Here is a 57,174-nt window from a genome sequence, read left to right as displayed (position 1 = left end):
GATTACCATCCTGCCTATCATGCCTTGATGCGCCGGTCGGTGTCGCAGGGCCTGCATTCCTCGATATGGGAAGACGGAAAGACGGAATCAGGCGTACGCCATCAAGCGCGCGCCTCGCGCTTCTACCTTACGGCCCAACTCGAGTGTGGCCATCTATGTCCGCTGACAATGACGAGCGCTTCGCTCGCGGCCCTGATGGCATCGCCAACGCTCTATCGCGAGTGGTCGCCGCTGATCCTGCCTCGCAAATATGATTCCAGCAACAAATCGCCGGCAAAGAAGGCGGGTCTCACGCTCGGTATGGGGATGACCGAGAAGCAGGGCGGCACCGACGTTCAGGCCAACACAACGCGCGCCGAGCCGGACGGAAGCGGCTTTTATCGGATCACTGGCCATAAATGGTTCATGTCGGCGCCGATGTCCGATGCCTTCCTCGTCCTCGCACAGGTCCGCGAAGGACTTTCATGCTTTCTCGTGCCGCGCATCCTTCCGGACGGAAGTTCGAACGGGTTCCGCTTTCAACGGCTGAAAGACAAGCTCGGCAATCGCTCGAATGCCTCGTCGGAAGTCGAATTCGAAAGTGCCCTTGGGCAGATGATCGGCAATCCGGGAGAGGGGGTCAAAACGATCATCGACATGGTGACGCTGACGCGGCTTGATTGCGCCGTCGCTTCGGCAGGACTGATGCGTGCCGGACTTGCGGAAGCGGTGCACCATGCGCGCCACCGCGTTGCGTTCGAGACGACGCTCATCGAGAAACCGCTCATGCTGCGCGTACTCGCCGATATGGCTCTCGATGTCGCGGCTGCCACGGCGCTTGCAATGCGCCTGGCGCGGGCATTCGATAATGCTGCCAAGGATCGCAGCGAAGCCGCCTTTGCCCGCGTCATGACCCCTGTGGTCAAATACTGGGTGGCAAAGATTGCCCCCGCGATGCTCTATGAGACGATGGAGTGCCTCGGCGGCAATGGTTACATCGAGGAAGGCAATCTCGCACGCTACTATCGCGAGGCCCCGGTCAATGCGATCTGGGAGGGCTCGGGCAATGTCATGGCACTCGATGTTGTTCGCGTTCTTAAGCGGGGTCCGCAGCTTTTCGATGAAGTGCTGAACTGGATCGGGGCTCAACTCGGACGGGGCGGGCAGGGCACGGTCGAAGTGCTGCGCGCAGCCATGCGCGTCACCGAGAACGATGAAGGTGCGGCCCGTATTCTGACCGAGCAGCTTGCACTGGCGGCGGCCGGTGCGGAACTGCGCTATCTCCATTCAGAAGATATAGCTGACGCCTTTATCGAAACACGGCTCGGCGGCCAGTGGCGCACGACCTACGGCATGCTCGACGCGCGCCACAACGCCAAGAACATCGTGAATTCACTTTATCCGGGCGCGGCCTGATTCTCAGGGCGCCGCCGCAGAACCTTTGACCGCGCAGTGCACGCACCGCGTGCAGCATCTTCATTGTCAAAAAATCGGATTGCCCGCACAAAAGTGCATCGGGAGCGCGCACGGGGGCTCGCTAATAGCTTCAATTTGAATTAAATTTTTGTAAATTAACCTTAACAAACAGTTTACATTGCGGTTCACTTCTTAAACGATAACACTGTCGTTCGAAATTGCACTGCAAATTCGTAGGGTTAAGATAAAGTGATTATGAGCTTCCCTTGGAGGAGTTACTGAATGCGCAGCTTCCTGATTTTCTGGGCGGGACCGCTGAGTTTCCTTTGGGGATGGTATTTCCTGTCGTATTACAATCTCAGTATGGGCATGTATTTTTTCAGCCGTGAGATGCATGACCTGGTGTTTCAGATTTACGGGGAGGCGCTTGGCATAGCGCCGGAAAGCATTCCACCCCTGGTTGCGCGTGCTTGTATTATCGATACCGGTCTGGTCCTTGGCCTCATCGCCTTCCGCCGTCGCCGCAAGATCATTGCCTGGGTAAAGGAATGGCGCGCAGCGCGGGCTGGCTACGGGAAGGAACTTCCGTCAATATCGGTTTCCTGACGCAGCGCTCGCAGGCGGTCCAAAGCGCCTTGCAAGATAAAGGATGCAGCGGCTGAATCGATGCGGTCGGCCCGCTTCTGGCGCGATACATCCATTCCGATCAGAACGCGCTCGGCCGCAACCGTCGACAGACGCTCGTCCCAATAGACAAATGGAAGTTCCGTCAGCTTCTCCATATTGCGAACGAAGGCGCGGGTCGCCTGCGCCCGCGGTCCTTCGCTGCCGTCCATGTTTACCGGCAGCCCGATGATAATGGCGCCGACATTGTCGGCATTGAGCGCTTTCAACAAATCCTGAGCGTCGTGTGTGAACTTGCTGCGTTTCAATACAGGACGTGGGTTGGCAAACGAGAAACCGCGATCTGAAATCGCGATTCCGATCGTCTTGGTCCCAAGGTCAAGACCGGCAAGCGTCTTGCCCTCCGCCACGCGCGTCTCAAGTTCTTCAATTGCCAATACCGTCAATTTGATTGCTTCCTGCACTTGCAATGCGGATCGATCGACCGCTTTAATCCGGCACACCTGACACATACCGCTTCTACAGCAGCGTGGCGAGCATCCAATGAATGAAGGGATAAAGACATGAAAATTACCTGGCTTGGCCATTCGGCTTTCCGGCTCGAAACCACAAAGAACACGATTCTGATCGATCCGTTCCTGAACGGGAACCCCGGCGCCAAGGGCGTGGACATCAAGGAAGCAACCAGGGGCGTCGACCACATTATCCTGACGCACGGCCATGGCGATCACGTGGGCGACACGATCGCGCTGGCCAAGGAAACCGGTGCGCTCGTCACTGGCAACGCCGACCTTGTGTCGTGGCTCGCTTCAAAGGGCGTCGCCCGCGTCGATCCCACCAATACGGGCGGTACGGTTTCCTATGACGGCTTTACCGTCACATATGTCAACGCACTGCATTCGTCGGCGCAGTTGACCGAAGACGGCGTGTCGCACTCGCTCGGCAGCGCGAACGGCGTGGTGCTGCATTTCGATGCCGACCCGACGCTTTATCACATGGGCGATACCGATATCTTCTCGGACATGGCGCTGATCAACGAACTGCACAATCCGCAGATCGGCATTTTGCCGGTTGGCGACCGTTTCACCATGGGTGGTGCGGTGGCGGCCCTTGCAGCGCGGCGCTATTTCAAGTTCGAACAGGCTATTCCCTGTCATTACGGCTCATTTCCTATAATCGACCAGACCCCGGAGAATTTCGTGGCCGGAATGGAAGGTGCAGAAACCAATGTCGTTGTTCCGACAACAAATCAGCAATTTACCATTTGAATTGAAGTTGCTAGATCAACGCTGGCTCGTATCGAGGCCTGGAGAAAAGACGTGCGCAGACTGCTTCTTGCTTCCCTCTTGATGACATCGGCATGGCCGGCATTCGCTCAAACCGTCGATGCGGATGGCGCAAAGGCACTCGCCGATACCCTGGCGAAATATTTCGGCCGGACCGCGATCGAGGGCAAGATCGTGAACGTTGCGCCCGAGGGGGATAGCTACCGTGTCACCTTGAGCACGGCAGAGCTTCTCAAGGCAATTCCCGGTGGCGGCGGCTATATGGAGGGTGATTTCGGCAACTATGCTCTGCTCGCCCGACCGCTGGCCGATGGCACATGGAACATGTCTGCTGCAACCCTTCCTGCCGGTTCGATCAAGATGACAACGCCCACTGGACCGGAGGCGCTGCAATGGTCGTTCGAGAATGCTGCATTGAGCGGTGTTTTTGATCCGAAACTCGGCACGTTCAGCAAGTCCGATTTCTCCTACGACTCGTTCAAGATGACATCGACCAGTGCGGTCCAGGACATAGAAGCAAGTGCAGGTCCCGCGAAAGGCCATACGACCGGGATGGCAAATCCTGCCGGTGGTGTCGATGTCAGCAATACTCAGACGGCGAGCAACTTCGTCGAATCGATCTTGATGAAATCTCCGCCTGCGCCAGCATCAGATGATGGCGCTGCTGCAACGGCGCCGGAGCCGGCCGCTCCCGAACAGCCGTTGAAGGCGGTTGTGAGGAGCGGGGATGTGTCGTTCTCGGCGGATGCCAAGGGCGCGCGCAATCTCGAAATTCTGGACCTATGGGCATTCTTCGTGGCCCATTCCGACGTGAAGACGCTGACCGACCCGCAGCAGGCGGAACTCAAGGGCAAGCTCCTTGCAGCACTACCGCTCTGGGAGAAGTTGGCCGGTTCATATCGGTTCGGTGGGCTCGATATCGATACGCCGCTCGGCAAGTTCACAGCGAAGACTATCGCTCAGGAGATGGATTTCGACGGTATCAGCAAGGACGGTGGCTATCACTTTGCACTTCGAACCAACGGCCTCACCTATCCGGCCTTGCCTATACCGGATTGGGGCCTGCCGTTCCTGCCAACCGATGTCGAACTCGCCTTTGGTGCGGAAAGCATTGATCTGGACACGCTGGTAAAGGCCGCCGTGGCGGATATGGATCTGCGCCGTGACGAGCCGTTTTCGGATGCATTTCAATCAAATGCCGCTGCGGCCTTTGTGACCAATCCGCCCAAGGTGGTTATCGACAAGAGCACGGTTCGGACGGCCGAAAGTGAAATCACCGTTGAGGGGGAAGTGTCCTTTGCCGGCATGAAGCCGACAAGCCGCACCACCTGGGAAATGGCCGGATTCGATGCCGCGCTCGATCGGCTGAATAAGGCGGCCGAGCATGAGCCAGAGGTCAAGAATTACGTCGTCTTTGCCAAGCTTGCGAAGGATTTCGGCACGCAACTGCCGAACGGGCATATCCAGTGGATCGTCGATCAACAGGCGGATGGGTCGGTCAGCGTCAACGGCAATGCGGTCAAGGGACCCGATCCGGTCGCAACACCCGACGATGATGACGCGCTCGATGGAACGATGCTCGATGACAATATCATCGATCCGGATGCCGGGAGCGATAGCGATAACGCGGATGCTCCGAAGCAATAGGCCCGTTTCACTGCGTCTTGTCCGTTGCGCTCGGGCGCGACGGACACTATAGCTCTGGAAGAAAAACCCGAACTTTAGGAAGTCCCATGTCTGTCGACGTATCCACCGTCAAGCGCGTCGCGCATCTCGCCCGGATTGCCGTGAGCGAAGCCGATGTCGAGCGCATGACCGGCCAGCTGAACGCCATTCTCGGCTTCGTGGAACAACTTGATGAGGTTAACGTCGACGGCGTCGAGCCGATGACGTCGGTAACGCCCATCGCGATGAAGAAGCGTCGCGACGAGGTCGATGATGGTGGCAAGGCTGCCGATATCGTCGCCAACGCGCCGATCCACGAGGAAAATTTCTTCGTCGTTCCGAAGGTCGTGGAGTAAGACCAATGGCCATCTCCATAGCCATCGAAACTCCATTGCAGGATGATGTAAGGTCGCTTGTTGCCGATCTTAATGCGCATCTGTTGCCACTTTCTCCGGTCGAGTTTCAGTTCAAGATGACCGTCGAGGAAATGGCGGGCGCCGATACGACCGTTTTCGTCGCGCGCGATGAATCGGGCTTTGCCATCGGGTGCGGCGCGCTTAAAGAGCATGCAGACGGGCTTGGTGAGATCAAGCGCATGTTTACCCACCCGACCGTTCGCGGCCAGCGCGTGGGATCGGCTTTGCTCGAGGCGATTACGGCCGTTGCGGTGGAAAGGGGCGTCACGCACCTCGTGCTTGAGACTGGCGTCGGGCCGGGCTTCGACGCGGCGTGGCGGCTCTACCAGCGCGCGGGGTTCACCCGTTGCGGCGTCGTGCTCGACTATCCGGATTCCGAACACAGTGCATTTTACGAGAAGCGGCTGGCGCTGACGCCGGCCCAATAGACAGGACCAGTCTCTGATATGACCGATTTGACCGCTCTCACCATTGCCGAGGCGCGCGACCAGTTGAAGGCGAAGGCGATCACCGCCACGGAACTCACTGGCGCCTATATTCAGGCGATCGAGAACGCGAACGATGCCCTGAACATCTATGTCGCTCAGACGCCGGAAAAGGCGCTGGAAATGGCCAAGGCATCGGACGCGCGGCTCGCGGCCGGGCAGGCTGGGGCGCTTGAAGGCATTCCGCTCGGCATCAAGGACCTGTTCGGCACGGAAGGCGTGCACACCCAGGCAGGCTCGCACATTCTCGACGGCTTCAAGCCGCACTATGAATCGACGGTCACGGCGAATCTCTGGGCTGACGGCGCCGTCATGCTCGGCAAGCTTAACATGGACGAGTTCGCCATGGGCTCGTCGAACGAGACCTCCTATTACGGCCCCGTGAAGAACCCGTGGCGCGCCAGTGGCTCGAATCTGGACCTCGTACCCGGTGGATCGTCCGGCGGTTCGGCTGCAGCCGTTGCGGCCCACCTCTGCGCCGGCGCGACGGCGACCGACACTGGCGGTTCCATCCGCCAGCCCGCGGCCTTTACCGGCACCGTCGGCATCAAGCCGACCTATGGCCGCTGCTCGCGCTGGGGCATCGTTGCCTTCGCCTCCTCGCTGGACCAGGCCGGGCCGATCGCACGGGACGTGCGCGATGCTGCGATTCTGCTGAAGTCCATGGCTTCGGTCGATCCGAAGGACACGACTTCGGTCGATATCGCGGTTCCGGATTACGAAGCCGCCATCGGCAAGCCGCTCGCCGGCATCAAGATCGGCATTCCGAAGGAATACCGCGTCGATGGCATGCCGGAGGAGATCGAAAAGCTCTGGCAGCAGGGCATTGCCTGGCTGAAGGATGCGGGCGCTTCGATCGTCGACATATCCTTGCCGCACACGAAATATGCGCTCCCGGCCTACTACATCGTTGCGCCGGCGGAGGCTTCGTCGAACCTCGCCCGTTATGACGGCGTACGCTACGGCCTGCGGGTGCCGGGCAAGGACATCGTCGATATGTATGAGAAGACGCGCGCCACCGGCTTTGGTGAAGAGGTGAAGCGCCGCGTGATGATTGGCACCTACGTGCTGTCGGCCGGCTATTACGACGCCTACTACCTGAAGGCGCAAAAGGTGCGGACGCTGATCAAGAAGGATTTCGAGGACGCCTTCCATGCGGGCGTCCATGCGATCCTGACGCCGGCAACGCCATCGGCGGCATTTGGCATCGCCGATCAGGATATGGCGGCCGATCCGGTGAAAATGTACCTCAACGACATCTTCACCGTCACGGTGAACATGGCCGGCCTGCCGGGCATCGCCATACCCGCGGGTCTCGACGCCAAGGGTCTACCGCTTGGATTGCAGCTCATTGGGCGGCCGTTCGATGAGGAAACGCTGTTTCAGGCGGGCTACGTCATCGAGCAGGCAGCCGGAAAATTCACCGCTCCGAAATGGTGGTAATCAGGCGCGCAACAGAAGCCGACATCGCGGCAATTGCCGCAGTCGGCTCCCGCGCCTGGGCATCCAACATATTCTCGTTCGAGCCTGAATTGCCGGGCATGCGTTCGCATGTCGAACGGGCGTTTCAGTCCTTTGCCGAAAATTCGTATCAGCACGTGACGGTTGCCGAAGTCGATGCAACCATCGTCGGATGGGGTGCTCGCGAAAAGGATAATGACTATATTTCCGACCTTTGGGTCGAACCCGCAGTTCAGGGGCAGGGCATTGGCTCGCAACTCTTGCGGGTTCTCAAGATGGCGATAGCAGATGCTGGATATACGAAAGCCCGCATCAGCACGCATGCCCGCAATTCCGGCGCCATTCGGCTTTACCGGCGCGAAGGTTTCGCGATCATCGAACGGGGCCTTGAATGGTCGACCAGCCTTGAGCGCGAAATCGAGAAGGTGCACATGCTGGCGGAGCTCGGCTGATGTTCTTCGCTGCCTCGAAAATCTTCTGGTTCTTTGCGCAGCCGCTCAACTTCTCGATCCTGCTGGCGGGACTGGCGTTCCTGGCAATTCTCCTGTCTCGCAGGCGCCTTGCACTGGCAGCGGCTGGCCTGTCGTTTCTTATTCTCGGTATCGGCGCCTGGACATCGGTCGGCGCACTGATGATGCATCCGCTTGAAGATCGCTTCCAGCGGCCTGTGACCATGCCGGACAAGATCGACGGCATTATCGTCCTCGGCGGTGGCTTCGAGGCCGGAATTAATCTCGTCCGTGGCGGCTATGAGCTCAATGGCAGCGGCGATCGCTTCGTCGAGGCGGCCATTCTCGCGCGGCGTTTTCCAGAGGCGAAGGTGGTCGTCACCGGTGGTGCGGGCGACCTGATCCTCGACGGGGAAGCGGACGGCGTGACGGCGCCGCGCCTGCTGACTGCTCTTGGGGTCGCGCCGGAGCGCCTTCTGCTCGAATCCAAGTCGCGCAACACCTACGAGAATGCGGTGTTCACCAAAGCCATGGTTGACGCGAAGCCCGGCCAAACCTGGCTGCTGGTTACATCGGCGTTCCATATGCCCCGTTCGATGGGCCTCTTTCGCAAAGCTGGCTTCAATGTCCTGCCGTGGCCGTCCGATTACCGAACTTCGGGCACGGAGCACCTTGGCATCGCACAGGACAATGCCCAGGATTCTCTGCAGAATCTCTCTATGGCGCTGCGGGAATGGATTGGTCTCGCTGTCTATCGGCTGACCGGACGTATCGACCAACTGGTACCTTCGCCATGAAGGTGGATGTCCTTGTCATCGGCGCCGGGGCTGCGGGCATGATGTGCGCCATCGAAGCGGGAAAACGCGGACGTTCGGTGCTGATCGTCGATCACGCTCCCGCGCCCGGCGAAAAAATCCGGATATCGGGGGGCGGGCGCTGCAACTTCACCAATCTCAATGCCGCGCCGCAGAATTACATCAGCAAGAACCCCCACTTCTGCATATCGGCCCTGCGCCGGTACACGCAGCGGGATTTTATAGCCCTCGTCGATCGTTACGCCATTGCCTGGCATGAAAAGACGCTGGGGCAGCTGTTTTGTGATGGCTCGTCCAGGCAGATCATCGACTTGCTCGTCACGGAAATGAAGCGTGCGGGCGTGGAAATGCGTTTACGCACAACGGCAAGTTCAATCGAACCGATCTCCGACGGCTACAGCATCGACCTCGATGGGCAGAAGGTCAGGTGTGCATCGCTTGTTGTCGCTTGCGGTGGAAAATCCATTCCGAAAATGGGTGCGACTGGATTTGGCTACGATATCGCCCGCCAGTTCGGTATCTCTGTCACGGAGACCCGGCCGGCGCTGGTCCCGCTGACCTTCGACGAGAGGACGCTTGCACCGATCAAGCCCCTCTCTGGCGTTTCGGTCGATGCGGTGGTTACGCATGGACGCACCAGTTTTGCCGAGGCGATGCTCTTTACGCATCGCGGCCTCAGCGGTCCGGCGATCCTGCAGATTTCGTCCTTTTGGCGGGAAGGCGATACGATCTCCGTGGCGATGCTGCCTGGCACCAAGGTCTTCGAGGCCTTGCGCGGCGCGCGCTCGCGCAATGGCAAACAAGCCCTGCAGACTGCGCTGGCGGAGCTTCTGCCGAAGCGACTTGCGCAGCTGATTGCGGAAAACAGCAAGATCGATACGCACCTTGCCGACCTTTCGGACAAGCAACTCCTGGCCGTCGAAAAGGCCGTCAACGATTGGCAGGTCAAGCCGGCCGGTTCGGAAGGCTATCGCACGGCGGAGGTCACGCTCGGGGGTGTCGATACGGACTATCTCGACCAGAAAACGATGGAGGCAAAGTCCCATCGGGGACTTTATTTCATCGGTGAGGTTGTCGATGTAACCGGTTGGCTCGGCGGCTATAATTTCCAATGGGCCTGGTCGTCAGGCCGGGCGGCGGGTCAGGTTGCATAAACCTGTATAAGCTGAAATTCTGATGATGACTATTTCGCCTGAGGGAGGCAATCATGACCATTCATGCAAGCTGCCATTGCGGCGCCATCAAATTCGAGGTCAGTGAAGTGCCGGCCTCCGTAACCGCCTGCACGTGTACCTTCTGTACCAAGCGCGGGGCGCTGTGGGCCTATTACACGCCGGATCAGGTCAAGCTCTCGGTGACGCCCGAAGCGGATGCCGTCTACTCGCGCAGAGGCTTCAGCAAACACCATCATTGCCTCGTATGCGGTTGCGGCACGTTCTCGGTACTGCCGACCTGGGTCGACTTCAAGCCGGATTTCGAACATCCGCGCACCAGCGTCAATGTTCGGCTGTTCGACGATTTCGATATCACCTCACTGCCGGTCAAAACCGTTGACGGGAGAAATCTCTGGTAAGTCGTTGCCTCCGGTCGAGAATCCTGCTTCCCTGACCCGGGGCGATGTTTTAGTCGAACAGGGAGGTAGGCCATGTGGATCAATCTGACCGACGTTAATGGCGACCACGTTACCGTCAATTTCAATCACGTTGTTTCATTCAATCCCTATGGTACCGGAACGCATATTGTAACGATCACGGCCGGGCTAACCTTCTTCGTCAAGGAAACTACTGACGAGATTCAGAAGAAGGTTGGAATTACCGCAAGCTGAACGGTTCCTGAACGACTTCTTCTGTGACAGACAGCATCTTATTCTGATCGCCTAATTTCCACGCCGCCCCGACCCCGTTGGCGCAATTTTATTACGTACGCGGCCATTTTTGCGCAATGAAAAGGATGCTTATTCATCGGCGGGGAAACTATTCGCAATCTACTGGTTTTATTCAAATATAGGTCAAAATTCGATACAAAGAGTGATTTGTTAAATCGGTTTAGATCCCCTATTTATGTAGCATGCAGCGGACAAATGCGTCTGCTGAGGGAAGAGTACTCTGTTTGACGGGGTAGTTCGAAGTGGAGATGTTGCGGAATGATAACAATAACTAAAGACACATCATCATTGCCAGATACAAATGTACTGAAGATTGCAAACATTGCAAAAGCCAAGCCGACCCTGATCAAGGCGACCAAGAAATTGAGCCAGCCTGGCGAAAGCCGGACGATTTCGCAGATATTGCGCGAGTCCAGCGGCGGTTTTAGCTTCCGCCGTTAAGTTTCCTGCGCTTGCATATTTGGAAGAAGCACGATTACAGCGGAATATTATCGTGCTTCTTCCATGGATTTTCCAAATTCTTGTTGCGCAGCATGCGCAGCGCCCTTGCGACCCGCTTTCGCGTGGAATGGGGCATGATCACTTCATCGACATAACCGCGTTCCGCGGCAACGAATGGTGACAGGAACCTGTCTTCATAACGCTTCGTATGTGCGGCGATCTTCTCGGCGTCGCCGATATCCTTGCGATAGATGATCTCGACCGCGCCCTTGGCACCCATTACGGCGATCTGGGCTGAGGGCCAGGCGTAGTTGATGTCGCCGCGCAGGTGCTTCGACGCCATCACGTCATAGGCGCCGCCATAGGCCTTACGCGTAATGATGGTGATCTTCGGGACGGTCGCCTCGGCATAGGCGAAGAGCAGCTTCGCCCCGTGCTTGATCAACCCGCCATATTCCTGCGCGGTGCCGGGCAGGAACCCCGGCACATCGACGAATGTGACGATCGGGATATTGAAGCAGTCGCAAAAGCGCACGAACCGCGCTGCCTTACGCGAGGCATCGCTGTCGAGGACGCCAGCAAGCACCATTGGCTGGTTGCCGACAATTCCCACAGTCCGGCCTTCGACGCGGCCAAAGCCGACGACGATATTCTTGGCGAAGCTTTCCTGGATCTCGAAGAAATCGGCTTCGTCGACGGTCTTTCGGATCAGCTCCTTGATGTCATAGGGCTTGTTGGCATTGTCCGGGACCAGCCGGTCGAGCGAGTGGTCCGGCTCGTCGGTTGACTGGAAACATTCGATCTCGGGAAGCGTGGCCGTGTTCGAGGCAGGCAGGAAATCGATCAGCCGGCGCATTTGCAACAGCGCTACCACATCGTTGTCGTATGCGCCGTCGGCGATCGAGGATTTCGTCGTATGGATCGAGGCGCCGCCGAGCTGTTCTGCGGTAACGGTCTCGTTGGTAACGGTCTTCACCACATCAGGCCCGGTCACGAACATGTAAGAAGTATCGCGCACCATGAAGATGAAATCGGTCATCGCCGGCGAATAGACATCGCCGCCCGCGCAGGGGCCCATGATCACCGAGATCTGGGGAATGACGCCGGATGCGAGCACATTGCGCTGAAAAATCTCGGCATAGCCGCCGAGCGCCGCGACGCCCTCCTGAATACGCGCGCCGCCCGCATCGTAAAGGCCGACCACAGGGGCGCGGGTGCGCAGCGCCATATCCTGGATTTTCTGGACCTTCTCCGCGTGAGCCTCGGAAAGCGAACCGCCGAAAACAGTGAAGTCCTTGGCAAAGACGAAGACCGTCCGGCCGTTGATGGTTCCCCAGCCGGTGACGACGCCATCACCCGCAAATTTGGTTTCTTCCATGCCGAAATCCGTCGAGCGATGCTCGACGAACATGTCGAATTCTTCGAATGACCCTTCGTCGAGAAAGATGTCGATGCGCTCGCGCGCCGTCAACTTGCCACGTTTGTGCTGCGCTTCGATCCGTGCCGCACCGCCACCCTCCCGGGCAATTTTCCTGCGGCGTTCAAGCTCGATCAGCACGTCCTTCATGGCATCCTCCTCACTTTCTTCGATCTGATATCAGGTGAGGAGGGCGCTTGGAAGCTGTTTGTATTTGCGGCACTATCGAGCCGCGGAACGCCCGGAACATCGTGCGCTCCATTGGCCTGACGCATTGACTGCTCAGGACTTTGAAAGTCCCGGCTTACCAGACGCCGGTATTCGGCATAGAGGCCCAGGGCTCCTGCTTGGGAAGGTCGGGGCCCTTCTGAATGATTTCGATCGAGATGCCGTCGGGCGAGCGCACGAATGCCATATGCCCGTCGCGCGGCGGCCGGTTGATCACGACACCTTTGTCGGCGAGCTTCTGGCAGGTCTCGTAGATATTGTCGACGACGTAGGCAAGGTGGCCGAAATTGCGCCCGCCGGCGTATTCCTCAGGGTCCCAATTATAGGTGAGTTCGAGTTCAGGCGCGCGTTCGGCGGCCGATCGTCCCTTGTCTTCCGGTGCGGCGAGAAAGATCAAGGTATAGCGTCCCTTCTCGTTTTCCATGCGGCGAACTTCCTCAAGTCCGAACTTGTTGCAGTAGAAATCCAGCGATTCATCGATATCGCGGACACGGACCATGGTGTGAAGATAACGCATCTTTAGCCTCGGACTTTCTTTCAGGTGGATCGGATAGGCGCTGCAACCATACTCGTAACTTTGGTTGAGGGCCGGGGATGTTTCGTAACACTTACTATTTAGCTCGACAAATTTGTGGCGGTTCGAGCAAGGGTTGTAGATAATGCTCAACAGTTTTGCCTGTGGTTTTCAGTAAAAACAGGCAGATCATACTTGCTCTCTGGCCGCGGTCAGGTGCTATTCTTGAAGAAGAGAATCAGTGGTTTCTTGCAGGAGAGGAGGGGCTCGCTTCATGTCTGACAGACCAGTATCAGCCCGGCAATCCCAAGATAGTGAAAGTTTGAGTGACGGATTGGACCTTGTCGAGGTTTCGGGCGCGATAAAGTGGTTTGATGTTGCCAAGGGCTACGGCTTCATTGTTCCCGATAATAGCGAGCTTCCAGACATACTCCTCCATGTGACCTGCCTGCGTCGCGACGGTTTCCAGACCGCGCTCGAGGGCGCCCGCGTCGTTTGCGAAGTCAAGCAGGGCGAGCGCGGCATGCAGTGCTTTCACGTCAAATCCATGGATAACTCAACCGCGGTCCACCCGACGGAACTGCCGCCAGTCCGCACGCATGTGACGGTGACGCCATCGAGCGGGCTCGAGCGCGTTCTCGTCAAGTGGTTCAACCGCACCAAGGGCTTCGGATTCCTGACCCGCGGCGAAGGAACCGAAGACATCTTCATTCACATGGAAACGCTGCGCCACTTTGGCCTGACCGAACTGCGGCCGGGGCAGGTGGTTCTGATCCGCTTCGGCCATGGCGAGAAGGGCCTGATGGCTTCCGAGATTCACCCGGATATTGGCACGCAGTTGCCTGCTTCCCACTGACGCCAGCCATGTCGCGCCCGGCATCGTTTCTCGTCAGCCTGCTCTTTCTCGTATTTGCAGTCTTTCCGGCCCTGGCCCTCGATCAGGGGCCAATGCATCTTCCAATCGACGCCAAGCCGCTGACGATCAACACGGCGCGCGGTGACGTGCCGTTTCGCGTCGAAGTCGCCGATACGGACGAGGAGCGCGAGCGCGGCCTGATGTTCCGAACGGATCTTAAGGACGACAGCGCCATGCTCTTCGTCTTCGACGAATCCCAGCTCGTTACAATGTGGATGGAAAACACGCCGTCTGCGCTCGACATGCTGTTTCTCGACGACAATGGTCGCATCTCGGCGATCCGCGAACATGCGGTGCCTTTTTCGCGTGACATCATATCTTCGGGCGGCCCGGTTCGCTTCGTCGTCGAGGTGAAGGCTGGCACCGTAAAGCGACTTGGCTTGACAATTGGGGACAAGGTGCGGCATCCCGCTATAAAAGCCATAGGTCACTGACGGACCCAGCCAATGCAATTCTTCGAAAATGACGGACTGAAGCTCGCCTTTGTGGACGAGGGCGAGGGCGAACCGATCCTGCTGATTCACGGCTTCGCTTCATCCTCGTTCTACAATTGGGTGCAGCCCGGCTGGATCCAGACCCTCACTGCAGCGGGCTACCGGGCGATTGCCATCGACAATCGCGGCCACGGCAATTCCGACAAGCCGCACGACCGGTCGCTCTATACGCCCACCTTGATGGCAGGCGACGCCGCAGCGCTGCTCGACCATCTCGATATTCCGCAAGCCCATGTCATGGGCTATTCGATGGGTGCGCGCATCAGCGCCTTTCTGGCGCTCAATCACCCGGAACGCGTCCATGACCTGATTTTCGGGGGACTTGGCATCGGCATGGTCGAGGGTGCGGGTGACTGGTCGCCCATTGCGGAAGCACTGCTGGCCGACGATCCAGATTCCGTCAGCCATCCGCGCGGCAAAATGTTCCGCATGTTCGCCGACAAGACCCAGAGCGACAAGGTCGCGCTGGCTGCCTGCGTGATCACCTCCAAGGAAGAGATCAGCGAAGCGAACATGGCGCGGATAACGCAGCCGACACTCGTGGCTGTCGGGACCAAGGATGATATCGGCGGAGACCCGCATCGCCTCGCGGCGCTCATGCCCCGGGGCGAAGCCATCGATATACCGAACCGCGACCATATGCTCGCTGTTGGCGACAAGGTCTTCAAGCAGGCGGCCATCGAATTTCTCAAACGGAATCCGCTGTAATCTCCAGGCTTGCAACCCGGAACCCTCAGGATCACTGATCGATTCTTGCGAGAGCGCCCCGTATGGAGTATGGGAACGCTATCATTTTGAGGATTGTCGGTTCAGTCAAATCGATCAAGGCTTCAATTTTTCTTGGCCGCCGGGTCTGGAAATTGGCGTGTCAAGGAAACACTTTTGCCTTATGCTTCACCAACGAGCATAAAAATTGTCCGAATGCTGGAGTTAGGAAATGCCATCAAGCAGTCCGATAAAGATGACCGGTTCAGTACAGCAGATGGACCCGATCTGGCATGCAATCCGGGCGGAAGCGGAAGAGACCGTCCGTAACGAGCCGCTGCTTTCCACGTTCCTCTATTCGACGATCTTGAATCACCAGTCGCTCGAAGAAGCGGTTATCCACCGTATATCGCAGCGTCTCGACCATCCCGATATGGAATCGGAGCTGCTGCGCCAGACCTTTACCGCCATGTTCGAGGCCAATCCGGCGTGGTCGCAGGTGCTGCGCGTCGATATCCAGGCCGTCTATGACCGTGACCCTGCTTGCACGCGCTTTATCGAGCCTGTGCTCTATTTCAAGGGCTTCCAGGCCATCCAGACGCATCGCCTCGCCCATTGGCTGTGGAAGCAAGGGCGCATCGATTTTGCCCTTTATCTGCAAAGCCGCTCGTCGTCGGTGTTTCAGACCGATATTCATCCGATGGTGCCGATGGGCCAGGGCGTGTTCTTCGATCATGCAACCGGCATTGTCGTCGGCATGACGGCCGTGATCGAGGATAATGTCTCCATCCTGCAAAACGTGACGCTAGGCGGTACGGGCAAGGAGTCGGGCGACCGCCATCCGAAGATTCGCAACGGCGTGCTGATCGGCGCCGGCGCCAAGATTCTCGGCAATATCGAGATTGGTCATTGCTCAAAGGTTGCCGCGGGTTCAGTGGTCCTGAAGCCGGTTCCGCATAATGTCACCGTCGCAGGCGTGCCCGCACGCGTTGTCGGCGAGACCGGTTGCGCCGAGCCTTCGCGCGCCATGGACCAGCTCATTACCAACTTCGACTAGGCGGAAACACAGGTCTCCACGCGGCACGTGGCAGCAATCAGCCCTTTACACGGCTGACTTCTGCGTGCCAAAAGCGCTCAAGCAAATACGACAGGAGACCCCAGTGAAACCCGACGAACTGAAAAAACTCGACAGCTATTTCAAGCGGACGTTCCGGAACATGGACCTCACTGTCAAGGCACGCCCGCGCAAGGACGATTCCGCCGAGCTCTACATCGGCGAAGAATTTCTCGGCCTCATTTACAAGGATGAGGACGAAGGCGAGCTCTCCTACAATTTTTCCATGGCAATTCTGGAGATGGATCTCTGATCCATCCAACGTTCGGTGAGGAGCATCCATGCCGATATTCAACCTGGATGGACACGAACCTCAGTTCGAGCGCCGCAGTTCCAACTGGATCGCGCCGGACGCCACGATCATCGGCAAGGTGTTTCTCGGCGAGGACGCTAGCATCTGGTTCGGCGTGGTTTTGCGCGGCGACAACGAACTCATCCACGTCGGGCGCCGTTCCAATGTTCAGGAACACGTCGTCATGCACACCGACATGGGCTTTCCGCTGACAATCGGCGAGGGTTGTACGATCGGGCATCGCGCCATGCTCCATGGCTGCACCATTGGCGACAATTCGCTGATAGGCATCGGAGCAATCGTCCTGAATGGCGCGAAGATTGGCAAGAATTCACTCGTCGGCGCTGGCGCGCTTGTCACCGAACGCAAGGAATTTCCCGATAACTCGCTGATTGTTGGTTCGCCCGCCAAAGTGATCCGCACTCTGGACGATGCCGCGATAGAAGGTTTGAGGCTGTCGGCCCTTCACTATGTGGAAAACGGCAAGCGGTTCATGCGCGGCATGGAGATCGCCTGACACAAGAAAACCGGCTCCGCTGAAGGAGCCGGTTTTCTGCGTCCAGGTGTTGGTTATTGCTCGATGCTGCCGACCAGTACCTGGCGGTCGTCGTTGATCGAAACCCATGCGCCTGTATTGTTCGTGGCCTGGCGCTTCAGGTAGTCATAGCTCGTTTCACTCCAGGCCTTGATGCGCGGCTCCAAATTGTCAAGTACATAGTCGCCGCGATCGGTTCGGACCGTCAGCACCGCATGGCCTTCGCCGTTCATCTGCCGCACGACGGTGATGAGGAGATCGCTCAGCGGGACGCCAGCTTCATTGATGAGCTTGCGCTTCAAAAGAACGTAATCCTCGCAATCGCCCTTGGTTGTCGGGTAGGACCAGACCTCGGCCTTTCCCCACATATCCATGTCCGTCGCAGGTTCGATCTTGGCGTTGACGCTGCTGTTGACCTGCACGAGCAGGGTCCATGTCTTCGACGTCAGCGCAACGGGTTGCTGATTGCTGCTCTTGATGTTGCACTCATTCTTATAGGTCTGGCAAAATTCGTAATGCCCGATCGGCTGCGATGTGCGTGAGCCGGTCTTCATGAACGGCGCATTGGAACTGACTGGATCTGCGCTAGCTGCCAGGCAGGAAGCCAACAGCGCTACTCCAACCAAGATTGTCTTTTTTATCATACCGTCGTCTCCCCGGTTGAGACGACAATGACAGAGAGAGTTTGATCGACCGGAAATGCATGTGAGTAAATATGAATCAAATCGGTAGCAAAAAATAAACGAATTTGACTATAACCATGTATTAAGTTTTATTATTGTTTTATTTAAAGTAGATTATAAATGAAATTTCGAAAGTATAATAAAATTAAACATCGGTTACTGTGAGAAGAGCGTGATTGAAAATCGATTAATATGTTCGGGAAGGGGCTTTGGCCGGCGTCGTGAACAGGCCGCAATCTCGCCAATCATGTTCACCGATGATGAACCATATCGATAGAATTGTTTGCAGGGCAGGTCGAAATGACCGTTGTGCACACGCGAGAATGCACATCCCTATTAGCCGTCAGATTGAGGAAATGAATTCAGTGCTCGAGCGCCAAGCCAATCGTATCACGGCTCTGCACCGTGGCAAATTCGATGGCGATGCCTTCTTCGAAATGCCGGACCACCCGGCCACGCATCGTCCCGAGCACGACCTCGCTGTTGAGGGCAGGGCGTATGCGAATTTCCACGGCAGCGCCGGAGATCGAGAGGTCGATGATGCGGCAGGGGTACTGGCGCCCGTCGGCCATGGAAAGCGTGCTGATTGGATTGCGGGGCGCAACACGCTGATGGCGGCGGTCTTCCGGCATGTCGAGTTCATGCTTGTTGGTAAGCCAGGTCAACTGCGCCGCGATTTTGTTCTTCTTGCGGTCGGACGCCACAAGGGAAATCAGAAAGCCGCCACGCACCGCGCGCTCGACCGTACCTTCAATCCGGCCGATGTGATCGATGTAGGCGATGACGCGCTCGCCATTATGCGCCATGACATCCGTGGTGAGGATGGCATTGCCGGGTGACATTTCCTCGATCTGGCAGGCGTGCTCGGTCCGGTCTTCGAGCATGAAGCGGCCATAAAGCTGCACCTTCACACTGAAGAATTTGCCCGTGGCGGCAGGGCTATGGCTCGGAACGTCACGGTGAAGTTGCATAAAGGTGTCCAGATGGCGGAATCTAGGAGGCGGGTGGTGCTCATAGACTAGGACACAAGTCTTAATGCCAAGGTAACAACAACTGGTGGTTGCTCATAAATTGCTAACCTCGCCCATTAACGGAGCGAACCGCGAAAGTAGAAATTGCTACGACTTGATCCTGCCGCCTTCGATGACGCGTAGATGCCCGACCTTTCGACTAACCAACGCGCGCGAGGCGGAAGGCGGGACAGCTGCCTCCGGCGCTATGCCCAAATCAGTCTCGAGCCGGGTTTGGCGCGGGTCCACAAGGGAGACCGTTTGGATGTGATTTTCAACTATTGCATCGGATTCAAGCCAGAATGGCCGGCCGACGATTGTGATTATTCCCATCAGATGACGTTCGTTTGCCTCGCTGGCGAGCGGCAGAAGGACGAACTTGAACAAGGTCTTGCGGCCACGTGCGCTGCGGCCCTCGCAGTCGATCTGAACTGCCGTCTTGCTGGTCATGCAATTCTTGACGAGGCGCAGGATGCTGTTTCTATCTTTGGGCTGCCATAGTGACGCGAAGGGCTGGCGGCCGAGTTCCTTGCCGTAAATTGCACAAATGCGGGTGCCAGCCAGCCGAAAACGGGGTTCGCCCGAATCACTCGACTGCAGGATGAACGTGTCTGGAAGCCGCGCGCCGAGGGCAGCCGGGACAATTTCCCGTCGCTCAGGAGCCGCGCGCGGTCCGCGCAGCCTGTCCCAATAGGCGAAAAGCCTGCCAATATCGTCGTGCCGCATGAGATCAATTTTCCGGACGCCGAAGCGATTCTGCTTCTGTCCGCCCGACTCTGACAGGCGCCTTTCAAAGGTGCTACCTGGGAAGTGGCAAGGTCCACTGCGGCTGGCAATTAACGTTAACAATTGGTTTCGATTGAGCGCTGGCTCCGTCTGTGAGACAAAGACCCCATTGGAGATTGCAGATACGAATGCTCATGAAACTTACGGCCGCTCGCTTCCAGCTGAGCGGCCCTTTCTTTTGGTGCTTGCCTTGGCGATGCGCTGGGAACCGGATAGCTTGCCCCGGCAACAATAACGAGGCGGTGCATGAGCGAGCGAGGGTACATCCGAAAAAACACCAGCGGCCGCGAGCCCGTTTTCAATATTCCTGGCATCATTCTCGCTATCATGGGCTTGTGCGCGCTCGTCTATATCGCCGAGGCATATGTCCTTGATGAGCAGCAGGCCGACACTCTCCTGTTGAATTTTGCGTTCATCCCCGCACGCTTCTCGCAATATGGCGGGTTCTATTCTCCCTCGGCCTGGCTGACGATGGTCACCTATTCATTCATGCATGGCAGCTTCGCCCATATTGCGCTCAACATGATCTGGCTTGCCGCATTCGGCTCGCCGTTGGCGGCCCGCATAGGGCCCTTGCGCACGACATTGTTCTGGATTGCCACGGCCGTTGCGGCCGTCCTGACCCATTTTGCCGTCTATCCCGCCAGCATGACGCCGCTCGTCGGTGCTTCAGGTGCGGTTTCGGGAATGATGGGCGCGGCGGCCCGCTTCGGTTTTCGCCGGTCGGGCTCACGCAATTCCGCGGCATTCGTCGGCGATATCCTGCCCATCAGCGTCGCCCTGCGCATGCGCTCGGTCATTGTGTTCCTGGGCGTCTGGTTCGTTACGAACATAGTCACGGGCCTGCTTTCCGTTGGGGTGGACAATTCTGCGACAATCGCATGGGAAGCGCATATTGGCGGCTTTGTGGTGGGTTTTTTCGGCATATCCCTGTTTGACAGGCCTGATCGTGGTCGTACGGACGTAGATCTGTTGGTATAATTGCTCAGTAGTTGCAATAAGCGCGACTTACGCGCACGATGAACCTAGACCATCGGATGTAATTGGGGGATTTTCGGCGGTCGAATGTCGATTGTGCAAGGAGGATGTACATGACAGTCAAAATGATACTCGAACGCAAGGGTTACGACGTCTTCAACACGAATCCGGAGACCACCCTCGGCCAAGCGGTCGCCATGCTTGCCCAACACAAGATTGGTGCGATTGTCGTCTGCAATGACAAGAGAGCGATAAAGGGCATTCTTTCCGAGCGCGACGTGGTGCGGGCCATTGCCGCGGAAGGCGCCGATGCACTGGCGAAGCCCATTTCGGAGATCATGACCATCAAGGTCAGCGTGTGCAGCGAACGCCACACGGTCAATCAGGTCATGGAGATGATGACGCGCGGACGCTTCCGCCACCTTCCGGTCGAGAAAGACGGGCAGTTGCACGGGCTTGTGTCGATTGGTGACGTCGTGAAGCTTCGTATCGAAGAGGTCGAGCGCGAATCCGAAGAGATTCGCAGCTACATCGCAACGGCTTGAGAAGGCTTAGAACACCAGCTTCTGCATGCGCTCGAGTTCACCGAGGCGCGCCATGGTCTCTTCATAGCCGAGTTTGATCGCTTCGTCAGCGCGATGAAACTCGGCGAGGCCGACATGGCCGATTTTCGGCAGGAGCGCGATATCAGGTGGATCGCCCGCCATACGCGCCCGCGAGATGCGGTCCTGGATGATGTTGAATGCCTCCATCATCACGCCGGTAATTCCGAGCCGCTTGGAAGCTGGACGGCTTGCGGCAATTTCACCGTCGCCCCGTGCCGAAATCGGACCTTCTGCCGCGTGCTTGATGACGGCGGCGCGTCCGAACTGATCGTAGTGCAGGTTGACCGCGACGACGAGCGGTTGCTCATGCGCGCGGCACACCGATACCGGCACCGGATTGACCAATGCGCCATCAACCAGGGTGCGGCCATTGCAATCGACCGGCTCGAATACGCCGGGAAGGGCATAGGAGGCGCGCATCGCCGTAATCAGACTTCCGCGTGTCAGCCAGATTTCGTGGCCAGTGTTGATTTCGGTACAGACGGCGATGAAGGGCTTGCTGAGTTCTTCGATCGAAAGCTCTTCGAGGTGGTCGCGTAGCCGCCTGTCGAGTTTCATGCCGCCGAACAGGCCATTGCCCCGGAACCGCAGGTCGAGCAGGCTGAAAATGCCGCGCTTGGTCAAGCTGCGGGCAAAATCCTCGAGCTGGTCGAGCTTGCCGGCGAGATAGCAGCCGCCCACGAGAGCGCCGATAGAAGTTCCGGCAATCATGGAAATCTCGATGCCTGCCTCGTCGAGCGCGCGCAATACACCGATATGCGCCCAGCCGCGCGCCGCGCCGCCGCCCAGCGCCAGGGCAATGGGTGTCTTCCGCTCGCGCGGCTGCTTGGGTGCGATCAACTGCACGCCCGGGCTATCACTGATGCCGATTGATTCTGCTGCGCGCAACCGGCGCGATGCCCATTCGAGCATGGCACACACTCCTGACGTCGTACTGGCTCATTATCCCTCTGCATTGGTATCCAAAGGATAAATATTGCGGAATTGTGACCCCTTAGCCAACCAAGGAAATAGGATTACAAAGATCGATAATGGCGGTTACGAGGCATAGAGGATATCGCGGCCATATTGGCCCTATGGCTAAGTAAGCTCTACTTTGTCTCTAACTGCATTACCAATGCGGATGTTCCATTTGCGGTCACCACCTGACGATAGAAGCAGGAACGACGACCCGTATGGCAGGTCGGGCCATCGCCTGCCACCCGGACCTTGAGCCAAAGCGCGTCCTGGTCGCAGTCGGTGTGCATCTCGACGACGGTCTGCAGATTTCCCGATGTTTCGCCCTTTTTCCAGAGCGTGCCGCGTGAACGCGACCAATAATGGGCAATACCTGTCTCAAGGGTAAGGCGCAACGCCTCAGCATTCATATGCGCAACCATCAACAGCTGGCCATCGCCTATATCGGTAACGATGGCGGTGATAAGTCCGGACGCATCGAAGCGCGGTGCGAACACCGCGCCCTCTTCGTTCTGATGTCTGTCAGCGAGCGATTCCAAGAAGTCACTCATAAACGTGTTCGGACTAACGGCCTTTGACGAGTGTCATGAACCGGACTTGTTCGTTGACATCGGACTTGTAGGTGCCGGTGAAGGTTGTCGTGGTCGTCGTCGAACCGGACTTGCGGATTCCGCGCATCGACATGCACATGTGTTCAGCTTCGATCATGACGGCAACGCCACGCGGCTGCAGCGAATTCTGAATGGCATTGGCAATCTGTGCGGTCATGCTCTCCTGCGTCTGCAGGCGGTGTGCATAAATATCAACGACGCGCGCGATCTTGGAGAGGCCAACGACCTTCTCGCCGTCGGGCAGGTAGGCAACGTGGGCCTTGCCGACGATCGGCACCATATGGTGCTCGCAATGCGAGAAGAACGGGATGTCCTGAATGAGGACAATATCCTCGTAGCCGGCGATTTCCTCGAACGTGCGACCCAGCACCTCGGCCGGATCCTGCCCATAACCGGAAAACAGTTCCTTGTAGGATTTGGCGACACGTTCCGGCGTGTCCAGCAATCCTTCGCGGTCGGGATTGTCGCCGGCCCACAGCAGTAGCGTACGCACTGCGTCTTCAGCTTCCTGTTGAGTGGGGCGTTTCGAATTGTCCTGCTTGGCCGTTGCCGACTGCAAGTTCTTAATTACCGCATCCATCGCGATCTCCCGTAGCCGCCCTCAAAGGAGCGACGAGTTAAACGGCAATACACGATAGTCGTTCTGGCGAACGGACGGTGTATTGAAGCTAGCATTGACGGATTTGCCAACGCCACCAGCATGTTATCGAAAGAGAGAATTTAATCTATTCGACTTTGTGCTGGCCTACTCACATACTATATAGAGATCGAGTATGGAATTCATAGGGTAAAACGATACGGATTGACGCAATTGCGATGAACACTGTGTCGAGGACAGGCATCCATCATGATCAATGACGTTTATAACGGGCGGATTCTAGAGTTCGCCGGGAATATTCAACGGGTTGGCCGCCTTGCAAATCCCGATGCCACCGCCACGGCACATTCGAAACTGTGTGGCTCGACGGTTATCGTTGATTTGAAGATGAAGGATGGCGTTGTCTCCGATTTTGCCCATGACGTTCGTGCCTGCGCCCTGGGCCAGGCCTCGTCTTCGATCATGGCGCGACATGTTATCGGAGCGACGGCGCAGGAATTGCGCGACGTCCGCGATACGATGTTCAGGATGCTCAAGGAAAACGGAGTACCCCCTGAGGGCCGCTTCGAGGACCTGAAGTTTCTTGAACCCGTGCGCGACTACAAGGCGCGCCACAACTCCACCATGCTGACATTCGACGCGGTCGTCGATTGCATCAACCAGATCGAAAAGAAGACCGCAGAGGCTGCGGCCTGACCAGCGCCATGTGCGACGAAAAGCTGCGCGATCATACTCGACCTTCATCCCGCTATAGCAGGAACTGGAACGGACCCTGGCGAAAAACGCCCGGCCGGCTGCTCGGAACCGGTTTGGTGCGGCTTTACCAGCTCACACTGTCCGGCTTCATCGGGAATTCCTGCCGCCACCTGCCGACCTGTTCGGAATACGCCTACGAGTCGATTGCGCGCCATGGACTGTGGTCGGGCAGCTGGATGGGGCTCTTCCGGCTCATGCGCTGCGGACCAGGCGGAACCCATGGCCTCGATCCCGTCCCGACAACGCTCGAAAGCCGCTATGTCTGGTACATGCCCTGGCGCTACTGGGCGATCGCTTCACGCAAAAGCTGAGGGGTACTTTACGCCAGCCGAAACAGGCTTTAGAAGTCCGCTCGCCGGCAGGAAGTCCGGTTGTTCAACACCACCCGCAATCGTTGGCGGGACTGGATAGGAGTGGTTATATGTCCGAGGCAGTTGCAAAGACTGTGTCACTGCGTTTCCCCGATGGCTCCCAGCGCGATTACGACGCTCATCTGACCGGGGCGGAACTTGCAGAATCGATTTCCAAATCACTGGCCAAGAAGGCGGTCGCTTATGCGGTCGACGGCGTCGTGCGCGATCTTTCCGATCCGCTGCAAAAGGGCGGTGCGGTCGAGATCCTGACGCGCGACGATCCGCGTTCGCTCGAACTTATCCGGCATGATTGTGCCCACGTCCTTGCCGAAGCTGTCCAGGAATTGTTTCCCGGGACCCAGGTCACCATCGGCCCCGTCATCGAAAACGGATTCTACTACGACTTCGCCAAGAACGAGCCGTTCACGCCCGACGACCTGCCGGTGATCGAGAAGAAGATGCGGGAGATCATTGCCCGCAACAAGCCGTTCACCAAGGAAGTCTGGTCGCGCGAGAAGGCCCGCAAGGTTTTTGCCGAGAAGGGCGAGGCCTACAAGGTCGAGCTCGTGGATGCCATTCCCGAGGGCCAGGACCTGAAGATCTATGCGCAGGGCGATTGGTACGATCTCTGCCGCGGCCCGCACATGGCTTCGACAGGCCAGATCGGCAATTCGTTCAAGCTGATGAAGGTGGCGGGCGCCTACTGGCGCGGCGACAGCAACAATCCGATGCTGAGCCGCATCTATGGAACGGCCTTTGCCAACGACACCGATCTCAACGCCTATCTCCACATGCTTGAGGAGGCCGAAAAACGCGACCACCGCCGTCTCGGCCGTGAAATGGACCTGTTCCATTTCCAGGAAGAGGGCCCGGGTGTCGTATTCTGGCATCCGAAGGGCTGGCGCATGTTCCAGAACCTCGTCAGCTATATGCGCCGCCGTCTAGACAGCCACGGCTACAGCGAAGTCAACGCTCCGCAGGTGCTCGACAAATCGCTGTGGGAGACGTCGGGTCACTGGGGTTGGTACCGCGACAACATGTTCAAGGTCACGGTTGCCGGCGATGAAACGGACGATGAGCGCGTTTTTGCGCTGAAGCCGATGAACTGCCCGGGTCACGTGCAGATTTTCAAGCATGGCTTGAAATCTTACCGCGATCTGCCGGTAAAACTTGCGGAATTCGGCAATGTGCATCGCTACGAACCTTCCGGAGCGCTGCATGGCTTGATGCGCGTTCGCGGCTTTACTCAGGATGATGCCCACATTTTCTGCACCGACGAGCAGATGGAGGCCGAGTGCCTGCGCATCAACGACCTGATCCTGACGACCTACGCCGATTTCGGCTTCGAGGGCATTACGGTGAAGCTCTCGACGCGTCCGGACAAGCGCGTTGGGTCTGATGAGCTTTGGGACCGCGCCGAAGCGGTGATGAGCAAGGTGCTCAACACGATCGAGGCGCAGTCGGGCGGCAAGATCAAGACGGCGATCAATCCGGGCGAGGGCGCTTTCTACGGCCCCAAGTTCGAATACGTGTTGCGCGATGCCATCGGCCGCGACTGGCAATGCGGAACGACGCAGGTCGATTTCAACCTGCCGGAGCGCTTCGGCGCTTTCTATATCGACTCGACTTCCGAGAAGAAGCAGCCGGTAATGATTCACCGCGCCATCTGCGGTTCCATGGAACGGTTCCTCGGCATCCTGATCGAGAACTATTCCGGACACATGCCGCTGTGGTTTGCGCCAATACAGGTCGTGGTGGCGACGATCACCTCCGAAGCGGACGATTATGGTGCACAGGTCGCCAAGGAGTTGAAGGCGGCCGGCCTGCAGGTCATCACCGACTTCCGCAACGAGAAGATCAACTACAAGGTGCGCGAGCATTCCTTGCAGAAAGTTCCGGTCATTCTCGTCTGCGGTATGCGGGAAGCGGAAGAGCGTTCGGTCAATATGCGTCGCCTCGGCTCACAGAGCCAGGTATCGCTGACACTGGATGAAGCCATCGCGCAACTGACCGCCGAAGCAACACCGCCTGACCTGCCGCGACTTGCCGCGCAATAGGCTAAAAGTCGACATATGACAGCGCGGTGACGTTCATCGCGCTGTCACATGATTGCGAGAAAATTGTTCAAATTTGTTTCAGCCAAAGGTCTAACGTGCACTTTCCCGAACTTTCCTATGCCAATGACACCCAGTCGCGCCTGACCCAGTGGCTGATCCGGGCCATCGAGGGCATATCGGGCCGCAACTACTATGCGGGCCTGTATGATATCTGGCGCCGGGACATCGTGCCTGCCGGCATCGATGTCTTCTGCCGCATGATGGATCTGATCAATGTCCGGCTGGACGTTCAGGACCAGTGGCCGCCGCGCGATCTGCCGGATACGCCGCTCGTCATGATTGCCAATCACCCATATGGCATTGGCGATGGTATCGCGGCTCTTGCACTCGCCGAGCAGCTTGGCCGGCCGTTTCGGGTGCTCATCAACAACGATCTTCTGAAGGTGCCGGAAATACGCCCCTACGCCTTGCCGGTCTGTTTCGATGAAACCAAGGAAGCCATGGCAATGAACATGGCGACCCGCCATGAGGCGGTGCGGCTTTTAAAGGAGGGCGTGACGATCGTCGTCTTTCCGGCCGGCGGCGTTGCAACTGCGCCCAAGGGTTTCGGGCGAGCCGAAGACCTGCCGTGGAAGATATTTCCCGCCAAGCTCGTGCAGCAGGCCAAGGCGTCGGTGATACCGGTCTATTTCGGCGGTCAGAACGGCCGCGTCTTCCACCTTGCCAGCAAGGTCTCGATGACGCTGCGCATTTCGCTTCTCATTCGTGAATTCCGGCGCCTATCGGGAAAATCCATCGAAGCGCACGTCGGCAGGATTATCGGCTGGGATGAATTGAAGGGCCTCGAGGATCGCAAGCAGATGCTCGAATACCTCTACAACGCCGTTTTCTCACTTGATCCCAAGTTCCGCCCGGCAACAAGCGCGCTCTAATCCAAGGGCTCTTCGCCATCTGCGGGTTGGCTGGCGCTGGTGGCGGTCGCTGCGCCTTCCGACGCGACGACTTCAACATCCTGGTTGCGGCCGGCGACGACCTTGAAGTCGCGCTGATAGATCTTGTCCTTATTCTTGGCGATGATGACATAGTCGCCCTCAGCCAGGACGATTGACGCAAACGCGCCGACGCTTTCCCTGACGATATCGCCAGACGTGGTGAGCACGGACCAGGCCGTATCGGCCAACGCCTCGCCGCCTTGCTCGCGCACAAGCTTGAGCGTCAGCTGCGCCGCCCTATGCTCGACATTCGCCTCGGTAATCTTGCCGGCCTCGACACGGATATCGGCGCGGATCACGGCATTGGCGGTGCCATAGTTGGAAACGATCTGGTAGGTGCCCGTGTTGAGACGCACCACCGTGTCGGGCTTCACATCGGGAATGATGAGCGCGCGCTCGCCGTTTGAATCTTCGTGGTCTTCGTAGATGGAGAAACGCAGCTGATCCGGCGGGATGCGACCGCCACCGGAAAGGACGGCATTGAGTTTGACGCCGCCGGCGTCAAGGATCATCGTCTCCGAGCGCTTGGCGCGGGTCATGGTGATGCGCTTGGTTGCGCCAGCGCGCCCAAACGCAACATGGACGAGATAGCTGCCGGGTGCGAGGTTGAAAGAAGTCGTGCCGCCCTTGGCCGTCGCAAGCAAGGCGAGCTTGCCGTCAGCGCCGGGCTCGGGAGCGAAGACGCGCCACACCAATCCGCGGCTGATAGCGCCGCCATCGTCGGAAAGCTTGGCCGACAGCATGAGTTCGGGTTCGTTTGCCAGCGGGTTGTTGGCCGGAGCCTTGGGATTGGCATATTCGCGCAGGTTGGGAATCGTTGGAAGTTCAACCGTCGGCGTCTGCGGCAGTTCCGGTGCCAATGCCTGGGCCAGTGCGCCTGGAACATTGATCGCCAAACCGGCAAACAGGATCGCGATGCGGACATGTCCGCATTTGAAAGCTTTCCGCCCCACCGGGGAATTATTGGCTGCACCCATGTGATGGTTTGATCCGAAGCCGATGGCAATTTCAAGGCTTTTTCGCTATGCCGCACCTTTACTTGGCCCGAGAAACCCCCACATTGTCGGCGCATCGCAAAAGCAGGATCATTATGGATACATCTGTGCCCCACTCCGTCATCGAATTCTTGTCGACGCGCAGCTCGACGCCCATTTCAGCGATCGGGCTTCCGGCTCCTTCCGATGGCGAAATCGAAACGATGATCCGCATAGCTTCGCGGGTACCCGACCATGGGCGCCTGACACCCTGGCGCTTCATCGTCTATCGTGGCGAGGCGCGCGAACGGATCGGTACCTATCTTGCGGCGCTGGCCGAGGAACGGGAGGGGCCGCTCACCGAACAGCGGCGCGAGCAGGAACTGAAACGCTTTGCCCGGGCGCCGCTGGTCATCGGCGTGATCTTCTCTCCGGTCGATCATCACATTCCTGAGTGGGAACAGTTTCTTTCCTCCGGCGCCGCCGCCATGAACCTTTCGCTGGCGGCCAATGCGCTCGGCTACGCCACGAACTGGATCAGCAACTGGTATGCTTCAGACGAGAAGGGCCGGGCCTTGCTGGGGCTGGCGCCGCATGAGCGAGTCGCCGGCTTCGTTCATATCGGGACCTGCGCCCAGAAGGTTCCGGAGCGTCCGCGGCCCGACATAAAGGATATTCTTTCTGAGTATTCCGGTCCCTGGGAAGGCTGAGACGGAAAGTGTCAGGCTGCTGACCGGGCCCGGGCCAGGAGGCGCTCAGCGCGTTTGAGATGCGGCCGGTCAAACATCAACCCGTCAATGCCGATAACCCCTGCCGACGGTTCGGCGGCGAAGGCATCGACGATCTTCTGCGCCTGGGCGACAGCGTCGGCCGATGGCGTAAAGACCCGGTTGATGATGGGCACCTGCGCCGGGTGGATCGCGAGCTTTGCCGTAAAGCCGTCGCGCTCCGCCTCGGTGCATTCGCGTTCAAGGCCGGCATCGTCGCGGTAATTGATATAGACCGTGTCGATAGCGGCGACGTCTGCGGCCGACGCGCCGAGGATGGTCACGGCGCGGGCGAGGCGAAACACGTCCGTATAGGCTCCGGTCTCGTTGCGCGGCGATCGCGCGCCGATTGCCGCCGATAGGTCTTCAGCGCCCCAGCTGAGCCCCGCCAGACGGCCGGAACAGCCCGGGTAACTGGCGGCCGAAAGCGTCCCGATGGCAGTTTCGGTTATGAGCGCAAGGATCTTCGTAGCCCCTTCTTTTGATCCACTGGTGGCTTCATGCACATTGAGCTTGGCGGAAAGCCGCGTTACGTCCTTGCCGCTATTGGATTTCGGCAGAAGGATGCCTTCAGGCATGGCGGGCATCACCGCCGCGAGATCATCATCGGCAAGCCCGCTTCTAAGGTCGTTGATCCGTACGAAAAGCCGGGGCGCGTTTTCGGTCCGATGCGCTCGCAGGAATGCCGAGGCGATGTCGCGTGCCGCTTCCTTGCGGGCCGTGCCGACCGAATCCTCAAAATCGATGAGCAGGACGTCGGCGCCGCTTCCCAAGCCCTTTTCCAGCTTCTTTTCCGAGTCGCCGGGTACGAACAGAAGTGAACGCATCAGGCCGCACCCTTCGATTTCATCATCGCCTGCCGCGTACATTTGGCGACGAGAATACCGTGCTGGTTGAAGGCCCTGTGCTCGAATTCGACGATGCCGCGGTCGGGCTTGGATTTCGACCGGCGGACCGAGATGACCTGCGTTTCGACGCGCACGGTATCGCCATGAAAGAGCGGAGAGGGGAATGTCACGTCGGTCATGCCGAGATTGGCAATGGTCGTGCCGACCGTCGTATCATTCACCGATATGCCGATCATCAGCCCCAGCGTGAACAGCGAATTCACCAGCGGCTTTCCCCACTCTGTCTTCGAAGCGTAATCGAAATCGATATGGAGTGGCTGCGGGTTGAGCGTCATGACCGAGAAAAGCATGTTGTCGCTCTCTGTGACCGTCTTGCGCAGCGCATGCTGGAACACATGCCCGATCTCAAACTCTTCCAGATAAAGCCCGGCCATACGGGACCTCCATAAATTCAATCATACGGACGACGAGCCGCAGGGATGCGACCATAGTCGGCATTGTTTTCTTCGCCGGTATAATTAATGTGTGGAGCTTTAACACATCATTCATTTGAATATATACTTATCGCTAGGATCATATGAAACACCATATATTGATTGCAGGAACGGGTCGGGCTGGTACTAGTCTGCTCGTAAAATACTTTGACGCCTTGGGGATGAACACGCACCTCAAAACCTCAAAAGATCACCTGTTTTGGGATTACGATGCTGAAGCCGGTCTTGAGGATCTGATATATGGGGGCCGAGAAGATTTGCCCTATGTCGTTAAGACGCCCTGGCTGTACGAGTTCATAGATGCTGTCCTGGACCGTAATGAAATTGCGATTGATGCTGTTGTTATTCCCGTCAGAGACCTGACTGAGGCGGCAAGCAGTCGAATCATACTCGAGCTGCAGAGCATTCATCGCAACCATGTATGGTTCACTGATCAGCCGGAAACGTGGACTGCTTGGTCGTCGACACCGGGAGGAGCGGTATATTCGCTGCATCCAATGGACCAGGCCCGCCTATTGGCTACCGGATTTCATCACCTGATCGAACGGCTTACGAAAGCGTCTATTCCAATCTACTTCGTGGCATTTCCCAAGTTTACCAGCGATCCGCAATATCTGTTCAATGCGCTTAAGGGTTGCCTGCCTGAAACGGTTGATCTTGCGGCCGCTGTTCAAGCACATGAAAAGGTGGTGGATCGCGACAAGGTGCGTGTTTCAACAGAACTTTCACCGGACGCCCTTGCGCATGCCGCCCGCCAATCTCCCATGCAGGAAGTGGATCTAAAGGCGCTGGACAATGCCGCCCTGCGCCGTGAACTTATAAAAGTAAGACGTGCGCTTGCGCAGCAAACTCAAGAACGCGAGGCAGCGCAAAGAGAAATCCAATTATTGATTGAGGTGCGAACCCTCAATGAGGGCCAAAGGTCAAAAATCGATAGCCTGCAGAGCGAGATCGACAGTTTGATCACCTCTCACCAAGACCTCATCGGAGAAATGCAGCGCGGTCACCAAAGTGAACTTGATGCACTTAGAATTGAACTCAGCAATGTCCAAACCAGCCACCGAACGGATATCGAGGACATGAACCTTCGCTGGCAGGCGGATAGAGCTGAACTGATCGCCTCTCATCACGATGTCATCGAAAAAATAAGCGACTCGCATCAAAGTGAACTTGACGCACTTGGAACCGAACTCAGCGACGTTCAAACCAGGCACCGAACGGAAATCGAGGAAATAAACCTTCGGTGGCAGGCGGAGATAGCTGATGTGCAAATGGATGCAGACGTTGCACTCCAGGCCCAAATTGCCGAGAATATTGAAAAGTCGCGCAGGATCGCGGAACTGGGTTCACGAAATGATGCGCTGGATTTCACGCTCGCTGCGATGGAAGGCAGCCGATCTTGGATCGTCACAAGACCGTTGCGTCTAGCAGCTGGCCTGGCTCGAAAGTTTTCCGCCCTTAGCTGACCGGCTTTTGAACACACTACGACCAAGCCGATTTCGCGGCCTGCGACCAGGAAAAATCACGCACCTTAGTGGGATTCATGAGCGACAGTCGGAAACAGGTGGTCGTAGAGTTCCTTGGTAAGATGCGAGATGCCTTTGGGACCAACATGATCTACATCGGCGATTTCAGACGGATCGAGCGGAATATCATTCATGTAAATCGTGGCTTCGCCGGTGGCTTTTTCGACAACGTGCTTGATAGATATTCGGTGAATTGGAGCGGTCTCGATCAAGAAGATGGGTAATTTTTCATTGCTTCTGACAATCTGGGCCAGATGACGCAAAAATGCGACAGACTTGGGTTCATACTCGCGGCCCGTGTAATCCAGGCGCTCGATCTGTTCGTTCCAACCCTCTGACGGCTGTTTCGCCAGAATGACGCCATCGCCGTTTTGGAATCCAAACACATACCGTTTATCCGTGCCGCGAATATATGTAACCTTACGGACATCCTCACAATAATCGTGATCGAAGCGCTCATTCAGCAGCGCAACGACCGGGTTTTCCTGGGAGCATGGAAAAAAGTAAATCTGTGAATTGGGATCGACCTTTTCTGAAAACATGCCGTTGATTGGCAATATTTGCAGCCAATTTCGGAAAGACCATACACCCAGACAACTCGGCTTTTCCCTTAAGTAGAATTGTACGTCGGTCCAGGTCAGCTTGCTTGGGCATTCGGGAGGCAAAAACAGCGTCTCTGCTGGAATGCTGATGACGACGGTCGAACGGGCGGAACGGCTTGCCTGCGCGACCATGTATGGAAAATCCCACGGCATGGCTCCCGCGACACCGTAGTTGAAGGTGGGATGACCTCGCTCGGCAAAATATTGCGTGTCGATGTGATTCATGACCCGGGAACTTCCGACCAGTACGATTTCTGGCGCCGGGCCCGACTGCATCAGCTGGGCTTTCCACGCCTTATGGTCCTGCCAATAGCCGTTCTGAGCCATCTGCCGCATGACGAGAGGGGTGCCGATATTGATGAAACACACAATTGCCAAACCAATAAAAGATATGAAAAACCAAGATAAAAACAGGCGTTTCCGAGTACGCATTTTGACCCAATGTATCTATTAGAAATTGAAGTAGTTGAAAGGCAATCCGGCGTCTAACAGGATCTTGATGAGGCTAAGTCCAAATATAAGACCCATGCATGCGATCCATGAGATGCGAGGCGCCGCAAATGCGCGGCCGCGAAACAGCACCGGTCCCGTGCGTCGAAATTGGCGTTTGCGCAAAAGATTTGTTGAATCGTTTACGGGGCGGAAGTTTGCGAGGAGCTGGGTCGAGTTAGGAGTAAACAGGCAAATCGACCAACAAATGGCGATCGTAGCTACGGCAACGACTACATCGGTGCGGTAACCTGCCTCGAACTGAAGCTGAGGCAAAAACATTGATGTTGCTTCGAGAATTGTAGGGCTGACGGGTGATGGCAGCTCGATGGCCCGCGGCGCTGCCGAAAAACCAGCCATTGCGGTTACCATCCCAAACGTTCCATTCAAAGTCTTGGCCTGGAAGAAACATCCGAGCAAAATCAATATGAACTGAGTTTCGGCCCATCCGAGCAGTTTGTGGGCCCACTTCTTACGGTGCACCGGCGTGGTTCGCAGATATAAGCGAAAACCATGTTGAATAGTGACTAGAACACCGTGGAAAAGTCCCCAGGCGAAAAAGTTCCAGGACGGGCTGTGCCACATACCGGCGGCTATCATGGTGAAGGGCAACACTGCCAAATGTCTTCGAATAACGAGTCGCTTTCCCGCCAAGGGCCTGAACAGGTGGGTGCGAAAGAACTGAGTGAGGGTAATATGCCAACGGTGCCAGAAATCGTCGAGACTGGCTGCTTTATAGGGTGAATAGAAGTTCATGGGGAGCTTGATGCCCACCATCAATGCAATACCGCAGGCCATGTCAGAATAGCCGGAGAAATCAAAGTAAACATTCAAGAATCCTGCGATCGCACCTGTCCAGGCAGTAAGGCAATCGAGAGGTACTCCGCTATCTGCCAAGTGGAACGCATTGCCTGCATAGAGGCCAAGCGTATCCGCCAAAAGTACCTTCTTAGCGAGGCCTATTATGAAGAGACTGCTTCCGGCAAAGAGATTGGCGCGCTTGAAACGAAAGACTCTGGGAGAGTTCAACTGCGCAATCATATCGCCATGTTGCACCAGCGGTCCAGCGACCATGTGTGGGAAGAAGCAGATGACAAAGGCGTAGTTCGCTACGCTTGCTGGCGCGCCACTTTTATAGACGCTGACGAGATATGCGATTTGTTGAAACGTGAAAAAGGACAGTCCCAAGGGCAGACCGTGTGCCGCTCCCGGTCCGATCTTGAACCACGAGAGCAGTCCTAAATTGGTCAGGATACCCACACTTGTCAAAATGAGCCGGAGACGGGCCTTCGCATGAAAAATCGCCTGAGCGAAAAAAAAGTTAAAAACCAGTGAGATCAAGAGCACGGGCAGATCGGATATATTCCAAATCGCGTAAAATCCGAAAGAAGCGAATATCAGGAAATACTGGGGAGGCAAACTACCTGAACGTCTAAGCGTATAAGTTGCAAACACTACAATCAGAAGAAGAAAAATGAACTGTATGGTATTGAAAGGCATTGATAAAACCAAATATTTTCTTTGAAAAGGGTGCATATACAAGATTAAGTTTCTAAAGACAATTGAATAGTTGATGGCTGGCTGTGCAAATATTAATTTTTTATTACAATCGACAGTAAATGGATCGTAAACTTTTTCCCTTTAGAGTTGTGCCCAATCAGGGGACTCGGGGGCGAAGACAGAATGTCCGTTCAGCATTATGTGAAGATGATCGACAATGCCTCGGTGGCGCAGCGTTGCCATGCGGCGGCTGCCTTGGCGCATATCTATTTGCAGCCGGACCTCGAATTTGACGAACGGCGCTCCACCGAAGCGGTGTTGACACTCCTGCTCGATGATCCTTCGCCCAAAGTGCGGCTTGCTCTTGCTGAAGCTTTTTCGACGAGCGCTCATGCGCCGGCTCACATCGTTGCCAGCCTCGCACGTGACCAGATCGAGGTCGCAACCTATATTCTTGGCCGTTCCGTATTGTTGAGTGACGCCGACCTCATCGATTCCGTGGCCGGCGGCAGCAGCGAAGCGCAGCGCCTCGTGGCGGCGCGCGCAAAGGTGTCCTATCCGGTGAGCGCTGCCATTATCGAGATCGGCGAGGTCGAAGCGGTCGCAGCGTTGCTCGCCAATAGCCAGGCGCAGATCGCCGATATAAGTTTTCGCAGACTTGTCGAGCGCCTCGGCCATGTCGCGGAAATCAGGACGCTCCTGATCGATGACAACCGCCTTCCTGCCGATTGCAGGCATGCACTCGCAGTTCGTATCGCCGAAGCCCTGTGTCAGATGGATATGGTCATGGCTCTCATGGGAGAGCGCCGCGCTAAGCGCATCACCCGGGATGCCTGCGTGCGGGCATCCGTCAGCCTCGTCGCGGCAACGCGCATCGATGAATATCCGGCGCTCATCGAGCATCTGCAATTGCGCGGTGACCTGACCACAGCCTTCGTCATTCGGATTGTCGCGGCTGGAAAGATCGATTTCTTTGCCGCCGTTCTCGTTGCGCTCTCGGGCTACAGTCTTGCGCGCGTGCGCAGCCTCATCATCGACGGCCGGCCGGCCGCGCTCGGCGCTTTGCTCAGCGCAGCGGGACTGCCGGTCAGCACGCATCTCCCGCTAAAGGTGGCGCTCGAGGGCTGGCGTAACGTTGCCAACGGCAGACAGGACGCTGGTTCGCCTGAAATCATCCGTCGCATGATCGAGCATCTGGAGCCAATGGGGCGAGACAAGAGCACGATTCCCGCCGCCGCGAATGACGATATGCTGTCCTTGCTCAAACGCATCCACCTCGATGCCATCCGGGAAAATGCGCGCGAACAGGTGCTCGCCATCACCGCCGCGTAGGACGTGAATTGAGCATCAGCTGCATTTGATTGCAAAATCGCGGTCGCCTGCGAACGAATAGGCGGGCGGTCGTAACCCGAATTGAAGCAATGTTGCTTTTTTGGTCGAGCGTGCCGGGCCTTTGCACCGCATCTGATGCGCAGATGCCCAACCTTTTCAATATGATGGGATCGCATATTGAAGCAGAGCATGATGCCATGCTCGAAGGTTGCTGTTTTAAGACAGTATTACTGACCTAATAATTCATGGTAGACTGTGACGAAAATGTCAGTGGTTGGGAGGCGATGGCATGTCGAATGACGGTCCCCTTGGAGAATTTGGTCCTTTAAGCTTGCATGTGCCGGAGCCGGCCGTGCGGCATGGCGGCGAGCCGGACTTCTCGAACGTCAATATTCCGGAGGCCGGCTCGGTCAGGCGGCCGGAGGTGGACGCCAATCCCGAGGATTTCCGCGATCTCGCCTTTTCGATCATCCGGGTACTGACCCGCGATGGCGAGGCGGTCGGTCCGTGGGCCGGCATGCTGACCGACGAGCAACTCGTCGAGGGCTTGCGCCACATGATGACGCTGCGCACCTTCGATGCCCGCATGCAGATAGCGCAGCGGCAGGGCAAGACGTCTTTTTACATGCAGCATCTTGGTGAAGAAGCGGTAAGCTGTGCCTTTCGCAAGGCGCTTGCGCCGGGCGACATGAATTTCCCGACCTATCGCCAGGCAGGCCTGCTCATCGCGGACGACTATCCCATGGTCGAGATGATGTGCCAGATCTACTCGAACGAGCGTGATCCGCTGAAGGGGCGCCAGCTGCCGATCATGTATTCGTCGAAAGAGCATGGGTTCTTCTCGATCTCGGGCAACCTTGCGACGCAATATATCCAGGCGGTCGGCTGGGCCATGGCGTCTGCCATCAAGAACGATAGCAAGATTGCGGCAGCCTGGATCGGCGACGGCTCGACGGCCGAGTCGGATTTCCATGCCTCGCTGGTTTTCGCGTCGACCTACAAGGCGCCAGTCGTCCTCAACATCGTCAACAATCAGTGGGCAATTTCCACCTTCCAGGGTATTGCGCGCGGCGGATCCGGCACATTTGCCGCACGCGGCCTTGGGTTCGGCATCCCGGCGCTGCGCGTCGATGGCAATGACTATCTCGCGGTCTATGCGGTGGCGAAATGGGCGATCGAACGGGCGCGGCGCAATCTCGGTCCGACGCTTGTCGAATACGTTACCTATCGCGTCGGCGCTCACTCGACCTCGGATGATCCTTCCGCCTATCGACCCAAAACGGAATCCGATGCCTGGCCTCTCGGCGATCCGGTCATGCGATTGAAGAATCACCTGATTTTGCGCGGCGCGTGGACTGAAGAGCGTCACAAGCAGACGGAAGCCGAAATCCTTGACACGGTAATTGCCGCACAGAAGGAAGCTGAAGGCCACGGTACGTTGCATGCAGGCGGCAAGCCTTCGGCGCGCGATATGTTCGAGGGCGTTTACGAAACCATGCCGCCGCATCTGCGTCGTCAGCGCCAGCAGGCAGGAGTCTGATCCATGGCCCGCAAAACGATGATCGAAGCCATCCGCGACGCGATGGATATCACCATGGAGCGCGACGATGACGTCGTGGTGTTCGGCGAGGATGTCGGCTTCTTCGGCGGTGTCTTCCGCTGTACGCAAGGGCTGCAGGCGAAGTACGGCAAGACACGCTGCTTCGATGCGCCGATCAGCGAGGCTGGCATCGTAGGCGCTGCGATCGGCATGGCCGCCTATGGCTTGAAGCCCTGCGTCGAAATTCAGTTCGCCGATTACGTCTATCCGGCATATGACCAGATCGTCTCCGAAGCGGCGCGCTTGCGCTACCGGTCCAATGGCGGCTTTACCTGCCCCATCGTTATCCGCATGCCGACCGGCGGCGGCATCTTTGGCGGGCAGACGCATAGCCAAAGTCCGGAAGCTCTTTTCACCCATGTATCCGGGCTGAAGGTGGTGGTCCCCTCCAACCCGCACGATGCGAAGGGACTCCTTATCTCCGCGATCGAGGATCCGGATCCGGTGATCTTCCTCGAACCGAAACGCCTCTATAACGGACCGTTTGACGGGCATCACGATCGTCCCGTCACGCCGTGGTCCAAGCATGATCTCGGCGACGTGCCGGACGGTCATTATACTGTACCGCTTGGCAAGGCTATCAAGCGGCGCGAGGGCAAGCAGATGACGATCCTTGCCTACGGTACAATGGTCTATGTCGCTGAAGCTGCCGCCGAAGAGCATGGCATCGACGCCGAAATCATCGATCTTCGGACGCTGCTGCCGCTCGACCTCGAAACGATCGTCGAATCGGTCAGCAAGACGGGGCGCTGTGTCATAATTCACGAAGCGACCCTGACTTCCGGCTTTGGGGCCGAACTTGCAGCTCTGGTGCAGGAACACTGCTTCTACAAGCTGGAAGCGCCGGTTGCCCGCGTGGCAGGCTGGGATACGCCCTATCCGCATGCGCAGGAATGGGACTATTTCCCGGGGCCAGCGCGTGTCGGTCGCGCCCTTGTAGAAACGCTGGAAGGATAGGAGCAGAAGATGGGTGAATATGTCATCAAGCTGCCGGATGTCGGGGAAGGCGTTGCGGAGGCCGAACTCGTCGAATGGAACGTGAAGATCGGTGATCTCGTGCGTGAGGATACGGTGCTTGCCGCCGTCATGACCGATAAGGCAACCGTCGAAATCCCTTCGCCCGTGGATGGCGAAATCCTCTGGCTCGGCGGTGAAATCGGCGAGGTGATAGCCATCGGTTCGCCGCTGGTGCGACTCAAGATTGAAGGTGAAGGTCATGCACCTGAGCCGGCCAAGCCCGCCAAGAGCGACGCTGCAGCCCCGCCGCCGGAAAAAAAGTCCGAACCGGCGAAGGCAGAGGTAGAAAAGCCAAAGGCCAAGCCGGCGGCAGTCGACGAGACACCCCGCGTCACGGCCCCGCCCGTCAGCGGAGTTGCGCCGCGCGGTGAAGGCGAAAAGCCGCTCGCTTCGCCTGCAATCCGGCTGCGCGCCAGGGAAGCCGGTGTCGATCTGCGGCAGGTAAGCGGTACCGGGCCTGCCGGACGCATCACCCATGAGGATTTGGAGGCATTCTTCGCCCGTGGCTCGCAGCGCCCCGGCGTTGCCGCGCTCGCTCCGGACAATTCGATCAAGGAGATCAAGGTTGTCGGTCTTCGGCGCAAGATTGCCGAGAAAATGGCGATCGCCAAGTCTCATATCCCGCACATTACCTATGTCGAGGAGATCGACGTCACTGCGCTCGAGGAACTGCGCGCGACGCTCAATGCCAAGAAGCGCGCCGAGCAGTCGAAGCTCACGATCCTTCCCTTCCTGATGCGGGCAATGGTCAAGGCCATTGCCGACCAACCAAACCTCAATGCGCTATATGACGACGAGGCCAACATCATCAACCAGTATGGCGGCGTGCACATTGGCATTGCGGCGCAGACCCCGAACGGACTGGTGGTGCCGGTGGTGAAGCATGCCGAGGCGCGCACGCTCTGGGACTGCGCGGCTGAGGTCAATCTGCTTGCGGATGCTGCAAAGACGGGTTCTGCCACGCGTGAACAACTGACCGGCTCGACGATCACCATAACGTCGCTTGGCAGCATGGGCGGCGTGGTGACGACCCCGGTGATCAACTATCCGGAGGTCGCGATCATCGGCGTCAACAAGATCATGGTGCGTCCGGTCTGGGACGGGACCAATTTCATTCCGCGCAAGATGATGAACCTGTCATCCAGTTTCGACCATCGCGTCATCGACGGCTGGGATGCCGCAGTTTTTATCCAGCGGATCAAGACGCTGCTCGAAACGCCTGCGCTGATCTTCGTGGAGGGCTGACCTATGAAGGACATTTCCTGCAAATTGCTGGTGATCGGGGCAGGGCCGGGCGGTTATGTCTGCGCCATTCGCGCCGGCCAGCTTAACGTCGATACCGTGATCGTAGAAGCGGTCAAGGTGGGTGGAACGTGCCTGCTCGTCGGCTGCATACCATCGAAAGCCTTGATCCACGCAGCCGAAGAGTTTGCCAAGGTCGCGCATTTTGCCGCCGGACAAACCCCGCTCGGCATTTCGCTGAAAGAACCATCCATCGATTTCTCGAAGACCATTACCTGGAAGGACGGCATCGTCAGTCGCCTCAACAATGGCGTCGCTGGGCTTTTGAAGAAGGCCAACGTCAAGATTGTTACCGGCAAGGCAAAGTTCCGTGACGGCAAGACGGTCGAAGTCGAGACCTTGACCGGGCAGCAGATCATTCGCGCTGAAAATATCGTAATCGCCACCGGATCGGCGCCCGTGGAGATTCCGTCATTGCCGTTTGGCGAAAACATCATTTCCTCGGCCGAAGCCCTCGCCCTGCGCGATGTGCCCGAGAAGCTTGTTGTGGTCGGCGGCGGTTACATCGGGCTTGAGCTCGGCACGGCCTATGCAAAACTTGGCTCGAAGGTCACTGTCGTTGAGGCATTGCCAAAAATCCTGCCGCAATATGATGCGGAACTGACACGGCCGGTATCGCGCAGCCTTTCGGAACTTGGCGTCATGGTGGTAACCGGCGCCAAGGCCAAGGGCATGAGCGCCAAGGGCGATGCGCTCCTGATCGAAACCGCCGACGGCAATGACGACAAGATCCCGGCTGACAAGGTTCTGGTGACTGTCGGCCGCAAGCCGGTGACCTCGGGTTGGGGGCTTGAGGAGATCGACATCGATATGGACGGGCGCTTCGTCCGCATCGATGACAAATGCCGTACGTCGATGCGTGGCATCTATGCAATCGGCGACGTGACCGGCGAGCCGATGCTCGCACACCGCGCCATGGCGCAAGGCGAAATGGTGGCCGAGATCGTTGCCGGCGAAAATCGCAGCTGGGACAAGCGGGCCATTGCCGCAGTCTGCTTCACCGATCCGGAGATCGTTTCGGTCGGCCTTTCGCCGGACGAAGCAAAGGCGGCCGGTCACGAGGTCAAGGTGGGACTGTTTCCCTTCGCTGCTAATGGTCGCGCCATGACGCAGGAAGGCGAGGAAGGGTTCGTGCGCGTAGTGGCGGCCGCAGGCAATCACCTGATCCTTGGCATCCAGGCGGTTGGCAAGGGCGTGTCGGAGCTTTCGGCAGCGTTTGCGCTGGCGCTCGAAATGGGCGCTCGCCTCGAAGACATCACTGGTACGATCCATGCCCACCCGACGCTGAGCGAGGGCTTCCACGAAGCCTGCCTGAAGGCACTCGGGCATGCATTGCATATCTAAACAGGAGCCCGCTCGCTCGAAGGATCGCAGGTTTTTCCGGTAACCTGCGACGCTAGATAGGCCCTATCCGGCGCGTCAGCGCCGGATGAAGTTCTTCAGGCTTAACGGGCGAGCGTTACTTGCCGGCGGCGGTGTCGGCGTCCTTGCGGGCAAGCCATGCCTCGAGCGACGCTTCTTCTGCATCGTCGATAGCAGCGGCGGCGACTTCGCGGGCAGCAAGCGCATATTCTTCGGCCAATACGGCGCGATCCTCGAGGCGGTCGATTTCGAGCTGCGTCTTCCATTCGGAAATCTGCTCGTCCGTCGCCGCCTTTTTGGCATCGAGCCAGTTCTTGATCCGGGAGTTTGCTGCTGCAACCGAGGCCTTGCCCTCGTCTATACGGCCTTTCACTTCATCGAGACGAGCCCGCACATCCTGCTCAGCATCGTCAACTTTGCCGTCAATTTTAGCTTTGAGATTATCCAGATTGTCGCTGGCAGCGGTCAGCTTGAGACGGAGGCTTTCGGTGAATTGATCAATCTTCTGGCCCATGGCAATTTCCTTAAATAAAGTTGTGATCGATTAAGTTGTTGCTCGGCGAATATGAGCTCCGAGACGCTGAATATTGCATTGTTATAAAATAGATATGTGACAAGCATCGAAGATGCATCGCAGCACATGAGGGCCCGCGACGCGTGCCAAAAAGAGTAGAACCAGATCAGTTCAGCTCAGCTCAGCTCAGCTCAAATATCGAGTTCTTCGACGAATGCCGCGCGATCCTGAATGAAGCGGAACCGGGCGTCTGGGCGCGTCCCCATGAGATCGTCCACGGCAAGCTTGGTCTCGTTGATCCATTCCTCGTCGATCTGGACCCGAAGCAGCGTACGCTTGCGCCGGTCCATCGTCGTTTCCTTGAGCTGGTCGGCGCGCATTTCGCCGAGGCCCTTGAACCGGCCGATCTCGACCTTGCCCTTGCCGGTAAACTCGGTCTTCAGGAGTTCGTCCTTGTGGGCATCATTGCGGGCATAGGCGACCTTGCCGCCCTGCGCGATGCGATAGAGCGGCGGCACGCCGAGAAACAGGTGGCCGTTGCGGATGAGATCCGGCATTTCCTGATAGAAGAAGGTGATCAGCAGCGATGCGATGTGCGCACCGTCGACATCGGCGTCAGTCATGATGATGACGCGGTCATAGCGCAGATCCTCGTCGCGATATTTCGATCGCGTGCCACAGCCCAGCGCCAGGATAAGATCGCTGATCTGCTGGTTGGCGGTCATCTTCTCGCGGCCGGCGCTGACGACATTGAGGATCTTGCCGCGCAGGGGCAGCACAGCCTGCGTCGCGCGATCACGCGCCTGCTTCGCGGATCCGCCAGCGGAATCACCTTCGACGATGAAAAGTTCAGCGCCGATCGCTCCTGTCTGGCTGCAATCGGCAAGTTTGCCGGGAAGCCGCAGCTTCTTGACCGCCGACTTGCGGTTGACCTCTTTTTCCTGCCGGCGCTTGACCCGCTCGTCGGCGCGGTCGATCACCCAGTCGAGAAGCTTGGACGCCTCTTGCGGCGAGGCGGCAAGCCAATGGTCGAACGGGTCGCGAATGGCATTCTCGACGATGCGCTGAGCTTCGACCGTCGCGAGCTTATCCTTGGTCTGACCGACAAATTCCGGCTCCCGGATGAATACGGAGAGCATTGCGGCAGAGGAGATCATCACATCGTCGGTGGTTATGATCGAGGCGCGCTTGTTGCCGGCAAGCTCCGCATAGGCCTTCAGGCCGCGGGTGAGGGCGATGCGCAAGCCCGCCTCATGGGTGCCGCCTTCGCCCGTCGGAATGGTGTTGCAATAGGAGTGGACGAAGCCGTCGCCGCCGTGCCAGGTCACAGCCCATTCGAGCGCGCCGTGTCCTCCGGACTTTTCAGTCTTTCCCGCAAACATTTCACGAGTGACCTGAAATTCCTTGCCAAGCGAGTTGCTGAGGTAATCCTTGAGGCCTCCCGGAAAATGAAAAACCGCCTTGTCCGGCGTCGGGTCCTTCGGATCGAGCAATGAAGGCGCGCAGTTCCAGCGAATTTCAACACCGCCGAAAAGATAGGCCTTTGAGCGCGCCATTTTATAGATGCGCGCCGGATCGAATTTGGCGCCTTGTCCAAAAATCTCGGCGTCGGGGTGAAACGTCACCTTGGTGCCACGGCGATTCTGAACGTCGCCAACCTCTTCGATCCGGCCGAGCGGTTTGCCGCGCGAAAATCGCTGGCGATAGAGCTTGCGATTGCGTGCTACTTCGACTTCGAGATGATCGGAGAGCGCGTTGACGACCGAGACGCCGACGCCATGCAAACCGCCCGAGGTCTCGTAGACCTTGGAGTCGAACTTGCCGCCCGAATGCAGCGTCGTCATGATCACTTCGAGGGCTGACTTGTCCTTGAACTTGGGGTGCGGGTCGACAGGGATGCCGCGGCCGTTGTCCGTTACCGACAGATAGCCGTGTTCGTCGAGCTCGATGTCGATGAAGTTGGCGTGGCCCGCCACCGCCTCGTCCATCGCATTGTCTATGACCTCGGCAAAGAGATGATGCAGCGCCCGCTCGTCCGTGCCGCCAATATACATGCCGGGACGCCGACGTACCGGTTCCAGCCCTTCGAGAACCTCGATGTCGGCAGCGCTGTAACTATTGTCTGCGGCTTGCTTCTGCGGCAGTTTCGCGCTCGGCACTGATCGCTCGGATGACGCAGGCACGCTCGTTTCCGGACGCGACTGTACCGCCGCCTGGCGTTCGCGTGCTGTCTTTACGACGGCAGAAAATAGATCGTTGCTGTCATCCATAGTCTTAATCGGCCAATTCTATCGCAATTCGAATCACCTGCAATCCTTGCATGCCCCGAGGGGAAAGGCGATGGGAGTTCGCTGTCTGTTCTGGTGTTCACCCACAGGACTATGCCATGCGCGCGGGCGTATCAAGCAACTTTCAGCCTCCAACTCACCTTTTCGGATCCAGCCCGCGTCAGGATGTCCAAGAACCATCATGTGCTGGGCACTCCAGCAATTGATTTTTTCTGCGGAGCCGATATGCCAGCAGTCATCTCGCCGCCTGCTTCATCCGGAAAGGCAAAGCCAATGGAAAACACGACCTCGCAACAGTTGAGGGGCGTTTCAGCAATGGCCGCAGCCATGTTTTTCCTGCCGATGATGGATGCGATCGCAAAATGGCTTTCGACCGTCGACAGCATGCCGCCGGCGACTGTAACCCTGTCGCGCTTCGTCGTCCAAACCCTGTTGACCCTGTTGATTATCGTCGCGCTCAGCGGCGCTCGTTCGCTGAAACCGGCAAAGCTCTGGGGCAATATGTTTCGTGGCGTTTTGATGGGCATCGGCAGCCTCTGCTTCTTCGCAGCGGTGAAATACATGCCGCTTGCCGATGCAATGGCCGTCTTTTTCGTCGAACCGCTGATGTTGACCCTCCTTTCAGCACTGATCCTCAAGGAAGAGGTCGGCTGGCGCCGGCGCAGCGCTGTCGCGATTGGGTTTGTCGGCACCCTGATCGTCATCCAGCCGAGCTGGGAACTCTTCGGATGGGTGTCGCTGCTGCCGCTCGCCACCGCGACGCTTTTTGCCTTCTACCTGATATTGAACCGCCGCTATGGCGATGCCGACACGCCGCTCGTCATGCAGCTCTACGCCGGCATCGGCGGCACGATCACCGTTATTATTGCACTGGTGCTCGGCCAAATCTTCGGCGTGAGCGACATGACGCTTGGCCGGCCGACGGCCGGGCTCTCATGGCTGCTTCTTTTCGCGATCGGCGCGATTGCAACCGGCGGGCACCTGCTCGTCGTGCACGCATCGCGTCTTGCGCCGGCGTCGCTGCTTGCGCCATTTCAATATCTCGAAATCGTCATGGCCGTGATCATCGGGCTTGTCGTCTTCAACGAATTTCCGTCCGCCTCGAAGTGGCTGGGCATTGCGATCATTATCGGTTCTGGCGCCTATGTGGTCTGGCGCGAGGGCAAGAAGCGCAACGCAACCGGAGCGACTGCCGAAGAACCTGTTGAGCAAGTGCGCGATTGGCAATAGAAACAGGAACATGCTCCGGGGAGGACTTACGTGTTCAAGAAAATCCTGATCGCCAATCGTGGCGAGATCGCCTGCCGCGTCATCAAGACCGCACGCAAGATGGGTATTGCCACTGTAGCTGTCTATTCGGACGCCGATCGCGATGCGGTGCATGTGGAAATGGCCGACGAGGCAGTGCATATCGGCCCTTCGGCCGCATCTGAAAGCTATCTTGTCGCCGACACGATCATTGCGGCTTGCAAGGCAACCGGCGCCGAAGCCGTGCATCCGGGCTATGGGTTCCTTTCCGAGCGCGCTTCCTTCTGCGAAGCGCTGGAAAAGCAGGGCATTATTTTCATCGGGCCGAAGCCCAGGGCGATCATCGCCATGGGCGACAAGATCGAGTCGAAGAAATTCGCCAACGAGGCGAAGGTCAGCACTGTCCCGGGCTTCCTCGACATCATCAAGGATGCCTCGCATGCGGAGAAGATCGCCGGCGAGATCGGCTATCCGGTGATGATCAAGGCTTCAGCAGGCGGCGGCGGCAAGGGCATGCGCATCGCCTGGGACAAGTCCGAGGTGCGCGATGGTTTTGAGCGGGCGACCTCCGAGGCGCGCAATTCCTTTGGTGATGATCGCGTCTTTATCGAGAAATTCGTCGTCGATCCGCGCCATATCGAGATCCAGGTGCTGGCCGATGCGCATGGCAACTGCATCTATCTCGGCGAACGCGAATGCTCCGTGCAGCGGCGCAACCAGAAGGTGGTGGAGGAGGCGCCGTCGCCCTTCCTTGACGAGGCGACCCGCAAGGCCATGGGCGAACAGGCGGTGGCGTTGGCAAAGGCGGTCGACTACCAGAGCGCCGGGACCGTCGAATTCATCGTTGACAAGGACCGCAACTTCTATTTCCTCGAAATGAACACGCGCCTGCAGGTGGAGCATCCCGTCACCGAGCTCATCACCGGAATCGATCTTGTCGAGCAGATGATCCGCATTGCCGCTGGTGAAAGGCTTGGTCTTCAGCAGGCCGATGTCAAACTCAACGGCTGGGCGGTGGAGAGCCGCCTTTACGCCGAAGACCCCTATCGCAACTTCCTGCCCTCGATCGGCCGGCTCACGCGCTACCGGCCGCCAAGCGAAGGTCCTTTGGGCAAGGCGATCATCCGCAACGATACGGGCGTCACCGAAGGTTCGGAAATCTCCATGTTCTACGATCCGATGGTCGCCAAACTTTGCACATGGGCGCCGACCCGACTTGAGGCCATCGACGCAATGGCCGATGCTCTCGATGCGTTCGTCGTCGACGGCATCGAGCATAATATTCCATTTCTCGCCGCGCTGATGCAGCATCCCCGCTGGCGCGAGGGCCGACTTTCCACCGGGTTCATAGCCGAAGAATTCCCCGATGGCTTCAAACCGGTGGTCCCGGCGGACGAGGATCGTGATGTCCTTGCCTGCGTGGCGCTTGCCATTGAACTCGTGCGCAAGGAGCGCCTCGACCGCCTCAACGACCGCCTGCGGCCGCACACAGGCAAAATTCGGGCCGATTGGGAAGTCCGCATCGGCGACGACTACGTCCTTGTCCATATCGACGCCTGCACGGCCCATCCGCCATCAAAAATGGAATTCAGGCTGCATGGCGAGAAAGTGGTTACGGTTCGCGCCAACTGGCAGCCCGGCGATGCGGTCTGGGACGGCTGTATCGGCGAGCGTTCTGTCAAGGCGCAGCTTCGCCCGGTGCTGAATGGCATGCGTATTGGCTGGAAGGGCATGTCGGTTACCGCCCACGCCATGCAAAATCACGTCGCCGCACTCGAGAAGCTGATGCCGGTGAAGGTGCCGCCTGACACCTCAAAGCTGCTGCTTTGCCCGATGCCCGGCCTGATAGTGTCGATCAATGTGACAGTGGGGCAGGAGGTGAAGGCCGGCGAAACGCTCGCGATCGTCGAGGCGATGAAGATGGAGAACGTCTTGCGTGCCGATCGCGACCATATTGTTTCGGCGATCAACGCCAGGGTCGGCGACAGTCTCGCCGTTGATGCCGTCATCATGGAATTCGCGTAAAGGCCGGCTAGGCCGCCGCGACCTTCACGACTGTTCCAAACACATCTTCGAAGGCGTCCAGCAAGGCGCGATCGACATCGTGCATGTCGACCGGCAGGCCCAGATCGACGAGGCTGGTAACGCCGTGCCCGCGCACGCCGCAAGGAACTATCCCGTCGAAATGTGCGAGATCCGTTTCGACATTGATCGAAATGCCGTGAAAACTCACCCATTTGCGCAGGCGAATGCCAATGGCGGCGATCTTGTCTTCGGCGGGCGAACCATCGGGCAGGGGCGGGCGCTCCGGCCGGGTAACCCATACGCCGACGCGATCCTCGCGCCGCTCGCCGCGAACATTGAATGAGGCGAGCGTGGTGATGATCCACTGTTCGAGAGCAGTCACGAAGGCGCGTATGTCTTCACGGCGTCGCTTCAGATCGAGCATGACGTAGGCAACGCGCTGGCCGGGGCCGTGATAGGTATATTCGCCGCCACGTCCGGTGGCGTGGACCGGAAAGCGATCGGCGACGAGTAGGTCGGCCGCCTTGGCACTGGTGCCGGCTGTGTAGAGCGGCGGATGCTCGACGAGCCAGACAAGCTCTCGCGCCCCGCCGTCGCGAATAGCCGCCACGCGCTCGTCCATGAAGCTGAGGGCGGTGTCATAGTCTGTCAGCCCATCGGTAATGAGCCATTCAACGGGTGACGATTCGCCCTCGGGCAGGAAATCGGGGACCAGGTCGTCGCGAATGGTTCTCATGGTATGAATGTCGGTCCGGTTGTATCTGCCTGCGCCAGAATCGTAGACGGCTTAGCCGGTGTGGCTTCGTTTCAACGATTGCGTTGGGTGTGCCGCATATGGACCTTTTCGGGCGGAATTTCCAGTCTTACGCGACTGCGCGAAGGTTTATGCCGGCTTTCTAAAAAACAATCGGATTATCGGTAGATAGGGCTTGTTTCACTGAAACCTATTTGCTACATGCCGCGAGCCGACTGGTTCGGCTTCTACCACAGAGTGCGGTCGTGGCGGAATTGGTAGACGCGCAGCGTTGAGGTCGCTGTGTCGCAAGACGTGGAAGTTCGAGTCTTCTCGACCGCACCATTTTCTCTCATATATCTGAATCTAAAGCAGAATATGGCGGCTTCGGCCGCCATATTGCTTTCCAAACTCTGCATTATCGATTTACGGCGCCGTCACGGTAAGGTCTTTCACAAAGCCCAGGAAGTCTCGGGTCCTTGTTCCTTGTTTATTCTCTTTGCGTTCCACAATCTGGGCGATCACCAGCCTTTTGCTCGGCACAAAGGCAATGAATTGCCCGGCAAATCCTGCCGTGTAGGCGCCGTCCTTACCCCAAGGTCCGGATGACAACTGCCACCACATGTATCCGTAGCCTCTGTCGCCTCTGTTTGTACGCGATAGGCCGCGGGTGGAGACATCGATCCAATCTTTTGGCACGATCTGCTTTCCGTTCCACTTACCATAGTCAAGGAACAGTTGGCCAAAACGGGCTGCGTCACGTGCTGTCACGCTAAGGGGCTCTTTTCACCGAAGCGACGTTCACCTTACGCGCAACGTCGCCTAGCTGAAAAGAATCCTTCCATTGAAGGATAACCAACGCCGTTGGGTTTTGATCATCCAGATAGGTTCGAACAACGTCGTCAAACAACCGTGGCGAAGGAGGGGTAGCCTCTCCCGCCTCGGCATACATAACAGAGGCCGAATAGGAGGCTACGGCAAACGCTAAGCAAGCTCCACGGTTAAAATTAAGTAAGCAAGCCTTCCCCAGGTGCTTCGCAAAAGCCGCTTTTAGTAGCCACGCTGCGGGCCGGCTTTTCGGGCGCTTGGATTCGCGACAGCAGGATCACGTTTGGCGCAACTGCTCACTCTAGCCAATCGCACAGGCCTTATCCCCAATTAGAACATAAGCCTTCAGGGGCGGTTGGTACCCCGCACGTACGTAGCCGTACCAGCCAGTATAGTTGGATTTTATATTTGGGATCGCTGCGGGCACGTCAAGGCGTACCCATCCACTGAAGCCGTAACCGACGACGTTGCCTGTCTGATCGGTAACGACGAGACGCTGAGTACTAATATTGTGGCCCGGCGTCTCGACCCAGCCATTTATTCGAAGGGCGCCAGGCACACCGACAACGGGTTCGTTACCGTCCAGATTGCCTTGGCATCCGGGGGTAGTTGGCAACATCAATGGCTTATTTATCCACTCGACCCAAGGATCAGAAAACACTCCGAGGCGTTCACTGCGTACGGCTGTTACAAGCGCCGGGAATTCATCTTGCCACGGAAATGCAAGGACCATCACGGACTTGTCGTCTACCCCAGACAGGAGCGCGGCAGCAGGCAATTTTCGGTAGTTTGCCCATTCGCGATCCCGTCTGGCGATGTGGACTTGTTGGAATGCTGAAGTAACGACGAGGGCTGCCACAAAAATCAAAATGGTTATTCGTGTAAGCGTCGAAAGCGCCCACATTAAATGAGTCAGCAGAAGTAACGTTGCCGCCAAAAAGAAAGTTGCGCCCATGCCGTAGCGGCCATCAGTAGCCGATCCAACGCCAAGACCTACCCGCCCCATTGCCGTCGCAACAGCCGAAATAACCACGAATCCGCCTATCGCTAATAAAATTAGCGATGGTTTGTCATCGCGCCGATATATGATTATACGCAACGCCAGTATGCTGAACAATGCGGCTGCGAGGAATCCGCAGACGAGCGGCAACCAAGGATCGACGCCTGGACCGCCCATCCGCAGAGGGTCCGGACCACTCGCGAACAGGAAGTTCAGTAAAAGCGCGGCAGGTGATCCCACATAGACCAACGTGTATTTGACTAGCTCAATCGCATGGTCGATCATGCCGCCTCGGAATTCGGGAAGTGTTGAAGGCTTGAGCCCCCAATAATGAAGACACAACAAAGCGGCGGTTGCGACGATCGCGAACCCCAACAGGCGAACGTTCCGACAAAAGGCAGCGAGGACCGCAATAGGTATGAAGGTCAACGCTCCATTGGCAAGCGATAGGGCGGCGCCGAGCCCAAGCATAAAAGAAACGAAGTAAGGATGGCTACCTCGCCTCTCGATCAAAACGATATAGGCGCACATGACAAATAAGTATACTAGAGGCCAGCATATCATGAAGCCCCACTCCAGTATTCCTCGCTGCTGCATACTGAGAAAAAGGCCGCAGAACAATAGTGAAAGCGCTGTCTGCTCTAATAACCGTGCTCGAAACAAACGAGATGCAATATACCCGAATAAGAATCCATTTAGTGCGATGATGACGTGGGTGGCCGCTATCAAAAATGTCTGCCGGCCCGAGTTAAGGTAAGTGTCGATTAGATAAAACAACTTGGGTATTGCGATACGATGTTCATTGTGGTGCTCGAATAATTGGGACCAGAGTTGTTGTGACGTAATGTTTTCCCAGCTATCCGCGAAAGTGACGGGAGAATAAGTTAATACCAAATATCGAAATGTCACTGCTTCCATAAAAATAACAAACAGCAGACACGCCAAGAGAGCTGTAATGCTGAAGATGCGTTGATTGATTATGGCGCCTGCTGTCGCTGTCATATTTGTAGTCTTCTGCAATCGTCCGTCACAACAATATGGTTTGTTGATCAAAATCAAGCCATCAATAGGCAATCCACTGAAACTAGTCGTTATTCGCCAGATTTCTCTGCAGCGAGCGGGGAATGCCTATGGCGCACTGAGTCTCGCCCAACTAGTCGACACATTTCTTCCCAGCTTCCGACTTATTTTCCAAATCGCGCGCAATTCCCTTTCGAGAGGTTGCCACTCATCCTTCGTTCGTTTCCGCCGTCCGTCACGCCACAGTTAAATCGAGCTCACGATGGGGTAACTGATTTACAATGCAACAAGCTTCGTCTAGCGATGGTGCGAATCAGAAACAGGGGTGCGTGCGAAAAGATGGTGCTAAGAACCGCAAAAAGAGCAGCAATCGTCTTTAGGGCTAAGGGTGCCCGCGGTTTTCTCGCGCAGTTGCTCAGACATCTTGCGTCGCGCATTGAAAATGGCCGCAATCCGTTTAGAGGGCTATTCCATTCGGTTAAGTCGCCTTCTGATAAGAAGATGCGGAATATAGGAGGCTTGGATCAGATCGGGGCAGTGATCGCGCGCCCCATTACGGACGACACAAATCCAGTCACCCATGTCGGACAAGGAAAGATCGCCGGAAGTATAATCTTCGACAGGGTGGCGGTTGTGGTCCATATCTTTTACCCTGAATTGGCGGAGAATATTTTCCAGCATTTGAAGAATATTCCCGTGCCTTTTGGACTATTTATTACAACTGACACTGAGGATAAAAAACAAAGTATTGATCGGGCAGTTTCGGGTTCTGGACTACAAGCGATCGAGGTCGAGATAAGGATCGTGCCCAACCGCGGCCGTGATGTCGCCCCAAAATACATTGCCTTCAAAGACGTGTATCGACGATATCCTGCCTTTCTCCATCTTCATTCAAAACAGTCACTTCATGCTGCAGGCGCTTATGCGACCTGGCGCGACTACCTTCTCGGTAATCTTATTGGATCGAGGGCAATCGCAACTGACAATCTAATCCTTCTCTCGTCGGAAAATACTGGTGCTGTCTATCCGGAGCATGCGGCCTTCATCAAAGATGTAATCAACTGGGGATATGACTTCCCGCTCGCAAAGGAGCTGGTGGCAAAAGTCGGGATAGAACTGGATGTGTACGGCACGCTCGAGTTTCCCTCGGGATCAATGTACTGGGGAAGGTCTGATGCAATCCGGCCACTGCTGGACCTTAACCTGAAATACACGGACTTTCCTGAAGAAGCTGGTCAAGTGGATGGCACACTCGCCCATGCAATCGAACGAGCCCTCCTGCTCTTTATCGAGAGGTCGGGTCACACTTGGGCAAGGGTAACGACGGATAAGTCTGTGCCGTTAAAGGATGACCGAGACTCCAAGGTATTTTTGCCGCTCATTAGTTCGGAAAGCCATTTCCCTAGTATAACGCAGACCACTCATCTGGAGACTTTGCGCCTAACCGTCACCCCGAAATACGAAGGTCGAGAACGTCTCAATTTGCTTGTGCCAACGATTTCGCCTGCGCACATATTCGGCGGCATCGATACAGCCTTAAAGATCTTCTTGGAGATCTCTAAGGTAACAGACTCAAACACGGACATTCGTGTTGTCGTGACAGAAAGCCAAGTCGATCGGGACGATGACGGCTTTGTGCTACCTGAGGCCTTGAAAGACTTCGATGTTCAGAAGCTTGGCGATGAAAGCCGGGGGAGCAGAGTGGTCGTTGATGCGACGGACCGGCTCTACAACCACTTGGAGTTGTCTGAGCGAGATATCTTCGTGGCTACGGCCTGGTGGACCGCTGTCAATGCCTACCGCCTCCAGGACTTTCAAAAGGCGTTCTTCGGTAAAGCTCCCAGAGTGATCTACCTCATCCAAGACTACGAACCTGGCTTTTACGGATGGTCGACGAAGTATGCACTAGCCGATGCCACATATCGGAGAGATGACGATACTGTTGCGATTTTCAATTCGGAAGAACTCGCCACTTACATGGAAAAATATTACCGCCACCGGAAAAAGGCGGTAATCCCATACCGACCAAATGCCAAGATCGATGCCAATCTCAGAAACGACGCCGTGAGAGAGAAGATCATTCTTTTTTATTCGCGACCATCAGCGGTCAGAAACTGCTTTGAAGCCGGAATTGACGGCCTTCATCTTTGGCGTCGCAGAAATCCAACGCAGGCGGCAGCGTGGAAAATCTATTGTATCGGCGAGGCCTTCGAAAAGCATCGGGCCGGCCATCTTTACGATATCACCATTACGGGCAAAATGACTCTATCGGACTATGCCGATCTCCTGAGCAAGGCTTCGGTCGGACTTTCCCTCATGATATCTCCGCATCCTAGTTATCCGCCGCTTGAAATGGCTTATGCTGGGATCAGAACCATCACAAACTCCTACGAGTGCAAGAACCTTTCTGAGCGCAGCGATCTGATCACCAGCATCGATAGGGTAACGCCCGAGGAGATTGCAGAGGCAATTGAGGCCCAAGTTAATATTGCCGAACAACGAATGGTCGGTCGACCCTCCGCGATCAAGAATTCCATACAGGACTTGAAGACCGGAATTCCACATTTCGAGGCGCGAAATGTCTTGGCGATGGTGGATGAACCCGCTAAGACCTAAATGGTTCCGCAGCCGTCTATGCGAGGTGCATTATGGCGGTGAACTGCATATCGTTGCGAGGCGTAGGATTTAGCTCAGTAAGTTTGAGGCGAATTTCGTACTGATCGAAGAGCGCAGTCACGATGTCCTTAAACTTTCAGGCGTAAATTGCCAGCGATGCACGTCAACGTATCCACCATTGGCCCGATTGAATTCTTCAATCGCCATTTGAGCTTTTACCGGGATTGCCTGAACATATCCGTGGTCGATATGATCGTTGGCCCAATGACGAGCGGCGTCATTGTGGGTTGTAAGAGCTCGGTGCTCAATTACCTTTATGAGCGGATGACGTGTCTGTCCTTTGCTAGTGAGAACAGAGTCGACACTTGACGTGTCGATGAAATGATCAAAACAATACCGCTTGTCCGGCACGATCAAATAGTACTTTCCTTTGGGCTTCAGCAAACGCTCAACCTGATTGAAGTGTCTAATTAAATCTGGCTGATGCTCGATGCAATGACAGCTTACTACCGCCGAGTACTTTCGGTTTACCATTTCCAGATTACCATCATCAGACACGTAGGAAATCTCGGGCACTGATGCTGGGTCGTAACCAACTTCCTTTGCGCGAGCGACAAGCTGCTCTGTTGTCATCACGTCGAAATACTCGACGTTCGATCCACGGACTGTCGGATTGTTAAATGGACCAATCTCCAGGACACTATCCTCAAGCTTCGATATGACCGCAAAACTTGGCCGAGTATCAAGTATAGGCTTTTCGCGACTCATCCCATGTTCCCCCCGTCTTCGATTTTGGCTCTCGTTGGACTCTACGAAGCAGCCCAGAGTAGTAAGCAGTTGAACCTTCGTCAATTAGATGCTGTTTATCCAGATAGGTCCGAATGACCTCAAACCCGCAACCCTGCGGAGCGAAGCAGAGTCAGCCTCTCGGCTTCAGCACACATGGCAGAGGCCCAATAGGAGGCTACGGCAAATGCCAAGCAAGCTCCAAGGCCAAAATTAAGCATGAGAGTGAGCCTTACAAGTTGCTTCGCAGAAGCTGCGATGTAGCCGGCCTTCACTTAGCCCGCGTCACCTTGGATGGGAAATGATACTAAAGTATAAAACTCATCTTTTATATTAAATTATTATTTCGACGCTTATAATTGCGCTACCCTTGGCTGTAAGCGCATTCAAATCAAAGTTGCGGCGAATACAGGGCCCAGATACGACTTTCGTATAATTGACCGTGCCATAACTCTTGCTTACCAAGCCAGTGGTGAGTTGGCCTTAATTGATTGCGTGACGATGCGACGTCTCTTGAAACTTTCTTTTTATAGCCATCCGGCTTGCACGGGTCCTCTTCTCCGCGAACAGGTTTTACATGGTTGAGATCAAATGTTTCAAAAACACACGGCCGGTCTGTATCAACAGGAGCGCCGGGAACTCGAGATTGCCCTGAATGCGTATGAGCGGGCGGAGCCTCGCCTGAGCTTTTATGCCGGAATTGTAGAACACATCATCCGTTCGTTGGGTCCGCGCACGGTGCTGGATGCTGGTTGCGCGGCCGGTATGATTGTCCAGTCGTTCTGGGATCGCGGTATCCGCGCGGAAGGCATCGACATCGTAGAACGCGCGATAAAGAATGTTCGCCCGGACATGCGTGAACATTGCCGCATCGGCTCGCTGACCGAGCGCCTCAGCTCAAAGTACGATCTGATCGTATGCCTTGACGTTCTGGATCAGATTCCGACGGAAGAAGTATCGTTGGCTATCGCAGACTTGGCTGCCTCTACTGAAACCGTGCTCTTTTCATCATCTCCTCATGGCCTCGATATACCGCACATCAATGTGCGACCCTCGCTCTCATGGATGCGATTGTTTGGCGAACACGGGCTTCGACCCGATCTCGTCTATGACGCCTCCTATATTTCGCCGCACGCTATTTTGTTTCGTCGAGGAGAACCGGTCGAAGACGATTTACTGACCCTCATGAGCGAGCACCTTCGCCTCCGACATTTGATTGGTCAGGAAAAGCAGGCGATGCACGATGAAAAAAACAGGCGTTCTGAGGCCGAACGGGAGGCGAAAAAGCTTAGGGATGAATTGCGGACGGCCCAGGAGCGTGCACGGGACTTGGAGGGCTCTTACCAACAAAGAATTCAGCAACTGGAAGAGACGAATCTAAAGCAAATTGTCGACATTGACAGTGGAATTGTCGATGAGCGAATGAGGCTGGCGAGCGAGATCGCTCTAATGAAAGCACAGAATCAGCGCTTTCGCGACGCCTGCATGCTTGAACTTTCTCAAGCGGGGGAGCTTTATGACCGGCTGAACGCAATTGAGACGAGCACGTCATGGCTTGCAACTATGCCGGCCCGACGGGCGGCGTCTCACCTGCCCGAACCAATTCGCGCTGGTGTGCGGCGTCTGGTGCGACGCAAGCATGTGAAAGCAAAGCCGCACAGAAATCAGATATCCATCGTTGAACGGCCAGGACACGCACTGCTGTCCCAGCTAACCGATGCACCTGCATCGGAGATATCGTTTGGGCCAAACCATATTGAGACGCAGGTCGAGATAATCTTGCCGCAGGGCAATCAAATCGCGATCGAAGTGGCGATCCCTCAGACGCTCGCCAGACCATCGGCCCGCTCGCTCATTTCGCAGCAGTTCCCCGACCTTGCACCTCTGCCCGTATTCCGCGATCGAGCTACCGCGCCGACCTTGACCATTCTGACCGATAGCGTGGAGTCCAATAGCCTGTTCGGCGGCGTTGGCACGTCCCTGATCGTCGGTGCTCTGGTTGCAAAGCGCCTTAGCGCGCGCTTGCGGCTCGTTACCCGGACCGCGGCCCCCGATCCGTCCGTTATGGGCAGCATACTGCAGGCGCACGGTATCGGATTTGATGGCGACACTGATTATGTGCACATGCCCATAGGTACGGACACCCCGCTTCCGCTCGGTACCAATGATCTAATCCTGACAATATCCTGGTGGGGCACGCGATCGGTGCTCGGATCGGTTCATCCAAGACAGATCCTCTATTTGCTTCAGGAGGATGAACGGATGTTCTATTGCCACGGCGATCTGAGGCTTCGCTGTGCCGAGACCTTGGCTGAACCCGAGCTGCGCGTACTGGTGAATACGAGCGTACTTTTCGACCATCTCGCGGGTGGCAAGGATCCGGTGCCGACCATAGGACAGCGCGGCTACTCGTTTGAACCTGCGTTTCCGGCAATTCCACGGCCGAGGGCGACTGCGCCGCGGCTCGGAAAAAAGAACTTCTTCTTTTACGCTCGTCCCAACCATGCTCGCAATCTCTATTGGCGCGGCCTCGAAGTGGTCGAAACCATTCTGCGCAAAGGCTTGTTGTCGCCAAGCGATTGGAACATTCATTTTGTGGGTCATGAATTGCCCGAAATGGAATTGCCCGCAGGCGTCAAGCCTCAAGTCTGGTCGAAGCTTCCCTGGTCCAAATATGCGGAACTCGTATCGGATATGGATCTCGGCCTCTCATTGATGGATACGCCACATCCATCCTATCCGCCTTTGGATTTGGCGGCAGCGGGCGCAATCGTGGTCAC

At 56.9% G+C, this 57,174-nt stretch carries 55 protein-coding genes, 1 tRNA gene and 1 pseudogene (2 of these 57 only partly in view); 37 read left to right on the top strand and 20 right to left on the bottom strand.

Annotated features, from left to right (window positions below):
* Positions 1–1,395: the 3' portion of an acyl-CoA dehydrogenase family protein gene (locus GF108_RS08315; protein WP_172982593.1), read on the top strand. 237 nt of this gene lie to the left of the window's left edge; the window shows 1,395 of its 1,632 coding nt (coding positions 238–1,632); its start codon lies off the left edge, out of view; the stop codon is at positions 1,393–1,395.
* Between the two features lie 282 nt (positions 1,396–1,677).
* Positions 1,678–2,001: a DUF6105 family protein gene (locus GF108_RS08310; RefSeq protein ID WP_153667596.1), complete on the top strand. Its 324-nt coding sequence runs from the start codon at positions 1,678–1,680 to the stop codon at positions 1,999–2,001.
* On the opposite strand, the gene ruvX is transcribed toward GF108_RS08310, so the two are convergent.
* Positions 1,965–2,465 carry a Holliday junction resolvase RuvX gene (gene ruvX / locus GF108_RS08305; RefSeq protein WP_153667595.1) on the bottom strand — a complete coding sequence of 167 codons (501 nt, stop codon included), beginning with the start codon at positions 2,463–2,465 and terminating at the stop codon, positions 1,965–1,967. The genes GF108_RS08310 and ruvX overlap by 37 nt on opposite strands.
* A gap of 117 nt (positions 2,466–2,582) precedes the next feature.
* Here ruvX and GF108_RS08300 point away from each other — a divergent pair, with 117 nt between their 5' ends.
* From GF108_RS08300 to GF108_RS08250, 11 genes are all read left to right on the top strand, one after another.
* On the top strand, positions 2,583–3,287 hold the full coding sequence (locus GF108_RS08300) for a metal-dependent hydrolase (protein ID WP_153667594.1): 705 nt from the start codon (positions 2,583–2,585) through the stop codon (positions 3,285–3,287).
* Between the two features lie 51 nt (positions 3,288–3,338).
* The gene (locus GF108_RS08295; protein WP_153667593.1) at positions 3,339–4,952 is read left to right on the top strand and encodes a hypothetical protein; all 1,614 of its coding nucleotides are present in this window, start codon (positions 3,339–3,341) and stop codon (positions 4,950–4,952) included.
* Between the two features lie 86 nt (positions 4,953–5,038).
* Positions 5,039–5,326, top strand: a complete 288-nt coding sequence (gene gatC / locus GF108_RS08290; RefSeq protein WP_091949326.1) for an Asp-tRNA(Asn)/Glu-tRNA(Gln) amidotransferase subunit GatC — start codon at positions 5,039–5,041, stop codon at positions 5,324–5,326.
* 5 nt (positions 5,327–5,331) lie between these two features.
* Positions 5,332–5,814, top strand: coding sequence for a GNAT family N-acetyltransferase (locus GF108_RS08285; RefSeq protein WP_153667592.1), 483 nt, complete (start codon positions 5,332–5,334; stop codon positions 5,812–5,814).
* A gap of 18 nt (positions 5,815–5,832) precedes the next feature.
* Positions 5,833–7,314, top strand: a complete 1,482-nt coding sequence (gene gatA, locus GF108_RS08280; protein WP_153667591.1) for an Asp-tRNA(Asn)/Glu-tRNA(Gln) amidotransferase subunit GatA — start codon at positions 5,833–5,835, stop codon at positions 7,312–7,314.
* A complete protein-coding gene (locus tag GF108_RS08275) occupies positions 7,305–7,784 on the top strand; it encodes a GNAT family N-acetyltransferase (protein WP_153667590.1) in 480 nt (159 codons plus the stop codon). The genes gatA and GF108_RS08275 overlap by 10 nt, the downstream gene beginning before the upstream one ends.
* On the top strand, positions 7,784–8,578 hold the full coding sequence (locus tag GF108_RS08270; RefSeq protein ID WP_153667589.1) for a YdcF family protein: 795 nt from the start codon (positions 7,784–7,786) through the stop codon (positions 8,576–8,578). Before GF108_RS08275 ends, GF108_RS08270 begins: the two co-directional genes overlap by 1 nt.
* A complete protein-coding gene (locus tag GF108_RS08265) occupies positions 8,575–9,750 on the top strand; it encodes an NAD(P)/FAD-dependent oxidoreductase (protein WP_153667588.1) in 1,176 nt (391 codons plus the stop codon). The genes GF108_RS08270 and GF108_RS08265 overlap by 4 nt, the downstream gene beginning before the upstream one ends.
* A gap of 53 nt (positions 9,751–9,803) precedes the next feature.
* Entirely contained in the window at positions 9,804–10,169 is a 366-nt protein-coding gene (locus tag GF108_RS08260; RefSeq protein WP_153667587.1) for a GFA family protein, read from the top strand.
* A 72-nt stretch (positions 10,170–10,241) separates the two neighbouring features.
* A complete protein-coding gene (locus GF108_RS08255) occupies positions 10,242–10,421 on the top strand; it encodes a hypothetical protein (RefSeq protein ID WP_091922603.1) in 180 nt (59 codons plus the stop codon).
* A gap of 318 nt (positions 10,422–10,739) precedes the next feature.
* Positions 10,740–10,922 (top strand): hypothetical protein, encoded by a 183-nt coding sequence (locus GF108_RS08250; protein WP_139202531.1) that lies wholly within the window; start codon positions 10,740–10,742, stop codon positions 10,920–10,922.
* A gap of 34 nt (positions 10,923–10,956) precedes the next feature.
* On the opposite strand, the gene GF108_RS08245 is transcribed toward GF108_RS08250, so the two are convergent.
* Together GF108_RS08245 and GF108_RS08240 are read right to left on the bottom strand one after the other, a co-directional pair.
* Positions 10,957–12,489, bottom strand: coding sequence for an acyl-CoA carboxylase subunit beta (locus GF108_RS08245; protein ID WP_153667586.1), 1,533 nt, complete (start codon positions 12,487–12,489; stop codon positions 10,957–10,959).
* A gap of 154 nt (positions 12,490–12,643) precedes the next feature.
* On the bottom strand, positions 12,644–13,084 hold the full coding sequence (locus GF108_RS08240; protein ID WP_091949343.1) for a VOC family protein: 441 nt from the start codon (positions 13,082–13,084) through the stop codon (positions 12,644–12,646).
* A gap of 271 nt (positions 13,085–13,355) precedes the next feature.
* Between GF108_RS08240 and GF108_RS08235 the strand changes: the two genes are divergently transcribed.
* The 6 genes from GF108_RS08235 (at position 13,356) to GF108_RS08210 (ending at position 17,119) form a co-directional block, all read left to right on the top strand.
* Entirely contained in the window at positions 13,356–13,937 is a 582-nt protein-coding gene (locus GF108_RS08235; RefSeq protein WP_153667585.1) for a cold-shock protein, read from the top strand.
* 8 nt (positions 13,938–13,945) lie between these two features.
* Complete coding sequence (locus GF108_RS08230) at positions 13,946–14,431, top strand: DUF192 domain-containing protein (protein ID WP_153667584.1); 486 nt, start codon at positions 13,946–13,948, stop codon at positions 14,429–14,431.
* A 12-nt stretch (positions 14,432–14,443) separates the two neighbouring features.
* Complete coding sequence (locus GF108_RS08225; RefSeq protein WP_153667583.1) at positions 14,444–15,199, top strand: alpha/beta fold hydrolase; 756 nt, start codon at positions 14,444–14,446, stop codon at positions 15,197–15,199.
* Positions 15,200–15,428: 229 nt separating this feature from the next.
* Complete coding sequence (gene cysE / locus GF108_RS08220; protein ID WP_153667582.1) at positions 15,429–16,253, top strand: serine O-acetyltransferase; 825 nt, start codon at positions 15,429–15,431, stop codon at positions 16,251–16,253.
* A 103-nt stretch (positions 16,254–16,356) separates the two neighbouring features.
* Positions 16,357–16,563, top strand: a complete 207-nt coding sequence (locus tag GF108_RS22380) for a DUF3126 family protein (protein ID WP_370462112.1) — start codon at positions 16,357–16,359, stop codon at positions 16,561–16,563.
* Positions 16,564–16,591: 28 nt separating this feature from the next.
* A complete protein-coding gene (locus GF108_RS08210; RefSeq protein ID WP_153667580.1) occupies positions 16,592–17,119 on the top strand; it encodes a gamma carbonic anhydrase family protein in 528 nt (175 codons plus the stop codon).
* A gap of 53 nt (positions 17,120–17,172) precedes the next feature.
* Here GF108_RS08210 and GF108_RS08205 read toward each other — a convergent pair whose 3' ends face one another.
* The 3 genes from GF108_RS08205 to GF108_RS08195 form a co-directional block, all read right to left on the bottom strand.
* The gene (locus tag GF108_RS08205; protein ID WP_153667579.1) at positions 17,173–17,781 is read right to left on the bottom strand and encodes a transglutaminase-like cysteine peptidase; all 609 of its coding nucleotides are present in this window, start codon (positions 17,779–17,781) and stop codon (positions 17,173–17,175) included.
* Positions 17,782–18,182: 401 nt separating this feature from the next.
* Positions 18,183–18,791: a PilZ domain-containing protein gene (locus GF108_RS08200; RefSeq protein WP_027232530.1), complete on the bottom strand. Its 609-nt coding sequence runs from the start codon at positions 18,789–18,791 to the stop codon at positions 18,183–18,185.
* A 147-nt stretch (positions 18,792–18,938) separates the two neighbouring features.
* The gene (locus tag GF108_RS08195; protein WP_153667578.1) at positions 18,939–19,556 is read right to left on the bottom strand and encodes a PAS domain-containing protein; all 618 of its coding nucleotides are present in this window, start codon (positions 19,554–19,556) and stop codon (positions 18,939–18,941) included.
* A 306-nt stretch (positions 19,557–19,862) separates the two neighbouring features.
* Here GF108_RS08195 and GF108_RS08190 point away from each other — a divergent pair, with 306 nt between their 5' ends.
* On the top strand, positions 19,863–20,597 hold the full coding sequence (locus GF108_RS08190) for a rhomboid family intramembrane serine protease (RefSeq protein ID WP_153667577.1): 735 nt from the start codon (positions 19,863–19,865) through the stop codon (positions 20,595–20,597).
* A gap of 110 nt (positions 20,598–20,707) precedes the next feature.
* Positions 20,708–21,139: a CBS domain-containing protein gene (locus GF108_RS08185; protein WP_153667576.1), complete on the top strand. Its 432-nt coding sequence runs from the start codon at positions 20,708–20,710 to the stop codon at positions 21,137–21,139.
* A gap of 6 nt (positions 21,140–21,145) precedes the next feature.
* On the opposite strand, the gene GF108_RS08180 is transcribed toward GF108_RS08185, so the two are convergent.
* The 3 genes from GF108_RS08180 to folE form a co-directional block, all read right to left on the bottom strand.
* Entirely contained in the window at positions 21,146–22,111 is a 966-nt protein-coding gene (locus GF108_RS08180) for a patatin family protein (protein WP_153667575.1), read from the bottom strand.
* A gap of 179 nt (positions 22,112–22,290) precedes the next feature.
* Positions 22,291–22,707, bottom strand: a complete 417-nt coding sequence (hisI, locus tag GF108_RS08175) for a phosphoribosyl-AMP cyclohydrolase (protein ID WP_153667574.1) — start codon at positions 22,705–22,707, stop codon at positions 22,291–22,293.
* Positions 22,708–22,720: 13 nt separating this feature from the next.
* Positions 22,721–23,347, bottom strand: a complete 627-nt coding sequence (gene folE, locus GF108_RS08170; protein WP_027232535.1) for a GTP cyclohydrolase I FolE — start codon at positions 23,345–23,347, stop codon at positions 22,721–22,723.
* Between the two features lie 267 nt (positions 23,348–23,614).
* On the opposite strand from folE, the gene GF108_RS08165 reads away from it, so the two are divergent.
* The 4 genes from GF108_RS08165 (at position 23,615) to GF108_RS08150 (ending at position 27,463) form a co-directional block, all read left to right on the top strand.
* The gene (locus GF108_RS08165) at positions 23,615–24,061 is read left to right on the top strand and encodes an iron-sulfur cluster assembly scaffold protein (RefSeq protein ID WP_153667573.1); all 447 of its coding nucleotides are present in this window, start codon (positions 23,615–23,617) and stop codon (positions 24,059–24,061) included.
* An 8-nt stretch (positions 24,062–24,069) separates the two neighbouring features.
* Positions 24,070–24,432, top strand: a complete 363-nt coding sequence (gene yidD, locus GF108_RS08160) for a membrane protein insertion efficiency factor YidD (RefSeq protein ID WP_153667572.1) — start codon at positions 24,070–24,072, stop codon at positions 24,430–24,432.
* 110 nt (positions 24,433–24,542) lie between these two features.
* Positions 24,543–26,531, top strand: a complete 1,989-nt coding sequence (thrS, locus tag GF108_RS08155) for a threonine--tRNA ligase (protein ID WP_153667571.1) — start codon at positions 24,543–24,545, stop codon at positions 26,529–26,531.
* Positions 26,532–26,626: 95 nt separating this feature from the next.
* Positions 26,627–27,463, top strand: a complete 837-nt coding sequence (locus GF108_RS08150; RefSeq protein ID WP_370462111.1) for a lysophospholipid acyltransferase family protein — start codon at positions 26,627–26,629, stop codon at positions 27,461–27,463.
* Here the strand turns inward: GF108_RS08150 and GF108_RS08145 are convergent.
* Positions 27,460–28,500 carry a hypothetical protein gene (locus tag GF108_RS08145; RefSeq protein ID WP_246663892.1) on the bottom strand — a complete coding sequence of 347 codons (1,041 nt, stop codon included), beginning with the start codon at positions 28,498–28,500 and terminating at the stop codon, positions 27,460–27,462. The genes GF108_RS08150 and GF108_RS08145 overlap by 4 nt on opposite strands.
* A 113-nt stretch (positions 28,501–28,613) precedes the next feature.
* On the opposite strand from GF108_RS08145, the gene GF108_RS08140 reads away from it, so the two are divergent.
* A complete protein-coding gene (locus GF108_RS08140) occupies positions 28,614–29,207 on the top strand; it encodes a nitroreductase (protein ID WP_153667570.1) in 594 nt (197 codons plus the stop codon).
* Positions 29,208–29,218: 11 nt separating this feature from the next.
* On the opposite strand, the gene GF108_RS08135 is transcribed toward GF108_RS08140, so the two are convergent.
* A complete protein-coding gene (locus tag GF108_RS08135) occupies positions 29,219–30,091 on the bottom strand; it encodes a CoA ester lyase (RefSeq protein ID WP_153667569.1) in 873 nt (290 codons plus the stop codon).
* Positions 30,091–30,546: a MaoC family dehydratase gene (locus GF108_RS08130; RefSeq protein ID WP_091949393.1), complete on the bottom strand. Its 456-nt coding sequence runs from the start codon at positions 30,544–30,546 to the stop codon at positions 30,091–30,093. The genes GF108_RS08135 and GF108_RS08130 overlap by 1 nt, the downstream gene beginning before the upstream one ends.
* 143 nt (positions 30,547–30,689) lie before the next feature.
* Here GF108_RS08130 and GF108_RS08125 point away from each other — a divergent pair, with 143 nt between their 5' ends.
* Complete coding sequence (locus tag GF108_RS08125; protein ID WP_153667568.1) at positions 30,690–32,072, top strand: hypothetical protein; 1,383 nt, start codon at positions 30,690–30,692, stop codon at positions 32,070–32,072.
* Between the two features lie 65 nt (positions 32,073–32,137).
* Here the strand turns inward: GF108_RS08125 and GF108_RS08120 are convergent, their stop codons facing one another.
* Positions 32,138–33,166 carry a hypothetical protein gene (locus GF108_RS08120; RefSeq protein WP_153667567.1) on the bottom strand — a complete coding sequence of 343 codons (1,029 nt, stop codon included), beginning with the start codon at positions 33,164–33,166 and terminating at the stop codon, positions 32,138–32,140.
* An 18-nt stretch (positions 33,167–33,184) separates the two neighbouring features.
* Positions 33,185–34,723, bottom strand: coding sequence for an MBOAT family protein (locus GF108_RS08115; RefSeq protein ID WP_172982590.1), 1,539 nt, complete (start codon positions 34,721–34,723; stop codon positions 33,185–33,187).
* 183 nt (positions 34,724–34,906) lie between these two features.
* Here GF108_RS08115 and GF108_RS08110 point away from each other — a divergent pair, with 183 nt between their 5' ends.
* The 5 genes from GF108_RS08110 (at position 34,907) to lpdA (ending at position 41,318) form a co-directional block, all read left to right on the top strand.
* Positions 34,907–36,055: a DUF2336 domain-containing protein gene (locus GF108_RS08110; protein ID WP_153667565.1), complete on the top strand. Its 1,149-nt coding sequence runs from the start codon at positions 34,907–34,909 to the stop codon at positions 36,053–36,055.
* 289 nt (positions 36,056–36,344) lie between these two features.
* A complete protein-coding gene (locus GF108_RS08105) occupies positions 36,345–37,595 on the top strand; it encodes a 3-methyl-2-oxobutanoate dehydrogenase (2-methylpropanoyl-transferring) subunit alpha (protein ID WP_027232544.1) in 1,251 nt (416 codons plus the stop codon).
* A gap of 3 nt (positions 37,596–37,598) precedes the next feature.
* A complete protein-coding gene (locus GF108_RS08100) occupies positions 37,599–38,612 on the top strand; it encodes an alpha-ketoacid dehydrogenase subunit beta (RefSeq protein ID WP_027232545.1) in 1,014 nt (337 codons plus the stop codon).
* 9 nt (positions 38,613–38,621) lie between these two features.
* On the top strand, positions 38,622–39,917 hold the full coding sequence (locus tag GF108_RS08095) for a dihydrolipoamide acetyltransferase family protein (RefSeq protein ID WP_153667564.1): 1,296 nt from the start codon (positions 38,622–38,624) through the stop codon (positions 39,915–39,917).
* Positions 39,918–39,920: 3 nt separating this feature from the next.
* The gene (lpdA, locus tag GF108_RS08090) at positions 39,921–41,318 is read left to right on the top strand and encodes a dihydrolipoyl dehydrogenase (protein ID WP_153667563.1); all 1,398 of its coding nucleotides are present in this window, start codon (positions 39,921–39,923) and stop codon (positions 41,316–41,318) included.
* A 115-nt stretch (positions 41,319–41,433) separates the two neighbouring features.
* Here lpdA and GF108_RS08085 read toward each other — a convergent pair whose 3' ends face one another.
* Both GF108_RS08085 and parE read right to left on the bottom strand, forming a co-directional pair.
* Positions 41,434–41,850 carry a hypothetical protein gene (locus GF108_RS08085; protein ID WP_153667562.1) on the bottom strand — a complete coding sequence of 139 codons (417 nt, stop codon included), beginning with the start codon at positions 41,848–41,850 and terminating at the stop codon, positions 41,434–41,436.
* Positions 41,851–42,041: 191 nt separating this feature from the next.
* Positions 42,042–44,009, bottom strand: a pseudogene (gene parE / locus GF108_RS08080) (DNA topoisomerase IV subunit B); the annotation flags it as partial.
* Positions 44,010–44,411: 402 nt separating this feature from the next.
* On the opposite strand from parE, the gene GF108_RS08075 reads away from it, so the two are divergent.
* Positions 44,412–45,368 carry a DMT family transporter gene (locus GF108_RS08075; protein WP_153668220.1) on the top strand — a complete coding sequence of 319 codons (957 nt, stop codon included), beginning with the start codon at positions 44,412–44,414 and terminating at the stop codon, positions 45,366–45,368.
* 30 nt (positions 45,369–45,398) lie between these two features.
* The gene (locus tag GF108_RS08070) at positions 45,399–47,411 is read left to right on the top strand and encodes an acetyl-CoA carboxylase biotin carboxylase subunit (protein ID WP_370462110.1); all 2,013 of its coding nucleotides are present in this window, start codon (positions 45,399–45,401) and stop codon (positions 47,409–47,411) included.
* A gap of 7 nt (positions 47,412–47,418) precedes the next feature.
* On the opposite strand, the gene lipB is transcribed toward GF108_RS08070, so the two are convergent.
* Complete coding sequence (gene lipB, locus GF108_RS08065) at positions 47,419–48,147, bottom strand: lipoyl(octanoyl) transferase LipB (protein WP_153667560.1); 729 nt, start codon at positions 48,145–48,147, stop codon at positions 47,419–47,421.
* Between the two features lie 257 nt (positions 48,148–48,404).
* Between lipB and GF108_RS08060 the strand changes: the two genes are divergently transcribed.
* Positions 48,405–48,489 (top strand) — tRNA-Leu (locus GF108_RS08060).
* Between the two features lie 81 nt (positions 48,490–48,570).
* Here the strand turns inward: GF108_RS08060 and GF108_RS08055 are convergent.
* Together GF108_RS08055 and GF108_RS08050 are read right to left on the bottom strand one after the other, a co-directional pair.
* Positions 48,571–48,915, bottom strand: a complete 345-nt coding sequence (locus GF108_RS08055; RefSeq protein ID WP_153667559.1) for a serine hydrolase — start codon at positions 48,913–48,915, stop codon at positions 48,571–48,573.
* A gap of 358 nt (positions 48,916–49,273) precedes the next feature.
* Positions 49,274–50,974 (bottom strand): hypothetical protein, encoded by a 1,701-nt coding sequence (locus GF108_RS08050; protein WP_153667558.1) that lies wholly within the window; start codon positions 50,972–50,974, stop codon positions 49,274–49,276.
* Positions 50,975–51,331: 357 nt separating this feature from the next.
* Between GF108_RS08050 and GF108_RS08045 the strand changes: the two genes are divergently transcribed.
* Positions 51,332–53,608 (top strand): rhamnan synthesis F family protein, encoded by a 2,277-nt coding sequence (locus GF108_RS08045; RefSeq protein ID WP_172982589.1) that lies wholly within the window; start codon positions 51,332–51,334, stop codon positions 53,606–53,608.
* Between the two features lie 117 nt (positions 53,609–53,725).
* Here the strand turns inward: GF108_RS08045 and GF108_RS08040 are convergent, their stop codons facing one another.
* Positions 53,726–54,376, bottom strand: coding sequence for a bifunctional 2-polyprenyl-6-hydroxyphenol methylase/3-demethylubiquinol 3-O-methyltransferase UbiG (locus GF108_RS08040; RefSeq protein ID WP_153667556.1), 651 nt, complete (start codon positions 54,374–54,376; stop codon positions 53,726–53,728).
* 609 nt (positions 54,377–54,985) lie between these two features.
* On the opposite strand from GF108_RS08040, the gene GF108_RS08035 reads away from it, so the two are divergent.
* Positions 54,986–57,174, top strand: the 5' portion of a protein-coding gene (locus tag GF108_RS08035; RefSeq protein WP_153667555.1) for a methyltransferase domain-containing protein. Its footprint extends 223 nt past the window's final position; 2,189 of the gene's 2,412 nt are visible here — the first part of the coding sequence; the start codon lies at positions 54,986–54,988; its stop codon lies off the right edge, out of view.

The sequence above is a fragment of the Phyllobacterium sp. SYP-B3895 genome, assembly GCF_009647635.1.
In the GTDB taxonomy this organism is placed as follows: Bacteria; Pseudomonadota; Alphaproteobacteria; order Rhizobiales; family Rhizobiaceae; genus Phyllobacterium; species Phyllobacterium pellucidum.
This window is presented reverse-complemented; position numbering and strand designations above follow the sequence as displayed.

Bases quoted from the DNA above. Each gene is read 5' to 3' on its own strand.
- GF108_RS08310 (WP_153667596.1), top strand. From the start codon at position 1,678: ATGCGCAGCTTCCTGATTTTCTGGGCGGGACCGCTGAGTTTCCTTTGG.
- GF108_RS08300 (WP_153667594.1), top strand. From the start codon at position 2,583: ATGAAAATTACCTGGCTTGGCCATTCGGCTTTCCGGCTCGAAACCACA.
- gatC (WP_091949326.1), top strand. From the start codon at position 5,039: ATGTCTGTCGACGTATCCACCGTCAAGCGCGTCGCGCATCTCGCCCGG.
- GF108_RS08285 (WP_153667592.1), top strand. From the start codon at position 5,332: ATGGCCATCTCCATAGCCATCGAAACTCCATTGCAGGATGATGTAAGG.
- gatA (WP_153667591.1), top strand. From the start codon at position 5,833: ATGACCGATTTGACCGCTCTCACCATTGCCGAGGCGCGCGACCAGTTG.
- GF108_RS08275 (WP_153667590.1), top strand. From the start codon at position 7,305: ATGGTGGTAATCAGGCGCGCAACAGAAGCCGACATCGCGGCAATTGCC.
- GF108_RS08270 (WP_153667589.1), top strand. From the start codon at position 7,784: ATGTTCTTCGCTGCCTCGAAAATCTTCTGGTTCTTTGCGCAGCCGCTC.
- GF108_RS08265 (WP_153667588.1), top strand. From the start codon at position 8,575: ATGAAGGTGGATGTCCTTGTCATCGGCGCCGGGGCTGCGGGCATGATG.
- GF108_RS08260 (WP_153667587.1), top strand. From the start codon at position 9,804: ATGACCATTCATGCAAGCTGCCATTGCGGCGCCATCAAATTCGAGGTC.
- GF108_RS08255 (WP_091922603.1), top strand. From the start codon at position 10,242: ATGTGGATCAATCTGACCGACGTTAATGGCGACCACGTTACCGTCAAT.
- GF108_RS08250 (WP_139202531.1), top strand. From the start codon at position 10,740: ATGATAACAATAACTAAAGACACATCATCATTGCCAGATACAAATGTA.
- GF108_RS08245 (WP_153667586.1), bottom strand. From the start codon at position 12,489: ATGAAGGACGTGCTGATCGAGCTTGAACGCCGCAGGAAAATTGCCCGG.
- GF108_RS08240 (WP_091949343.1), bottom strand. From the start codon at position 13,084: ATGCGTTATCTTCACACCATGGTCCGTGTCCGCGATATCGATGAATCG.
- GF108_RS08235 (WP_153667585.1), top strand. From the start codon at position 13,356: ATGTCTGACAGACCAGTATCAGCCCGGCAATCCCAAGATAGTGAAAGT.
- GF108_RS08230 (WP_153667584.1), top strand. From the start codon at position 13,946: ATGTCGCGCCCGGCATCGTTTCTCGTCAGCCTGCTCTTTCTCGTATTT.
- GF108_RS08225 (WP_153667583.1), top strand. From the start codon at position 14,444: ATGCAATTCTTCGAAAATGACGGACTGAAGCTCGCCTTTGTGGACGAG.
- cysE (WP_153667582.1), top strand. From the start codon at position 15,429: ATGCCATCAAGCAGTCCGATAAAGATGACCGGTTCAGTACAGCAGATG.
- GF108_RS08210 (WP_153667580.1), top strand. From the start codon at position 16,592: ATGCCGATATTCAACCTGGATGGACACGAACCTCAGTTCGAGCGCCGC.
- GF108_RS08205 (WP_153667579.1), bottom strand. From the start codon at position 17,781: ATGATAAAAAAGACAATCTTGGTTGGAGTAGCGCTGTTGGCTTCCTGC.
- GF108_RS08200 (WP_027232530.1), bottom strand. From the start codon at position 18,791: ATGCAACTTCACCGTGACGTTCCGAGCCATAGCCCTGCCGCCACGGGC.
- GF108_RS08195 (WP_153667578.1), bottom strand. From the start codon at position 19,556: ATGCGGCACGACGATATTGGCAGGCTTTTCGCCTATTGGGACAGGCTG.
- GF108_RS08190 (WP_153667577.1), top strand. From the start codon at position 19,863: ATGAGCGAGCGAGGGTACATCCGAAAAAACACCAGCGGCCGCGAGCCC.
- GF108_RS08185 (WP_153667576.1), top strand. From the start codon at position 20,708: ATGACAGTCAAAATGATACTCGAACGCAAGGGTTACGACGTCTTCAAC.
- GF108_RS08180 (WP_153667575.1), bottom strand. From the start codon at position 22,111: ATGCTCGAATGGGCATCGCGCCGGTTGCGCGCAGCAGAATCAATCGGC.
- hisI (WP_153667574.1), bottom strand. From the start codon at position 22,707: ATGAGTGACTTCTTGGAATCGCTCGCTGACAGACATCAGAACGAAGAG.
- folE (WP_027232535.1), bottom strand. From the start codon at position 23,347: ATGGATGCGGTAATTAAGAACTTGCAGTCGGCAACGGCCAAGCAGGAC.
- GF108_RS08165 (WP_153667573.1), top strand. From the start codon at position 23,615: ATGATCAATGACGTTTATAACGGGCGGATTCTAGAGTTCGCCGGGAAT.
- yidD (WP_153667572.1), top strand. From the start codon at position 24,070: ATGTGCGACGAAAAGCTGCGCGATCATACTCGACCTTCATCCCGCTAT.
- thrS (WP_153667571.1), top strand. From the start codon at position 24,543: ATGTCCGAGGCAGTTGCAAAGACTGTGTCACTGCGTTTCCCCGATGGC.
- GF108_RS08145 (WP_246663892.1), bottom strand. From the start codon at position 28,500: ATGGGTGCAGCCAATAATTCCCCGGTGGGGCGGAAAGCTTTCAAATGC.
- GF108_RS08140 (WP_153667570.1), top strand. From the start codon at position 28,614: ATGGATACATCTGTGCCCCACTCCGTCATCGAATTCTTGTCGACGCGC.
- GF108_RS08135 (WP_153667569.1), bottom strand. From the start codon at position 30,091: ATGCGTTCACTTCTGTTCGTACCCGGCGACTCGGAAAAGAAGCTGGAA.
- GF108_RS08130 (WP_091949393.1), bottom strand. From the start codon at position 30,546: ATGGCCGGGCTTTATCTGGAAGAGTTTGAGATCGGGCATGTGTTCCAG.
- GF108_RS08125 (WP_153667568.1), top strand. From the start codon at position 30,690: ATGAAACACCATATATTGATTGCAGGAACGGGTCGGGCTGGTACTAGT.
- GF108_RS08120 (WP_153667567.1), bottom strand. From the start codon at position 33,166: ATGCGTACTCGGAAACGCCTGTTTTTATCTTGGTTTTTCATATCTTTT.
- GF108_RS08115 (WP_172982590.1), bottom strand. From the start codon at position 34,723: ATGCCTTTCAATACCATACAGTTCATTTTTCTTCTTCTGATTGTAGTG.
- GF108_RS08110 (WP_153667565.1), top strand. From the start codon at position 34,907: ATGTCCGTTCAGCATTATGTGAAGATGATCGACAATGCCTCGGTGGCG.
- GF108_RS08105 (WP_027232544.1), top strand. From the start codon at position 36,345: ATGTCGAATGACGGTCCCCTTGGAGAATTTGGTCCTTTAAGCTTGCAT.
- GF108_RS08100 (WP_027232545.1), top strand. From the start codon at position 37,599: ATGGCCCGCAAAACGATGATCGAAGCCATCCGCGACGCGATGGATATC.
- GF108_RS08095 (WP_153667564.1), top strand. From the start codon at position 38,622: ATGGGTGAATATGTCATCAAGCTGCCGGATGTCGGGGAAGGCGTTGCG.
- lpdA (WP_153667563.1), top strand. From the start codon at position 39,921: ATGAAGGACATTTCCTGCAAATTGCTGGTGATCGGGGCAGGGCCGGGC.
- GF108_RS08085 (WP_153667562.1), bottom strand. From the start codon at position 41,850: ATGGGCCAGAAGATTGATCAATTCACCGAAAGCCTCCGTCTCAAGCTG.
- GF108_RS08075 (WP_153668220.1), top strand. From the start codon at position 44,412: ATGGAAAACACGACCTCGCAACAGTTGAGGGGCGTTTCAGCAATGGCC.
- lipB (WP_153667560.1), bottom strand. From the start codon at position 48,147: ATGAGAACCATTCGCGACGACCTGGTCCCCGATTTCCTGCCCGAGGGC.
- GF108_RS08050 (WP_153667558.1), bottom strand. From the start codon at position 50,974: ATGACAGCGACAGCAGGCGCCATAATCAATCAACGCATCTTCAGCATT.
- GF108_RS08045 (WP_172982589.1), top strand. From the start codon at position 51,332: ATGGTGCTAAGAACCGCAAAAAGAGCAGCAATCGTCTTTAGGGCTAAG.
- GF108_RS08040 (WP_153667556.1), bottom strand. From the start codon at position 54,376: ATGAGTCGCGAAAAGCCTATACTTGATACTCGGCCAAGTTTTGCGGTC.